Origin of the sequence: Streptomyces sp. WAC 04229 (assembly GCF_003947455.1) — a bacterium.
Lineage (GTDB): Bacteria > Actinomycetota > Actinomycetes > Streptomycetales > Streptomycetaceae > Streptomyces.
On sequence record NZ_QHJH01000015.1, the window covers coordinates 1 to 57,671 of the forward strand.

Consider the following 57,671-nt stretch of genomic DNA (forward strand, 5'->3'; position numbering starts at 1 on the left):
CCGCACTCGCGGTCCCGCAGACCGGCGACCCCACCCTCACCCTGCTCAAACGGATCGGCACCACCGACCCCACCTCCCTGGACGCCTACCGCGCCGCCGGCGGCTACACCGCCCTGCGCCGCGCCTTCGCCCTCGGCCCCGCCGGCGTCATCCGCGAGGTCACCGACGCCGGCCTGGTCGGCCGCGGCGGAGCGGCCTTCCCCACCGGACGCAAGTGGCAGGCGACCGCCGCCCAGCCCGACCACCCGCACTACCTGGTCTGCAACGCCGACGAATCCGAACCCGGCACCTTCAAGGACCGCGTCCTGATGGAGGGCGACCCGTACGCCCTGGTGGAGGCGATGACGATCGCGGCCTACGCGACCGGCGCGCACCGCGGCTACCTCTACCTCCGCGGCGAGTACCCGCGCGCCCTCGCCCGCCTCACCCACGCCCTCGCGCAGGCCCGCGCCCGCGGCCTGCTCGGCGACGACGTCCTCGGCCAGGGCTACGCCTTCGACATCGAGATCCGGCGGGGCGCGGGCGCGTACATCTGCGGTGAGGAGACCGCCCTGTTCAACTCCATCGAGGGCTACCGGGGCGAGCCGCGCTCCAAGCCCCCGTTCCCGGTGGAGAAGGGCCTGTTCGGCAAACCGACGGTGGAGAACAACGTCGAGACGCTGGTCAACGTCCTGCCGATCCTGACCATGGGCGCCCGGGCGTACGCGGCGATCGGCACGCCGACGTCCACCGGGCCGAAGCTGTTCTGCGTGTCGGGCAGCGTGCGCAGGCCCGGTGTGTACGAACTCCCCTTCGGCGCGACGCTGGGCGAACTGCTCACCCTCGCCGGTGTCCGGGACAACCTGCGGGCGGTGCTGCTGGGCGGGGCGGCCGGCGGGTTCGTCCGGCCCGACGAGCTCGACGTCCCGCTCACCTTCGAGGGCACCCGCGAGGCCGGCACGACGCTCGGCTCCGGGGTCGTGATGGCCTTCGACGACACCGTTCCGCTCCCGCGGCTGCTGCTGCGCATCGCCGAGTTCTTCCGCGACGAGTCGTGCGGCCAGTGCGTGCCGTGCCGGGTCGGGACGGTGCGTCAGGAGGAGGCGCTGCACCGGATCGCGGACCGCACGGGCGCCGCCGCGGCCGGGGACGTCGCGCTGCTGCGGGAGGTCGGGCGGGCGATGCGGGACTCCTCGATCTGCGGACTGGGGCAGACCGCGTGGAACGCCGTGGAATCCGCCATCGACCGTCTGGGGGCGTACGAATGACCGCGATACCGCTCGGAGTGCCGCGCCGGCTGGTGGAGTTCACCCTCGACGGGCAGGAGGCCCGGGTCCCCGAGGGCTCGACGATCCTGGACGCCTGCCGGGCCGCCGGGAAGGACGTCCCGACCCTGTGCCAGGGCGACACCCTCACCCCTAAGAACGCCTGCCGGGTCTGCGTGGTGGAGGTCGAGGGCGCCCGGACGCTCGCCCCGGCCTGCTCGCGCCGCGCGGAGCAGGGCATGGTGGTGCGCACCGACACCGAGCGCGCCCGGCACAGCCGCAAGGTCGTGCTCGAACTGCTCGCGTCCTCGGTCGACCTGTCGACGACCCCGTCGGTCGCGCAGTGGATCAAGGAGTACGAGGCGAAGCCGGACCGCTTCGGACCCGACGCGGCCCGCGTCGACGAGGAACCGCGCGTCGACAACGACCTGTACGTGCGGGACTACGGCAAGTGCATCCTCTGCTACAAGTGCGTGGACGCCTGCGGCGACCAGTGGCAGAACAGCTTCGCCATCTCCGTCTCCGGCCGGGGTTTCGACGCCCGGATCGCGGTGGAGCACGACGGTCCGCTGACCGACTCGGCGTGCGTCTACTGCGGCAACTGCATCGAGGTCTGCCCCACCGGGGCCCTCTCCTTCAAGTCGGAGTTCGACATGCGGGCCGCCGGGACGTGGGACGAGGAGCGGCAGACCGCCACGACGACCGTGTGCGCGTACTGCGGAGTGGGCTGCAACCTCACGCTCCACGTGCAGGACAATGAGATCGTGAAGGTCACCTCGCCGCACGACAACCCGGTGACCCACGGCAACCTCTGCATCAAGGGCCGCTTCGGCTACCAGCACGTACAGAACCGGGACTGACCGGCAAGGGGCACGGACATGGGACGAGTCACGGAACGACGCAAGGTGATCCGCGTACGGGACGGCGCGGTCTCCACCCGCCCGGACACGCTCGTCGCCGAGGAACCGCTGGAGATCCGGCTGAACGGCAAGCCGCTGGCGATCACGATGCGCACCCCCGGCGACGACTTCGCGCTGGCGGCCGGCTTCCTGGTCAGCGAGGGTGTGCTCGCCGAGCGGGGCGATCTCCAGAACATCGTGTACTGCGCCGGCGCCACGGTCGACGGGTCGAACACGTACAACGTGGTCGACGTGCGGACCTCCCCCGGCGTGTCGGTCCCCGACATCACCCTGGAGCGGAACGTCTACACGACGTCGTCCTGCGGGCTGTGCGGCAAGGCGAGCCTGGACGCGGTGCGGACGACGGCCCGCTGGCCCATCGCCGACACTCCCCCGGTCCGGGTCACCCCGGAGCTGCTGGCGGACCTGCCGGACCGGCTGCGTGCCTCCCAGCGGGTCTTCGACCGGACCGGCGGACTGCACGCGGCGGCCCTGTTCACCGAGGACGGGGAGCTGGTCGACGTGCGGGAGGACGTGGGGCGGCACAACGCGGTCGACAAGCTGGTCGGCCGCGCCCTGCAGAACGGGGACCTGCCGCTGTCCCGCTCCGTGCTGCTGGTGTCGGGCCGGGCCTCCTTCGAGCTGGCGCAGAAGGCCGTGATGGCGGGCATCCCGGTGCTGGCCGCGGTGTCGGCCCCGTCCTCGCTCGCGGTGGACCTGGCCGCCGAGACGGGGCTGACGCTGGTCGGGTTCCTGCGCGGCAGCTCCATGAACGTGTACGCGGGCGAGGACCGCGTCGCCCTGCGGGCCACGGCCGCTCAGGGCTGACCCCGCTCCCCGCGGCACGGCGGCGGGGCCCCGGCCGGCGGGGAGCGCCCCCTGCGCCGCGGGGCCCCGCCGTGGATGGCGTCGGTCACATCGCCTTTCCCCACGGCCTCACGCTCTGGTAGGAGTGGCTGGACCCGTACGTTCCCCCGCGAAAGCCGCGTTCCATGACTGACTTCGTGCTCGACCTCTCCCTCGAGGAGGCCCGCAGGCGTGCCGAGGTGGTGGCGGCGCTCGGCCCCGACTGGGACCCGGTCGCCGCCCTGCGTTCGGAACAGGAGGCGCACGCCCTGCTCTACTCCGGGCTGGACGCGGAGCAGGAGCGGACGTACGCGATGCTCGTGGCGGCCGGTGTGCTGCCGGAAGCGGACCGGGGCGATGCGTCTCCCCATTGATCCGCAGGCCGACCGGGCCCGCCGCGCCTGGGTCCCCTGTCCGGGCTGCGACGACGCCCGCGACTGCGGGACGTGCGCCGCACGGCGGAACTGCCCGGCGCACTGGCGCTACCTCATAGCCAACGACGGCCCGCGCGTCCACCTCCAGTGCCCGGGCTGCACCCACACCTGGACCCTGGACACCCGCCCCGGACGGCGCGGCCGGTCCGGCTGACCCGGCACCCCGGCCCGCCCCGTCGCCGGACCGGTCAGCAGATCCGCGGCAGTTGCTCCCCGAGCGGCATGTCCACCACCCGGGTGCCACCGAGCCCGGTCCGGGCGACGACCATGCCGGGGTGGTCCGCGACCACCTCGCCGACCACCGCCGCCTCGGCGCCCAGCGGATGGGCCCGCATCGCGGCGAGGACCGCGTCGGCGCGGTCGCGCGGGACGAAGGCGACGAGCTTGCCCTCGTTGGCCACGTACATCGGGTCGAGGCCCAGCATCGCGCACGCCCCGGCGACGGGCGCCGGCACCGGCACCGCGCGCTCCTGGACGGCGATCCCGCACCCGGAGGCCGCGGCGATCTCGTTGAGCGAGGCGGCCAGGCCGCCGCGGGTCGGGTCGCGCAGCGCGTGCAGGTCGGGGCAGACCGCCAGCATCGCCTCGACCAGCCCGCCCAGCGCCGCGCAGTCGCTCTCCACGTCCGTCTCGAACCGCAGGTTCTCCCGCTCGCTCAGGATGGCCACGCCGTGCACGCCGATGGCGCCGCTGACCAGGACGACGTCGCCCGGCACGACCCGGCGCGGGTGCGGGTCGACGCCGTCGGGGACCAGGCCGATGCCGGAGGTGTTCACGTAGACGCCGTCGCCGTGCCCGGCCTCCACGACCTTGGTGTCGCCCGTGACGACCCGGACCCCGGCCGCGCGGGCGGCGGCCCCGAGCGCCTCGGACACCTTGGCGACCGTGTCGATCGGGACGCCCTCCTCCAGGATCAGCCCGCAGGAGAGGTAGGCGGCACGGGCACCGCTCATGGCGAGGTCGTTGACCGTGCCGTTGACGGCGAGGTCGCCGATGCTGCCGCCGGGGAAGAACAGCGGCCGGACCACGAACGTGTCGGTGGAGAAGGCGAGCCGCGCCCCGCCCAGCTCGACCACGGCCGAGTCGGTCAGCGGCACCGGCGCGGGACCGGCCAGCGCCGGGACGACGACCTGCTCGATCAGCTCGGCGGACAGGGCGCCGCCCCCGCCGTGGCCCATCACCACGCGCGGCCCGTCCCGCAGGGGCGCCGGGCAGGTCCAGGAGAGCATGTCCGGTGCTGCGGTGGTGTCAGACAACGGCGCTGTCCTCCAGGCTCGTGGCGGCCGGACGGGCCGGCAGTTCCAGCCGCCGGTACAGGTAGTACGCCGCGCAGGCGCCCTCGCTGGAGACCATGGTGGCTCCGAGCGGCGTGCGCGGGGTGCAGGTGGTGCCGAAGGCCTCGCACTCGTGGGGTTTGATCAGCCCCTGCAGGACCTCTCCGCTGCGGCACTCGGCGGGCTCGCGGGTGGCGATGTCGCCGACCTGGAAACGGTGTTCGGCGTCGTGGTCCCGGTAGCGGGCGGAGAGCCGCCAGCCGCTGTCCGGGATGGTCCCGATGCCTCGCCAGGCGCGGTCGGTGACCTCGAAGACGTCGTCCAGCATCGCCAGGGCGGCCGGGTTGCCCTCGGGCCGCACCGCGCGCGGGTAGGCGTTCTCGACGGTGTGCTCGCCCCGTTCCAGCTGACGCACCGTGCGGCGCACGCCCTCCAGGATGTCCAGCGGTTCGAAGCCGGTCACCACGATGGGCACCTTGTACCGTTCGGCGAGCGCCGGGTACTCCTCGGTGCCCATCACGCTGCACACGTGCCCGGCGGCCAGGAAGCCCTGCACCCGGCAGTCGGGGGACCGCATGACCGCCTCGATCGCGGGCGGGACGCGCACGTGGGAGACGAGCAGGCTGAAGTTGCGGATGCCGCGCCTGCGCGCCTGATGGACCGTCATGGCGTTGGGCGGTGCGGTCGTCTCGAAGCCGATGCCGAAGAACACGACCTCGCGGTCGGGGTTCTCCTCGGCGATCCGCAGCGCGTCGAGCGGGGAGTAGACGACCCGGACGTCGCCGCCGGCGCCCCGGACCTGGAACAGGTCGCGGCCGGTGCCCGGCACGCGGAGCATGTCGCCGAAGGAGCAGAAGATCACCCCGGGCCGGGAGGCGATCTCCAGGGCCTTGTCGATGACCTCCAGCGGGGTCACGCACACCGGACAGCCCGGCCCGTGGATCAACTCGATCCCCTCGGGCAGCAGTTGGTCGATGCCGTGCCGGATGATGGTGTGCGTCTGACCGCCGCACACCTCCATCAGCGCCCACGGCCTGGTCACCGTGGCCCTGATGTCGTCGAGGAGGCGGGCCGCCAGCTCCGGGTCCTGGAACTCGTCGATGTACTTCACCGCCGCACCTCCTCGGCGAGGCCCTCGCCGTCCGCCGGGCCGGGCCGCCCGGCCCGCGCGGCCAGTTCGGCCTGTTCCCACGGGTCGCCGAACTCCTCCTGGAGCATCCCGAGGTTCTCGAACAGCTCCAGCGTCCTGCGGGCCGACTCCTCGTCGAGCCGTTGGAGGGCGAAGCCGACATGGACGATGGTGTACTCGCCGACCTTCAGGTCGGGCAGGTACTCCAGGCACACCTCCTTGACCACGCCGCCGAAGTCGACGGTGGCCATCCGGGTGCCGTCCCTGTCCTCGACGCCCAGCACTCTGCCGGGTACCGCCAGGCACATGTCTGTCTCCTCACTGGTTGAGAGCTGCCGCGCGGGCGGCCACGACGAGCTGGCCGAGGGCCAGTCCGCCGTCGCCCGGCGGGATCGCCCGATGGCGCAGCACGGTGAAGCCGTCGGCGCGCAGGCCGCGGGCGCAGGCGGAGGAGAGCACCGTGTTGGCGAACACTCCGCCGGTCAGGGCCACCGTCCGCAGGCCGGTCTCCTCGCGGGCCGCCGCGCACACCGTCCGCACCAGGCGGGCGACGGCGTGGTGGAACCGGGCCGCGACGACGGCCGCGGGGGTGCCCCGCCGTACGTCCTCCACCACGGCGGCCAGCAGGGGCGCGGGGTCGGCGCTCAGCGGGGTGCCGTCGTCCCGCTCGCGGCCGGCCGACAGGTGGAAGGCGTGGCGCGGATCCTCGCCGGCCTCGTCGCCGGCGAGGACGGCCGCCGCCTCCAGCTCGATCGCGGCCTGTGCCTCGTAGCCGGCGTGGTGGCAGACACCGGCAAGTGACGAGACGGCGTCGAAGAGCCGGCCCATGCTGGAGGTTGGTACGCAGTTCAGTCCGGTCTTCAACTGCTGTTGCAGCAGCGTGAGTTCGGCGGGTGGGCAGGCCGCGGTGCACGGCAGGTCGGGGGCGGCGGCGAGGCCCGCCGCGTGCAGGTGCGCCAGCGCCATGCGGTAGGGGCGTCGTACCGCCGCGTCGCCCCCGGGCAGCGGCACGTGGGCGAGGTGCGCGAAGCGGCGGAAGCCGTCGTACCCCGCGAGCAGGAACTCGCCGCCCCACACGGCGCCGTCGTCCCCGTGCCCGGTGCCGTCGAAGGCGACGCCGATCACCCGCTCCCCCTCGGGCACACCGTGCTCGGCGAGGACCGAGGCGATGTGCGCGTGGTGGTGCTGGACCCGGAGCACCGGGCGGCCCCCGGCGTGCCGTCGCGCCCAGGACGCCGACCGGTACGCCGGATGCGTGTCGGTGACCAGCACCTCCGGGTGGACTCCGGTGACCGACTCCAGTTGCCGTGCCGCGCGCCCGAGCGCCCGCTGGGTCGACAGGTCGTCCATGTCGCCGATGTGGGCGGAGAGCCAGGCCCGGTCGCCCTGGCCGAGGCAGAAGACGTTCTTGAGGTCGCCGCCCACGGCGAGTGCCGGGGCCACCGGGACGGGCAGCGTCACCGGCAGCGGGGCGTAGCCGCGGGAGCGGCGCAGGACCAGCGGCTCGCCGTCGCAGACGCGGACGACGGAGTCGTCGCACGGCACGTGGATCGCGCGGTCGTGGGTGAGCCAGGCGTCGGCCAGCCCGGCCAGCCGCTCCAGGGCCTCGTCGTCGTCGGTGACGATGGGTTCTCCGGAGAGGTTCCCGCTCGTCATCACCAGCAGCCGGGGCCCGTCGCCCGGGCCGTCCGGGCCGGTCGTCCCGAGCAGCAGATGGTGCACGGGCGTGTACGGCAGCATGACGCCGAGGTCGGGGCTGCCCGGCGCGACGCCGTCGGCGGGCATCGGGGCGCCCGGCGCGGCGCCGGCGTCCGTGCGCCGCCGCATCAGGACCACCGGGCGGACCGCGCCGGTGAGCAACTCCCTTTCCACCGGGCCGAGGTGCACGAGGTGTTCGATGTCCGCGACGTCCCGGGCCATCACCGCGAACGGTTTGGCGCCCCGGGCCTTGCGGCGGCGCAGCTCGGCGACCGCGTCCGGGCGGGTGGCGTCGCAGGCGAGGTGGTAGCCGCCGATGCCCTTCACCGCGAGGACGGCACCCGTGGCGAGCAGCGCACGCGCCGCGGCGACGGGGTCGGCCCCGGACGCCGAGCCGTCCGGGGCGACGGCGTCCCGGCCGTCCGCCGTGACGAGCCGCAGCCGTGGCCCGCACGCGGGACAGGCCACGGGCTGCGCGTGGAAGCGGCGGTCGGCGGGATCCCGGTACTCGCGGTCGCAGTCGGCGCACAGGGGGAAGCCCGCCATCGTCGTCTGCGCGCGGTCGTAGGGCAGGCCGGTGACGATGGTGAAGCGCGGCCCGCAGTGCGTGCAGGTGATGAAGGGGTGGTGGTGGCGCCGGTCGGCGGGGTCGGCGAGTTCGGCCAGGCAGTCGCGGCAGGTCGCGGTGTCGGGTGCCACGAGGGTGCGGACCCGGTCGCCGGTGGCGGAGGGGACGATGCTGAATCCGCGTTCCTCGGTGGCGGGGACCTCGGTCGTCTCCACCGAGTCGACCACCGCGAGGGGCGGTGCGCCGGGTGCGAGCCGGGCGCAGAAGAGGTCGACGTCCCCCGTCGGCCCCTCGACCTCCACGAGGACGCCGTCACCGGTGTTGGTCACGTGCCCGGCCAGCCGCAGGTCCGTGGCGAGCCCGTACACGAACGGGCGGAAACCCACCCCCTGTACGACGCCGCGTACGACGACACGGGTCCGCCGTGCCGGCGGGTCCCCCTTCGGTGGTGCGCCGGTGCCGGGGCTGGTGTTCACACCTGTGCCCGGTCCATCACCGGGGCGTGGACGGCCTCCCCACCGGCGGCGGCCAGTGCCCGGTCGACGAGCACACCGGCGCCCTCGCCATTGCGTACGGAGCTGAGTACGACGTCGACACCCGGGTTGACCCGCTGCACGTGGGCGCGGAAGGCGGCCTCGTCGAACTCGGCCGGTCCGGCCAGGTCGGACTTGGTGACGATCACGAGCTGGGCGAGGCCGAACGCGGTGGGGTACTTGAGCGGCTTGTCCTCGCCCTCGGTGACGGAGGCGAGGACGACCCGCAGGGACTCGCCCAGGTCGTAGGAGGCGGGGCAGACGAGGTTGCCCACGTTCTCCACGAAGAGCAGGCGGGTGTCCTCGGGCAGCCAGTCGTGCAGGTGCCCGGCGAGCATGTCCGCCTCCAGGTGGCACAGCCCGTCGGTGAGCACCTGCTTGACCGGCACGCCGGCCCGGGCCAGCCGGTTGGCGTCGTTCTCGGTGGCGAGGTCCGCGGTGAGGGCCGCGACGGCGATGCCTCGCTCCCGGGCCAGCCGCAGCTCACGCTCCAGCAGGGCCGTCTTCCCGCTGCCCGGGCTGGACAGGAGGTTGACCACCGTCGTGCCCCGGGCGGTGAGTTCGGTGCGCAGGATGCCCGCCGCCATCGTGTTCTTGGCGAGCACGGCCTGCCGGAGGTCGACTGTGCGGCACATCGTCAGTTCTCCTCGGGGTGCGTTGCGGGGGTGGTGGTGACGGGCGTCCCGTCCGCCCAGCCCACTTCGGTGATGGTCAGTTCGCGGCCCGACAGCAGCTCGGTGGCGGCCCCGTGGCAGTGGGCGCACACCAGGTCCGGGGGCATCCCCGTCTCCCAGGTCCGTGCGCAGGGGGTGCAGCCGGCCCGGCCGGGGACCGTCCGGGTGCGGAGTTCGCAGCCCTCCAGGACCGTGCCGGCACAGGCGATTGCGAAGCAGAAGCCGAGCGCGTCGGGGACCACTCCGGCCAGTTCGCCGATGTCGACGCTCACCTGTCGCACCCCGGGGGCGCCGCGGGCGTGCGCGGCCTGTTCGACCTGGTCCACGACGGACATCGCGACGGACATCTCGTGCATCGCCACTCCGTCCTGGGCGGGGGATGACAGGCGCCGCTCATTGGTTGCGCCGCTCATTAGAGGAGGCTCGCCGGTGCCGGACCGACCGGCGCGCCGGTGCGGAACGGACGCGTAGCCCGTTCGGTGCAGGTGCTGCCGGGCGGCGTCACATCCTGCGGATGCGCAGGTACCGCCGGACGTCGGGCCAGAAGCTCGCGACGGCCACCGCCAGGGCGGTCGCGGTGAGGGAGGCGGCGGCACCGCCGACGAAACGCTTGTTCATGGGGTTCTCCGTTCTCGGTTCTCGGTGGCTTCGTGCGGCGGCGGGTCAGACGACCGCGGCGTCGCGGATCAGTTCGCCGGTCATCCGCGCCGCCTCCGGCACGGCCGCGGCGACCCGCGGGCTGAGGCCGATGCCCTCCTCGACGGTCTGCGGTTCGCAGCCGACGACCAGGGTCCGGCGTGGCGGCCGCGCGCCGGTGCCCGCGCACAGGGTGTCCAGCAAGGCCAGGACGGCGTCGGGCGACATCCGGTGGCCGTCCAGGGCGGGAGCGTCGGGTGCCCGGCGGGCGCCGGGGGCGGAGGCGTCGATCACGTACAGCGTGCCCGGCTCGCCGCCCCGCGCGGTCGCGTCGAGCAGGACGAGCGTGTCGTACCCGTCGAGGAGCCGGTAGGCGAGGTGGACGCCGCGGATGCCGACGTCGGCGACCTCGACGCCGTCGGGGAGGTCCTGGGCGGCCAGGACGCGGGCCGCCTCGACGCCGAAGCCGTCGTCACCGAGGAAGATGTTGCCCACCCCGGCGACCAGGGTGCGGAGGCGGGCGGGTCCGGTGCCAGTGCCGGTGCCGGTGGTCATACGGTCTCCTCGGTGTCCGCGACGTCCACCTCGTCGGGCTGGAAGTAGAGGTAGCGGCCCTGTTCCCGGCGGATGTCGGCGCCGGGGTCGTCCTCGACGGTGACCGCGAGGTGCACGCCCCCGTCGACGTCGTGGAGGACGGCCTCCACCAGGGCGCGCCGCCCGCTGAGGAAGAGGTCCTGGGCGTCGGTGTGCCGCAGCCGGGGCCGCAGTACGACGCGGCTGCCGGCCCGCACGTGGTGGCCGTCGACCAGGACGTGGTCGGTGGCCGGGTCCACGGAGTCGTCGGCGCCGGGGTCCCACCAGGGGGTGTCGGGCCGCACGCCGCCCGGCCCCGCGGAGCCGGGATCGGGCGGGGGCCCGCCGAACACCGGTACGCCGTCGGGTGGCTGGGGTGCGCCGGGGGTGGTGATCTCGCGCAGCCCGCGGACCGCTCCGTGCAGCCGTTCCAGCACCTCGGCGGGCAGGGAGTCGGCGAGGTCGATCACCGCGGCGGCCCGGTCGTCGGTGCCGCGGGCCTCGCGCTTCTCCTCGTCGGTGAGGGCCGCGGTGCGCAGGGCGAGGATCTCGTCGATCTCCGTGGCGTCGTACAGCGCACCGGGGCTCTCGGGGGCGATGGCCGGGTGGTCCTCCAGGATGATCGGCGAGGACAGCACCAGGTCGGCGGAGCCGGGTTCACCCGCGAGTACGGGCCAGGTGTGCAGGTTGCGGCACCGGGCGACGGCGCCCTTGGCCCACTCCGGCGGGTCCGTCAGCGACAGGAACCGTCCGGCGTCCAGGCTCAGCAGCGTGTGGGCGGCGACCAGGGACCGGGCCAGGGCGGTGTCGCGGGTGGTGTCCTCGTCCGGCGTCCAGTCGCTGGTGTTCTCCAGGACCACACGGAGGCGCTGGGTGGTGTACGGGCCGTCCAGCTCCTTTGCCGACAGGCGCAGCCGGGCGCCGATCTCCTCGCGGCGGCGCAGCAGCCGGCCCACGACGCGCCCGGCGGCGTCCGTCACCGGCTCGGTCTCCTCAGCGGCCGGACGGGTGACGGGGACGACGACTCCGGCGCCCGCGAGGGCGTCCACGGCGACGGTGAGCCGGACCTGTTCCTCGTGCCCCTCGTCCCAGGGGACCAGGACCCGGTCGTCCAGGCGCAGTTCGGGTACGGTCTCGAAGCCGCCGTCCGGCAGGGCCCGCTGGACTGTGCGCCGCGCGGCGTGCAAAAACCGCACCTCGACGGCGAGGCCCGCGCCCTTGCGGGGTTCCATCAGCAGCTCGGTGTGCTGGAAGTCGTGCTCCTCGGCGGCCGAGGTCCAGGACGGGGGTACGAGGACGCCGAACTGCCAGCGCAGCCGGTTCTTGGCGGCCGAGGCGCGGTAGGGGTAGAGCACGTACCCCTCGAACAGCACGGCGTCGGCGACCTGGCGCGCGACGGCCAGCCGGGTCTCGGTCGCGGAGGTGAACGTGGTCGTGGTCACGGTGTTCACGCAGTCCTCTCCCCCGCCGCCCGCAGCAGCTGGTCGACGGTGGCCTCCCAGGAGGGCAGCGCCTGCCGGGACCGGTAGTCGAGCAGCGCGTCCATGGCGTCCCGGGGCAGGCGCAGCCAGCCGGAGCCGGGGAAGTGCTGCTCGACCATCTCCCGCCAGGTCTTCACCGGCATCCGGAACGCGGCCTCCTTGTCCCAGGGGACGGGTTCGACGTGGAAGCCGCGGGCTCCGGTGAAGGCGGTGCCGGAGAACAGCATCAGCAGGGGCACCTCGCCCTCCTCCAGGGCGTTGAAGTAGCGGGTGGAGGCGATGTCCATGTCGTAGGTGCAGGGCACCACCAGGTCGGTCTCGGTCTCGCCGGTGAACCCCTGGACCATCACCGGCACTTGGGCGAACTGCACGGGGTTGAGGCTGCTGCCCCAGCGGGACCGTTCGCCGAAGAGGTCGCTCAGGGCCCGGGCCTCGGCGTCGCCGTAGCCGCGGCGGGCCGGCTCGATGCGGATCTGGCAGCGCAGCGCGAGCGCGTGCACGCGGGTGCCGGGGGACGCGGTGACACGCAGCCGGAAGACGAGTGCGGGACCCGCGGCGTACGGGTCGGCGCGCACCCCGGTGCAGGCGAAGTCGAACGCGGTCACGCGCGGCCCCCTCGGTGGTCGCGGGCCCGCTCGCGGACGTGGGTGAAGAAGGCCTCCAGGTCGGCACGCGCCTGCGCGCCCCCGTCGAACCCCTGCCACCGCAGCCGCATGCGGCCCACCAGCTCGTAGCAGATGTCGACCGGGACCAGGTGGCACTCGACGCGGTCCTGGTGCTTGCGCAGCAGCAGCGCCTCCACGTCGGGTTCGAGGAGGCCGGCCAGGGAGGTGGCGGCGAGCAGCGGCTGCCAGGACTCCGGCTCCAGTTCGCTCTCGGTCGCGCCGGCCGGGCTGGGGTAGAGGGCGACCAGCCGGTCCAGCGCGGAGTTGCGGAAGAAGAAGGCGACGGAGACGGGGATGCGCAGGCGTTCCCACGCCTGCGCGTCGACCTGGTGCCCGGGGTCGCTCAGGTAGCGTCCGGGGACCGTGCGGAAGCGGCCGGTGGTCCCGCCGGAGCGGTCCAGCAGCTGGGCGCACGGGTCGCAGGCACAGGCCAGCGCCCGCTGCTCGGTGTCGACCAGATGCCGGTGCCGGGTGCCGGCCAGCGGCACCGCGCACAGCTCGCACCGCTCCTCACGGGGCGGGCGGGGGGCCGTGAACCGCCGCAGCCCGCGGGGCCCGGCGTCGGGGCGGCCTCCCGTCCCCCGGGGTTCCGCGGTGACCGCGCCCGGCCGGGGCGCGGTCACCGGGTCGTCCGGGCCGGTGGGCGGCCGCCGGCCCCGGTCGTCTCCGGGGGTCCCGCGCCGATCTGGAGCAGGACCGGTTCCCCCGCCGTGTCGTCCTCCAGGACGACCTTGGTGACCTCGGGGGCCAGGCAGGCGAGCGCGTCGCGGGCCGACTCCTCGACGGCGTCCCGGGAGCCGCCGCAGCCGCACCCGCCGGACGCGGCCGGGCGCAGTCGCAGTTCGCCGGTGGCCGGGTCGAAGCCGGTGTTCTCCACGGGTTGCGGGAGGCCCTCCAGGGCGCGGGCGATGCGGGTGGCGGCGTCGTGCGGGTGCAGTCCGTGCAGGACCAGCAGGCTCGCGACGAGATCGTCGGCGAGCAGGGCGTCCAGCGCGCCGGCGGCCGGCCCGCCCGGTTCGCGGCCGAGCAGTTCGACGGTGCGGGCGAGCCCGGCGCCGTAGAACTCCATGAGGACGCGCACCAGTTCGTCGGCGGCCTCGCACGCCGTGCGGTCGCCGGAGGCGGCGAGCCGGTCCAGGATCTCCTCGACCCGCCGGCCGGCCCGCTCCGCGTCGAGTGCGCCGCTCATCCGGCCAGACCGCTCAGTCCGGTGGGCACGTGCATCGACTTCACCGTCCGGCCGTCACCGGTGTACATGTGGACTCCGCACGGCAGACAGGGATCGAAGCTGCGTACGGCGCGCATGATGTCGATGCCCTTGAAGTTCTCCGGGGAGTTCTCCTCGAAGATCGGCGTGTTCTGCACGGCGTCCTCGTACGGGCCGGGGGTGCCGAACGTGTCGCGGGTGGAGGCGTTCCACGGGGTCGGGGGGTACGGGTGGTAGTTGGCGATCTTGCCGTCCCGGATGACCATGTGGTGCGAGAGCACGCCGCGCACCGCCTCGGTGAAGCCGACGCCGATGGACTCCTCGGGCACCTCGAACTTCTCCCAGGTCTGGGTGCGTCCGGCGCGGACCTCGGCGAGGCCCATCTCCGCGCAGTGCAGGGCGACGGCCGCGGCGTAGGCCTGGAAGTAGGTGCGGGCGCGGTTGCGCTCCAGCGCGTTGCTCCACTTCGGGATCTTCCACTCGAAGGTGGTCTCCGGCTTGGTGAGCGTGCGCGGCAGGTTGATGACGACGCTGTGGCCGGTGGCCTTGACGTAGCCGATGTCGACGAGGCCCGACAGCGCGGTGGACCAGAGGCGGGCGATGGGGCCGCCGCCGGTGTCCAGTGCCAGGTGGTCCTTGCCGTCGAACCAGCGCGGTGACATCACCCAGCTGTACTTGTCGTCGAAGTTCCGCTTCTGCGGCGCCGGGATGGTGTGCTGGTTCCACGGGTGGCGGGGGTCGACCGGGTTGCCGAGCGGGTCGTGGGTGACGAACTGCTCCTGGCCCTCCCAGTCCTCGTAGTACGAGGAGCCCAGCAGGATGCGGATGCCGAGGTTGATGTCGGTGAGGTCGTTGGTGACGAGCTTGCCGTCCACGACGACGCCCGGGGTGACGAACATGCGCCGTCCCCAGTCCGACATGTTGGCGTAGGTGAAGTCGCAGTACTCGGGGTCGTTGAGGGCGCCCCAGCAGCCGAGCAGGACGCGCCGGCGGCCGACCTCCTCGTAGCCGGGCAGGGCCTCGTAGAAGAAGTCGAAGAGGTCGTCGTGGAGGGGCACCACCCGCTTCATGAACTCCACGTAGCGCATGAGCCGGGACATGTAGTCGGTGAAGAGCTGGACCGAGCCGATGGTGCCGACGCCGCCCGGGTAGAGGGTGGAGGGGTGCACGTGGCGGCCCTCCATCAGGCAGAACATCTCGCGGGTGTACCGGCTGACCTGGAGCGCCTCGCGGTAGAACTCGCCCTCCAGCGGGTTGAGCGAGCGCATGATGTCGGCGATGGTGCGGTAGCCGTGCTCGGCGGCGTGCGGTGCCTCGGTGCGTTCGGCGAGTTCGAGGACGCCGGGGTTGGTCTCGCGGACCATCTTCTCGCAGTAGTCGACCCCGACCAGGTTCTCCTGGAAGATGTTGTGGTCGAACATGTACTCCGCGGCCTCGCCGAGGTTGATGATCCACTCGCCGAGGTGCGGCGGCTTGACCCCGTACGCCATGTTCTGCGCGTACACCGAGCAGGTGGCGTGGTTGTCGCCGCAGATGCCGCAGATGCGGCTGGTGATGAAGTGCGCGTCGCGCGGGTCCTTGCCACGCATGAAGACGCTGTAGCCGCGGAAGACCGACGAGGTGCTGTAGCACTCGGCGACCCGCTTCTGCTTGAAGTCGATCTTCGTGTGGATGCCGAGGCTGCCCACGATCCGGGTGATCGGGTCCCACGCCATCTCCACCAGACCGGTGCCGTCACCGGCCGTCGTCGAGGTCGCCATGGTGTCTGTGCTGCCCTTCGTTCGGTTGGGGTCTGCGGGAGAGGGTGCGGGGTCTCACCACGGCGGCCGGTAGCCGGTGGTGATCTCGCGGCCGGTGTGCCGCCACTTGGGTTCCTTGTCCACCGTCCGGGCCGTGATGGTCCGGAGCCTGCGGATCACGGCGCCGTACGCGCCGCTCGCGGTGCTGGAGAGCTTGCCGCCGGGCGGCTCGTCCATGAACGGCATGAACTTGTCGGGGAAGCCGGGCATGGTGCAGGCGATGCAGATGCCGCCCACGTTGGGGCAGCCGCCGATGCCGTTCATCCAGCCGCGCTTGGGCACGTTGCACTTCACGACGGGGCCCCAGCAGCCCAGCTTCACCAGGCACTTGGGCGAGTCGTAGGACTCGGCGAACTGGCCCTGCTCGTAGTAGCCGGCCCGGTCGCAGCCCTCGTGGACGGTGGCCCCGAACAGCCAGGTCGGGCGGAGCTTGTCGTCCAGCGGGATCATCGGCGCCGAACCCGCGGCCTGGTAGAGCAGGTAGGTGAGGGTCTCGGCGAAGTTGTCGGGCTGGATGGGGCAGCCGGGCACGCAGACGATCGGGATGCCGGCCTGCGACTTCCAGTCCCAGCCCAGGTAGTCGGGCACGCCCATCGCGCCGGTCGGGTTCCCGGCCATCGCGTGGATGCCGCCGTACGTGGCGCAGGTGCCGATCGCGACCACGGCCAGCGCCTTCGGGGCGAGCCGGTCGATCCACTCGGACGTCGTGATGGGCTGGCCGGTCTCCGGGTTGTCGCCGAAGCCGCACCAGTAGCCCTCCTGCTTGATCGACTCGTTCGGGATGGAGCCCTCGACCACGAGGACGAAGGGGTCGATCTCGCCGCGCTCGCCCTTGAAGAACCACTCGATGAACGTGTCCGAGCCGCCGACCGGTCCGCACTCGAAGTCGATGAGCGGCCAGTGCACGGCGATCTTCGGCAGGCCGGGCAGGGCCCCGAGGGCGATCTCCTCGATGCTCGGCTGCATGGCGGCGGTCAGGGCGACCGAGTCACCGTCGCAGCTCAGGCCGGCGTTGATCCAGAGGATGTGGATCGGTTTCTCGTCCGTGCCGACCGCGGCGGAGTCCGGTTCCGCGCCCGTGGCCGGGGGTGCTGCGTTCATCACTGCCTCCCGGGGAGGAAAACGGCGAAGCCGACGGAATCGGCCCTTGTCCTGGCTAAGAGTCGGCCAGCTCCGCCGACCGCGCACCCGTGGACCGCGGCCCGTCCGGCGCCGTCTCCTTGCGGACGAACGCCCGCCGCAGCGCGTGGTAAGGGGCTTCGGGGTCGAAGAAGATCTCGCGCATGCGGCCGAGTTCACGCTCACGGACCGCCGCCAGTGGTGCGACGGCCTCCCGGCGCTCGTGCTCGGCCTTCTTCGCGGCGAGGCGGGTCTGCGCACCGGGAGCGGCCGACCAGCGTTCGGCCAGTCGGGTGACCTCGTCGGTGAAGCGGGCGGGAGCGCACTCGACCACCCGGTCGACCAGGCCGGTCTCCCGGGCCCGGCGGGCGCTGACCGGAAGGGCCTCGCGGGTCAGCCGTTCCGCCATGGCGGCGCCCACCCGGCGCGGCAGGCTGTACGTCCAGTACTCGGAGCCGGTCAGGCCCATGAGCCGGTAGTGCGGGTTGAGCACGGAGCCGGAGCGGCACCACACCTCGTCGGCGGCCAGCGCCAGCATGACCCCGCCGGCCGCGGCGTTGCCGCCGACGGCACTGACGACGAGCCGGTCGGTGGTGGTCAGGACGGCCTCGACGAGGTCGTTCATCGCGTTGATGTTGGCCCAGGACTCGGCGGCCGGATCGGGTGCCGCCTCGATGACACCGAGGTGGATGCCGTTGGAGAAGAAGTCGCGGGCGCCGCCCAGCACCAGCACGGAGGTCGGCCGGTCGCACGCCGCGCGGTAGGCGTCGAGCAGGCGCCGGCAGTGGTCGGTGGACTGGGCGCCGCCGGGGAACGAGAAGGACAGCACGCCCACCGCCCCCTCCTCCCGGTACCGGATGTCCGACCAGCCGTCGTCGCCCGCCGACGGCAGCACGGGCGCCGGGACCTCCCGCAGTCCGGCGGGCAGCCCGGTCGGCGCTCCCCCCGCCAGGGCGAGCGCGGCGGGCAGCTTGCAGGCACGCGGGGCGCCGGCCCCGGTGCGGGCCCGCAGCTCGGGAAGCCACACCGCGCCGTCCACCGTGGCCCGGCAGACCGCGCCCGCCCGGGTGGCGAGCAGGTCGCCGGGGCGTCCGCGCAGCCGCGGCTCGGCGTGGCCGCCGTGCAGGAACCACTCCCGGCCGAGCAACTCGTCCAGGACGCCGGGCTGGGAGTCGGCGGCGCGCAGCTTGCGCAGGACGGTCGCGGTCGGATCGGCGGACCAGTCGACGCGGCGCGTCCCCTGGCGCATCGGGGGCCGGGTCCGGGCACCGGGCACGCTCGGCAACGTGCCCTGGCCGAGTGGGGTGTACGTGCCGGACGCGAACCGGTCGACGGCGGTCAGCACGGCGTCCAGGGCGGCGTCGGCCAGCTCGTTGCGGTACAGGTCGCTCTTGCCGACCCGTGGCGCCGGGCAGCCCGCCGTCGCCCACACGGGGCCCGCGTCCATCTCCTCCTCGGCCTGGAGGACGGTCACGCCCCACGCGTCGGCGCCCTCGTGGACGGCCCAGTCCAGGGAGGACGGCCCGCGGTCGCCGACGGGCCCGGGGTGCACGATCAGGCAGGTTCGCGCCGTCCAGACCGCACGGGGCACGACGGTCCTGAGCATGGGGGCCACGATCAGGTCGGGGGCGTGCCGGTCGACGGCCGCGCTCACGTCGTCCCCGCGGGGTGTCACCTCGGCGTGCACGTCGTGTCCGCGGTCCCGCAGCTCGGCGTGCACGCGCTGGGTGAGGCTGTTGTAGGCGCTGGCGATGAGCAGGATGCGCATGGCGACCCTTCCGAGGGTGCGTCGGGCGTCGGTGCTGTGGGCGTCCGGCTGCCTGTGATGGTCGGACAGGCGGGCCCTCGAACGTCGACACCAGCGCCGCTCCTCACCCGCACGGGTGACACTTCCCGCCACATGGCAGGGCTCCGGTCGAGGGACACAAAAGTGCCCTCAATCGGCACAAGTGGGACACTTGAACTGTTCTGGGCACGGACGGACGTGCCCTCCCGCGAGCGCACAGGCAGGTCGGCCATGCCCGAGGAACGCAAGTCGTCGAAACCGTCGAACGGCCACGGAACCAGTCGCCACCAGGGCCGCGAGCAGCACGGCTGGTCGCCGGACGTCGACGAGACGCGGCAGCAGGAGGACAACCCGAGCGCCCGCCGGTCCTTCCACGCCGAGAAGCACGCGCCGGGGCGCGGGGCGGGCCGGAAGACCTCGAAGGAGGAGCGCACGCCGGTCCCCGGCGACGTCGCTCCCGACAACGCCCGGCGGGGCGAGAAGCGCGGCGCCGAACCGGAGAAGGGCATGCGGGACACCGGCGGCCGGGGCCGCTCCGGACGGCCGAGCGGCACGAAGGACGACGCCGCCTTCACCGGCGTCGACCCGGACGAGCCCGAGGGCAGGCGCCGGCCCGGCTGATCCCCGCCGCCGCGGCCGACACGCGCGTGATCATGTAGGACGCGCTCGGTACGTACTGCTGTATTGATGTCCGGACGACCGGCTCCCCCCAGCCGTCCGAAGGGCAGACCGTTCCATGCCGTCACCACGTTCCCGCACGCGTGCGCGCACCCCCTGGTTCGCCCTCGCGGCGCTCTCCGCCCTGGCCGTGTCCCCCCTGCCGGCCCACGCCCGGTCCGAGAACCGGGCGCCGGAGTTCGAGGAGCGGGTCCTCTTCCAGGCGGCCGCCGACCCGGGCGGCTACGCCTGCTTCCGCATCCCGGCGATCGTGCGGACTACGGACGGCACGCTGCTCGCCTTCGCCGAGGGCCGCGTCCTGAACTGCGGGGACGCCGCCGACATCGACATCGTCCTCAAGCGCTCCACGGACGGCGGACGCACCTGGGGCCCGCTCCAGGTCGTCAACGACGGCGGCGGCGACACGCACGGCAACCCGGCGCCGGTCGTCGACCGCGCCACCGGCCGCGTCCTGCTGACCGAGACCTACAACGCCGGCCGCACCGACGCCGCCAACTGCGCGATCCCCTGCGCCCGCACGCCCCACCTCCAGTACAGCGACGACGACGGGCGCACCTGGTCCGCACCCCGCGACCTGAGCCCCGGGATCCTGCCGGCCGGCTGGAACTCCTGGTACGCCACCGGCCCCGTGCACGGCGTCCAGCTCACCGGCGGCGGCCACCCCGGGCGGCTCGTCGTCGGTGTCAACGCCGAGACCTGGGACGGCGACCGCGTCACCGCCAACCACGCGGCCCTCGTGGTCAGCGACGACGGCGGTGAGCACTGGAAGGTCGGCGCCACCGACACCTGGCCCGTCGCGGCCGACGGCACCTTCCGGCAGAAGCCCTCCGAACTGACCCTCGCCGAACGCGCCGACGGAGCGCTCCTGGTCAGCGGCCGGGAGGAGCGGGGCACCGACCTCGGCCACCGCACCCAGGCCGTCAGCCGGGACGGCGGCGACAGCTTCGAGGCCCCCTTCCGCACCCTGCCCGACCTGTACACCCCGCAGGTGCAGGGGGCCCTGCTCCGCCTGGGCGACCGGATGCTGCTCTCCGCCCCCGCCGATCCCGACCGCCGCCGGACGATGTCGGTCCGCTCCTCCTACGACTCCGGCGCGACCTGGGACAGCGCGGACCGCGGCACCGTCGTCACCCGGGACTGGTCCGGCTACTCCGACATGGTGGCCGTCGACGACACGACGGTGGGCCTCCTGTACGAGGCCGGGGCGGTCGACGCCCGCGACGAGATCCGCTTCGCCCGCTTCACCGAGGACTGGCTCCTGCCGCGCCGGTCCGCCGATCCCACCACCTCCGACCTCGCCCCCGGCGCGGCACCCGCCGCGGTGCTCGGCGGAGCCGGGACGACGTCCGGCGCGGTGGGCGGCGCGCTCGCCCTCGACGGCGCCGACGACGCCGTACGGCTGCCTTTCGACCAGCGGCTGCCGCTGGGGACCGGTGACTTCACGGCGTCGCTGCGGTTCCGGTACGCGGCGGCCGACGGGGAGCAGCCGCTGCTGTGGATGGGCGGCGTCGGGACCGCGCAGCCGCAGGTGTGGCTGCGGGCCGAGCCCGGCGCCGGACGGGTCCAGGGGCTGATCACCGCGCGCGACGGCGCGGCGGCCCCGCGCTCGGCGTGGGTGCGCACCGACGGCGCGCTCAACGACGGGCGCTGGCACCATCTGGCCCTGCGCCGTGGCGGAGGCCGGCTCGCACTGTTCGTGGACGGCGCGGCGGTCGGCGAGACCGCGGACGTGCCCGGGTCGGTCGGCCGCGACTCGCCGTTCGGCGTGCACGTCGGCGAGCGCGTGGACGGGCGGGCCCGCCTTACCGGCGCGGTCGACGACGTGCACGTGTGGAACCGGGCGCTGACCGACGAGGAGATCGCCGCCGCGGACCCGCCCGCGGCCGTCGGGAACACCGTCGTGCACCTGCCCATGGACACCGTGGACGCGGTGGCGGCGGGCGGCTGAGAGCCCCCCGGAGGCTCAGCGGTGGCCGGTCCCCACCGGGGCGGGCACCGACGCGGCGCTGTCGTCGCCGGGCGCGGGCGCCTCCGGGTCGTGGGAGCGGCGCTTGGCGATGACCGCGCACACCATGAGCTGCATCTGGTGGAAGAGCATCAGCGGCAGCACGGCCAGCGAGGCGTGGGCGCCGAACAGGACGCTCGCCATGGGCAGTCCGGCGGCGAGCGACTTCTTCGACCCCGCGAACTGGATCGCGATCCGGTCCTCCCGGCCGAAGCCGAGCCCCTTCGCCCCGTACCAGGTCAGCAGCAGCATCACGGCGAGCAGTACCGCCTCCACGGCCAGCAGCCCGGCCAGCCGGACGGGGCTCACCTGGTGCCAGATGCCCTGGACCATGCCCTCGCTGAACGCGGTGTAGACGACGAGGAGGATCGAGCCGCGGTCCACGAGCTGGAGGACCTTCTTGTGGCGGGCGACGAAACCCCCGATCCAGCGGCGCAGCACCTGCCCGGCGGTGAACGGCACCAGCAGTTGCAGCACGATCTCCAGCAGCGAGTCGGCGGAGAAGCCGCCCCCGCCGCTGCCCAGCAGGGCGGCGGCCAGCAGCGGCGTGACGACGATGCCCACCAGCGAGGAGAAGGACCCGGCGCAGATCGCGGCGGGCACGTTGCCGCGGGCGATGGAGGTGAAGGCGATCGAGGACTGGATGGTGGAGGGGACCAGGGTGAGGAAGAGCAGGCCCTGGTAGAGGGGGTCGGTCAGGAAGACGGGCACGAGTCCGCGCGACGCCAGCCCGAGCAGCGGGAAGACGACGAAGGTGCAGGCCAGCACGGTGACGTGGAGCCGCCAGTGACGTACCCCGTCCATCGCCTCACGGGTGGAGAGCCGGGCGCCGTAGAGGAAGAAGAGGAACGCGATCGCCGCGGTGGAGGCACCGGAGGCGACGTCCGCGCCCGTGCCGCGGGCCGGCAGCAGGGCCGCGAGGCCCACCGTCCCGAGCAGCAGCAGGATGTACGGGTCGATCGGCATCCATCGGGGCCGTCGCAGGCGTTTCACGGTGCTCCACTTGCTTGTCCACGGTCGTTCGCGGGCCCACGTCCGCAAGGCTCGCGGGTCCCCGCTCCATCCTGCTCGCCCGCGCTGCGATCGGGAATCCGGTATACCGCTCTGACTGTCATCACGGACCGCGATAGCCTGGTGCCGTGTACGACCCCTCCCACCTGCGTACCTTCCTGTCGGTGGCCCAGACGCTGAGCTTCACGCAGGCCGCCCGGCGGCTCGGGCTGCGCCAGTCCACCGTGAGCCAGCACGTGCGGCGGCTGGAGGACGCCACGGGGCGTCAGCTGTTCAGCCGCGACACGCACTCGGTGGAGCTGACGGAGGCCGGGGAGGCGATGCTCGGGTTCGCCCGCCGGATCCTGGAGGTGCACGAGCAGGCCACCGCCTTCTTCACCGGCACCCGGCTGCGCGGGCGGCTCCGGTTCGGGGCCTCGGAGGACTTCGTGCTGACCCGGCTGCCGGAGATCCTGGAGGGCTTCCGGCACGACCACCCCGAGGTCGACCTGGAGCTGACGGTGGAGCTGTCGGGCACGCTGCACCGGCAGTTGGCCGACGGGGAGCTGGACCTGGTGCTGGCCAAGCGGCGGCCCGAGGACCCGCGGGGCGAGCCGGTCTGGAGCGACCGGCTGGTGTGGATCGGCGCGGAGCGGCTGCGTCTCGACCCCGACCGCCCGGTGCCGCTGATCGTCTATCCGCCGCCGGGCATCACCCGGGCGCTCGCGCTCGAGGCCCTCCAGCGGCAGGGCCGGGAGTGGCACGTCGCGTGCACCAGCGGCAGCCTCAACGGCCTGATCGCGGCCGCCCGCGCGGGCCTGGGCGTGATGGCGCACTCGCGCGGGCTCGTCCCGCCCGGCCTGGTACGCGTCCCGGACCGGACCGGACTGCCCGAGCTGGGCCGCGTCGACTTCGTGCTGGTGCACGGGCGGCGCCGGCCCTCCGCGCAGGGCGCGGCGGACGCGCTGGCGGCGGCGGTCCTCGCGGGCGGCGACCGGCTGCACCGGCCTCAGCGGGCGGGGCTCGGATAGGTGAGCTGCTTGACCCGGCGCAGGAAGGGCGACGCCTCCACGTGCTGGACGCCCTCCAGCCGGCCGAGCGGGCCGCTGAGGTAGGCGTAGAGGTCGGCGGTGCTGCGGACGACCGCCGTGGCGATGATGTTGGAGGGGCCGGCCGTGGCGGCGGCGTGGGCGATCTCGTCGTGCGCGGCGAGGGCCTGGCCGACCCGGTGGAGGGCGGCCGGGCTGGTGGTGATCCACAGGACGGCGGCGGTGGGGTAGCCGAGGATCTCGGAGTGGTACTCCACGTCGACGTAGACGGCCCCGGAGGCGAACAGCGCGGCCAGGCGGCGCTTGACGGCGGACTCGGAACGCCCGGTGGCCCGCTGAAGCTCCGGGTGGGTGGCGCGCCCGTCGCGTTCCAGGACGGCCAGCAGCGGCTCGTCCTCGGGCTCGATGCGGGCCGGTTCCGGCGCCGCCGGGCCGTGCCGGGGGCGCAGGGCGGCGACCTCGTCGTCACTGAGCACGGCGAACTTGCGCAGCCAGCCGCTGGGACCGCCGTAGAAGCGGTGCAGCATCTGGTGGGCGTGGATCTCCAGGACGCGCGGGGTGCGCGGCAGCTTGCCGAGCAGCAGGTCGTCCCGGTCCCCCGCGCTGCGCGGACGGGTACCGAAGATGATCTCCGTACCGCCCGCCGCCAGCCCGATCCAGCTGGTGTCGGGCCGCTTGGCGAGCGCGTCCGCGATGGCCGGGGCGCTGTCGGGGACGCAGCGCAGCCGCAGCGTCCAGTGGTCCTGGCCGAGCCGCTGGGCGTCCCGCACGGCGACCACCCGCAGCCCGCCCTCGGCGCACAGCCTGCGGTAGCGGCGGGCGACGGTCTGGTCGGAGACGCCGAGGACCGCCCCGATGCGGCTGAAGGAGGCACGGCCGTTGATCTCCAGCGCGTCGAGGAGGCGCAGGTCCAGCTCGTCGAAGGTGTCGGATTCCATCCGCATGACCGCTGCTCCCGTCGGATTTCGTCGGCCGGAGGCCACGGACCGGCGCGATCGGCCGGGCGCGCCTCATCGTACGGAGGCACGGGAAGTCGTCGCACACAGGGAGAAGACGGAAATGCGTACATGGGGGCCGCTGACGGCGGTGTGCCTCGGGACGTTCATGCTGCTGCTGGACGTGACGATCGCGGTCGTCGCGCTGCCGGACATGGCCCGGGGGCTGCACGCGTCGCTGAGCGATCTGCAGTGGGTGATGGACGGCTACGCGCTGGCACTGGCGGCGCTGCTGCTCGGCATGGGGGCCGCCGCCGACGTGCTGGGGCGGCGCCGGGTGCACGTGGCGGGCGTGGTGCTGTTCGCGGCGGCGTCGCTGCTGTGCGGGCTGGCCACCGGGCCGGGGATGCTGGTCGCCGCGCGCGGGCTGCAGGGCGTGGGCGCGGCGGCGATGTTCGCCACCACGCTGCCGCTGCTCGGCTCGGTGTACCAGGGGCGCCGGCGGTCGATGGCGCTCGGCGTGTGGGGCGCGGTCAGCGGTGCCGCGGCGGCCGTGGGGCCGGTGCTCGGCGGGCTGCTCACGGACGGTCCGGGCTGGCGGTGGATCTTCTGGGTGAACCTGCCGGTGAGCGTGGCGGCGGTCTGGCTCACGCTGCGCGTGGTGCCGGAGTCGCGCGGTGCGCGCGGGCGCCGCGTGGACTGGGCGGGTACGGCCACGTTCGCGGCGTTCGCGGGTGCGGTGACCTACGGGGCGGTGCGGGCCGGGTCGCACGGCTGGACGGAGGCGGGCACCCTCGCCTCCTTCGCCCTCGCGGCGGCGGCGCTGGGCGGCTTCGTCGCCGTCGAGCGCCGGGCCGCCGATCCGCTGCTCGATCCGCGGCTGTTCGTGCGGCCCGCGTTCTCGGGCGTGATGCTGGGTGCGCTGGCCTTCAACGCGGCGGCGTTCGGCGTGATGGCGTACACCTCCATCTGGCTGCAGACGCTGCTCGGGATGAGCCCGGTGCGCGGCGGGCTGGTGTTCGTGTGGCTGTCGCTGGCGTCGTTCGTGGTGGCCGCGGCGGGCGGGCGGCTGCTGCACGGGGTGCCCGCGCGCTACACCATCGGGGGCGGGCTGCTGCTGATCGCGGCGGGGCAGTTCGCCATGGCGTTCCTGGACGCCTCGTCCGGCGCGTCCGCCCTGGTGCCGGGGCTGCTGCTGGTGGGCGTCGGTACGGGCCTGGTGTCGCCGGGGATCGCGGGCGCCGCGCTGGCGGCGGTGCCGGCGGAGCGGGCCGGGATGGCGGGCGGCGCGGTCAACACCTTCCGGCAGCTCGGGTACGCGCTCGGCATCGCCGTGTTCGGCACGGTGCTGACCTCGCGGATGACGGACACGCTGCCGCACGACGCGGCGCACGGTCTGGCGGGCGGTGCGGCGGGCGCCCTGGAGGGCGTGTTCGGCGAGCACGCGCTGCGGGCCGCGTTCGCCTCCGGACTGAACGCCGCGGCGCTGACCGCGGGCACGGTCGCGGCCGTCGCCGGGGTGCTGGTGCTCGTGCTGGTGCGGGCCGGCCGCGAGAGCCGCGACACGCGCGTGACGGCCGCCGCGGAACCGGCCGCGGAGAGGGAGCCGGCGACACCGTACCGGCGGTAAGTGGGTCGTACAGATTCGGTGGAGATTACGCCACCGAAACTTACTCAACCGTCAGGAAACTGTCCGACCCTTCCCCATGTGAGCGTATTTTCTCTCGCTGACCAGCGCGAACATGAGCCCTGCTCGAATTCGGCACCCCTCCCGTCCCCGCTTCGGGTGGGGTAGCTTTCACCGCGCTGTTCGGGGCTTCATTCCAGAGCGGGGAGCGGGGTTTGCGTGAGTTCACCAGTCCTCCCTTGACGTCGGCACCGCCGGTGGGCGGTCTGGCCGACGTCGTCTTCGAGCATGCCCAGGAGGATCCGGAGCACATCGCTCTGGGGCGCAAGGACGCGGCCGGGCAGTGGCGGGACGTCAGCGCGGGCGCGTTCCGCGACGAGGTGCTCGCGCTCGCCAAGGGGCTGCTCGCCCAGGGCATCCGCTTCGGCGACCGGGTCGCCATCATGTCCCGCACCCGCTACGAGTGGACCCTGTTCGACTTCGCCCTGTGGACGATCGGCGCGCAGGTGGTGCCCATCTACCCGACGTCCTCGGCGGACCAGTGCATGTGGATGCTGTACGACGCCGAGGTGACGGCCGCGGTCGTGGAGCACGAGGACCACGCGATGACGATCGCCACCGTCATCGACCGGCTGCCGCACCTGCGCGGCCTGTGGCAGCTCGACTCGGGCGCCGTCCAGGAGCTGTACGACGCGGGGGCGCACCTCGACGACGAGGTCGTCCACCGGCACCGCAAGGCGGTCACGCCCGAGTCGGTCGCCACCATCATCTACACCTCCGGCACCACCGGACGGCCCAAGGGCTGTGTCATCTCGCACGGCAACTTCATGTGGGAGGCGGACACCGTCATCGAGCGGTGGGAGCCGGTGTTCCACTCCAAGAAGGGCGACGAGGCGGCGACCCTGCTGTTCCTGCCGCTCGCCCACGTCTTCGGCCGGATGGTGGAGGTCGCGGCGGTCCGCGGCAAGGTCCGCTTCGGCCACCAGCCGCAGCTGAACGCCGCGGCCCTGCTGCCCGACCTGGCGGCCTTCAGACCCACGTTCATCCTGGCCGTGCCCTACATCTTCGAGAAGGTGTTCAACGCGGCCCGGCGCAAGGCCGAGAAGGAAGGCAAGGGCGGCCCCTTCGAGAAGGCCGTCGACGTGGCCGTCAGGTACGCCGACGCGGTGGAGGCGAAGGCCTGGGGCACCGGGCCGGGGCCGTCCGCGGGACTGCGGATGCAGCACCAGCTGTTCGACAAACTCGTCTACGCCAAGGTGCGGGCGGCGATGGGCGGACGCATCCGCAACGCCATGTCGGGCGGCTCGGCGATGGACCGGCGGCTGGGTCTGTTCTTCGCGGGCGCGGGCGTGCAGATCTACGAGGGCTACGGCCTGACCGAGTCCACAGCGGCGGCCACCGCCAACCCGCCCGAGCGCACCCGCTACGGCACCGTCGGCCGCCCCGTCCCCGGCGTCACCGTGCACATCGCGGACGACGGCGAGATCTGGCTGAACGGCGAGAACGTCTTCCAGGGCTACCTCAACAACCCGAAGGCCACCGACGAGACCCTGCACGACGGATGGCTGGGCACCGGCGACCTGGGCGCCCTGGACGAGGACGGCTACCTCACCATCACCGGCCGCAAGAAGGAGATCCTGGTGACCTCCGGCGGCAAGAGCGTCTCCCCGGGGCTGCTCGAGGAGCGCGTGCGGGACCACCCGCTGATCAACCAGTGCATCGTCGTCGGCAACGACCGCCCCTACGTCGCCGCCCTCATCACCCTGGACCAGGAGGCGGTCGAGCACTGGCTGACGATGCGGAACAAGCCGCAGATGCCCCCGGCCGACCTGGTGCACGACTCCGACCTGGAGACGGAGGTGCGGCGCGCGGTCGTCGCGGCCAACACGCTCGTGTCGCAGGCCGAGTCGATCCGCACCTTCCGCATCCTCGCCCAGCCGTTCACCGAGGAGCACGGCCTGCTCACGCCTTCGCTGAAACTGAAGCGCAAGGCCATCGAGAAGGCCTACGGTGCCGAGGTCGCGGCCCTTTACACGGCGTGAGTTCCACGGTCAGGAATGCGCGAGGGCTCGTGATCGTTGACGATATGAGTACCACCTGACGACAACCGAAGGATCAAGAGCTCGTGAGCAGCAAGGTCCCCCCGATCATCCTGAACAACGGCGTCGAGATGCCCCAGCTGGGCTTCGGCGTCTGGCAGGTGCCGGACGACGAGGCGGAGACCGCCGTGGTCCAGGCGCTGGAGGCCGGGTACCGCAGCATCGACACCGCGGCGATCTACGGCAATGAAGAGGGCACCGGCAGGGCACTCGCCGCCTCCGGCGTGGCCCGCGAGGATCTCTTCGTCACCACCAAGCTCTGGAACAGCGAGCAGGGGTACGACTCGACCCTCCGCGCCTTCGACGCCTCACTGGCGAAGCTGGGCCTGGAGTACCTGGACCTCTACCTGATCCACTGGCCCGTACCGGCCAAGGACCGGTACGTCGACACGTACAAGGCGTTCGAGAAGCTGCTCGCCGACGGGCGGGTGCGGGCCATCGGCGTCTCCAACTTCCTGCCGGAGCACCTGGAGAGGCTCACCGGCGAGACGTCGGTCGTCCCGGCCGTCAACCAGATCGAGCTGCACCCGCACCTTCAGCAGCACGCCTCCCGCGAGGTCCACGCGGAGCAGGGCATCGCCACCGAGGCGTGGTCCCCGCTCGGCTCCGGCAAGGGGATTCTGGAGATCCCGGCGATCGTGGCCATCGCCCAGAAGCACAACCGCACGCCGGCCCAGGTCGTGCTGCGCTGGCACCTCCAGCTCGGCAACGTGGTGATCCCGAAGTCCGTGACGCCGTCGCGGATCAAGGAGAACATCGACGTGTTCGGCTTCACCCTGGACACCGAGGACCTGGCGGCGATCAGTGCGCTGAACGAGGACCGGCGTCTGGGTCCGGACCCGGCGGAGGTCGACTCCTGAGCGGCGCCTGAGCGTCGGACAGGAGGGGAGGGGCCCGGCCGGGCCCCTCCCCTCCTGTCAGTTGGGCTGCCCCAGCGGACGTACGACCACCGTGTTGACGTCGACGCCGGCCGGCTGGGTGGTGGCCCAGACGATCGAGTCGGCGATCTGGTCGGCGGTGAGCAGGTCGCCGGGCGGCAGACCGCCGGTCGCCTCCCAGAACGGAGATGTTGCCCGGCGTGTGCACGAACCCGGCGACGCTGCCGACCAGCACGATCCGCCCGCGCTGCTGATCAGGGCGTCGATCGACGCCCTGATCAGCAGCGCGGGTCCGAGCACGTTGGTCAGCACCATCTCCGTCCAGCCCTCGGGGTCGCCCTCGGCCACCGAGTCGTGGGTGGCGAACCCCGCGTTGGCGACCACCGTGTCGAGGCGGCCGAACTCCTTGAGCGTCGCTTCGACGGCGGAGGCCACCTGGGTGTGGTCGGCGGCGTTGCCGACCAGGGTCAGCAGGCCCTCGGGGTCGCCGAGTTCGCCGGCGAACGCGCGCAGCCTCGCCTCCCCGCGCCCGGTGACGGCCACCCGGTGCCCCGCGTCCAGCAGCCGCCGGGCGACGGCGGCTCCGATACCTCCCCCACCTCTCGGCTTCGCTCGAGCCGGGGGGACCCCCATCGCCGCCGGTGATGAGCGCGACCGGTGCGTCGGTCGTGGTTCCCCCTTGTGTCTGTGCCCGGGTGTCTGTGCCCGTCTGTCCGCGCAGGCACCTCTTCCGGACGGAGGGGAGTCCATCACTTGGAGCGCTCTCGAAGTCAAGGGCCCGGCACCGCGGCCTTTCAGACCGGCCGTACCGCCGTGTACACGGTGTGCGCCACCAGCACGAACACGTCCTGCCGCCGGTGCACACTCCCCTCGTCCCCGGGGTCGAGCAGTCGGTCCAGGGTGTCCCGGTCCACGGCGTCCAGACCGTCGCCGACCCGCTCGCGGAGCCGGGAGAGGGAGGACGCCGCGTAGTCGCGGGCCGCGTCGGAGAGGGGCGCGGGCAGGTCGAGGAGGAAGCTGCGGGTGCCGGTGGGCTTCAGGCCGGCGGCGGCCAGCAGCGCGGGCCAGTCCTCCGTCTCGGGCACGGAGCCGGGCAGGTTCGCGCGCATCTCGGCGAAGAAGTCCTCCTCCACGGCGTGGATCCTGGCCTGGAGCCCGGGACGCCCGAACCCGATGTCGCGGGGGAGGAACCGGGCGGGCAGTCCGCCCTCCAGGATCGCCAGCGTGCCGCCGGGCGTGAGATACCCGCCGAGGGCGGCGAGGGCGGCGCGCTGGTCGCCGAGGTGGTGCAGGCTCTGGCTCGCCCACATCAGGTCGGCCGGGTACTCCAGCTCGCCCAGGGCACCGGGCAGGTCGCCGGTGAGGGTACCGAAGCGGTCGGCGACACCGAGCCGGGCGGCCCGGTCCCGGGCCCGTTCCAGCAGCGGACCGGCGCCGTCGGCGGCGACGACGCGGGCGCCGGGGAAGACGTCGGCGAACAGGCAGGAGACGACGCCCGGTCCGCTTCCGACGTCGACGACCAGGCCGGGGTCCGTCACGTCCCGCGCCAGCCAGCTCAAGGCCTGCCGGTACAGCGGCGTGTACAGCTCGGCCTGCGCCTCCAGCATCGGGGCCATCTCGGCCCAGTCCAGGTCGGTGTGGTCGTGTCCGGTTCCGTGGCCGTGGCCGTGCCCGTGCGCGGAACCGTGCTCGTCGTGGTGGTGGTCGTGCGCCATGCTGGTCAGCCTCCCGTTCGCGATGACCTCAGGGTGCGACGACTCACCCCGTTCGGGCAAACAATGTTGCCGGTCCCGCAAAAATGTGGAGGCCGCCGGGGCCCGGCCCGCAAGGACCGGACCCCGGTGACTCACCCGTGGGGGAAGCCGCTCACGACAGCGGCGGGTAGGCGTTCTTCATCAGCTCCTGGAACTGCGCGGAGAACCAGTGCCCGGAGACCGGGGCGTTACCCAGCGCGCCCGAGGGGCTGTTGCCGTTGCGCGCGTTGCCCTCGTAGGTCGGGTCGCACATCCGGTCGAAGCCCTTGCCCTCGTCGTTCGGGATCTCCTCGCTCGCTCCGTCCGACTCGCCCGGGGGCTTCATCCAGACGTACGCGTCGATCCCCGCGGCGGGACTGGCCTTCGGTCGTTCGCCGAGGCCGGCTCCGGACTGGTTGCACCAGTTCCCGAGGTGGATGCGGCGGTCGTAGCGTCCGCCGTTCACGTAGGTGTCCACGTTGGTCGTGGCACCCGGACCGGTGGGCCGGGCAGTGCCGCCCCAGCCGTTGCGCGAGGTGTCGATCAGCATGCCGAGGTTCTGGTCGAAGCCGATCGAGACCAGCTTGTCGCGCATGGCCTGGGCGTAGGACAGCTCGTCGGTGTAGCGGTTCCAGTCGACCCACTTGGACTGGCGCACGGACGTCCCGTTCACCGAGTCCGTGATCTTGAAGTTGTCCTCCTTCAGAGCGCTGTAGTTGGCGGTGTTGACGATGAAGCCGTGCACGTCGCCGACGGTCGCGCCCTCGGTGGTGGCCGCGGTCTTGAACATGTCGGCGGAGGCACCGAAGTTGTCGTCCCAGCCGAGCCAGCCGTGGTGGCCGGCGTCGACGTAGTTGTAGACGTTGCCGATGTCGCCGAGCTTGTTCAGGGCGTAGCCGACGCCCTTCTGGTAGTTGCCGTTGGCCTTCATCACGTCGCAGTTCGGCGTGGCGGTCGGCCGGCCGCTGACGTTGGTGACCAGGTTGGGCAGGGAGTCGATCTCGACCGTGGTGACGATCCTCAGACCCGCGTACTTCGGGTCGGCGAGGATCTCGGCGATCGGGTCGATGTACTGCGTCTTGTACTTGTCGATCTCCGTCGGGCCCAGTTCGCCGTTGGAGGCGAGGGCGGCGCAGTCACGGCCGGGCAGGTTGTAGATGACGAGCTGGACGGCGAGTTCGCCGGAGCCCTTCTGCGTCAGCGCCTCGTCGAGGTGATCGCGCAGACCCATGCCGCCGTTCACGCCGTTGATGGCGGCGATCCGGTCGAGCCACACACCGGTGGGCTGGTTCGCGATCCGGGAGCCGCCCGGTTCGGCGGCCGCCTTCGCGGACCACTCGGGGTTCACGTAGACCTTGGCGCCGTCGTAGGGGTTGTTCACCCGGTCGGACGGTCCGGTCGGGTCGGTCGGGTCCGGCGGATCGGTCGGGCCGCCGTCGACGTTGCAGGTCACGCCGTTGAGGGTGAAGGTGGCCGGGACCGCGTTGGTACCGCTGTAGGTGGCCTGGAAGCCGAAGCTGGCCGAACCGCCCGTGGCGAGGGTGCCGTTGTACGACTCGCTGGCCGCGGTGACGGCGGCACCGCTCTGGCTGACCTTCGCGTTCCAGCCGCCTGTGACCTTCTGGCTGCCGGCGTAGGTCCATCCCAGCGACCAGTTCGAGGTGGCGGCACCGTTGTTGGTGACGGTCACGGCGGCGGTGAAGCCGCTTCCCCAGTCGTTCTGCACCTTGTAGTCGACGGTACAGGCGGCGGCCGCGGCTCCGGCGCTCGCGGAGTGGGCGGCCAGCGCCGTGCCGGAGGCGCCGGCGACCAGCGTCAGGGCAGCGAGCATCGCGGTTCTGGTACGGGTCATGAGTGCGGGTTCCTTCTTTCGTGGGGGTGCGGGTGCTGTCGTCCGGGGCCGCGCGTCCATCGGCGCGGTCCGCTGCCGATCGGCATGGGGGTGCCGTCGTGATCGAAGGTCAGGAACAGCCCCCGGGCACGGTGCGGGAGCCCGGGGTGGGTGCGGGCCGGCGGACCGGCCGAAGACGCGTGGGAGGACAGGCCGCGGCTGCGGCTAAAAGTCCTGAACGCGGAAGGTGGAGCGGGGGGTGTCGCATGAGCGACTCCTTGCAGCTCGGGCACGCCGTGACGGACGCGCCGACTGATGGAACCGCTCCCACTGGTTCAGCGAAGGTAGCGCCAAGTGACGGCAAAGAACAGAGGAGTTACCGACTTTCTCGCCGCTCGACCTGTCGAATCTTTTCGACTCTTCACGCATCTTGACCGCCGTTGCCCCCCTCTCCACTATGGGAGCGCTCCCACTGGTTCAAGGCTTGTTGCTCCTCCCCCACCCCCTCCCCGAGCCGCAAGGAGGAACCAGCACCATGCACCCCCGACACAGACGCAGACGCCGCACCGCGCGGCGGCTGTGGACCGCCGCGCTGGCGGCCCTCGCACTCCCCCTCACGATGCTGAGCGCCGGTTCGACTCCCGCCCAGGCGGCCGCACTTCAGTGCAGCGTGGACTACAGGACGAACGACTGGGGCTCGGGCTTCACCGCGGAGCTGACGCTCACCAACCGCGGCACCGACGCCATCGACGGCTGGACGCTGACGTACGCCTACGCGGGCGACCAGAAGCTGACCAACGGCTGGAACGGCACCTGGTCCCAGTCGGGCCGGAACGTCACGGTCAGGAGCGCCTCGTACAACGGGCGGGTCGCCGCCGGGGCCGCCGTCACCACCGGGGGGCAGTTCACGTACAGCGGCACCAACGCGGCCCCCACGAACTTCGCGGTCAACGGCACCTCGTGCGTCGGCGCGCACCAGCCGCCGATCACGGTGCTGACCAGCCCGGAGGCGGGCGCGGTGTACTCGCAGGGCGAGGCGGTGCCGCTCGCGGCCACGGCTGCCGCGGCCGACGGCGCCGGCGTCAGCAAGGTGGAGTTCTACGACGACACCACCCTGCTCGGCACCGACACCAGCGCGCCCTACACGCACTCGGCCTCCGGCTTGACCGTGGGCAGTCATTCCCTGGTGGCGAAGGCGTACGACAGCACGGGCGCCTCCGGCAGTTCGACGCCGGTGGGCATCACCGTCGCCTCGGGACCGGCCGTGGTCGCCTCCCCCGGCCAACTCGGCGTCCAGCAAGGCGAGTCGGGTACGTACGAGGTCAAGCTGTCGAAGCAGCCGACCGCCAGTGTCACCGTCACGACGTCCCGCGCGAGCGGAAACACGGGGCTCTCGCTCACCGGTGGGGCGACTCTCACCTTCACCCCGTCGAACTGGAACACCGCCCAGCGGGTGACCGTCTCCGCGGACGCCTCCGGCACCGGCTCGGCGGTCTTCGAGTCGACGGCCCCCGGCCACGGCAAGGCCGCGGTCACCGTGACCCAGCTGGCCGCGGCGAAGGACTACGACGCCCGCTTCCTGGAGCTGTACGGGAAGATCACCGACCCCGCGAACGGCTACTTCTCCCCCGAGGGCATCCCGTACCACTCGGTCGAGACGCTGATCGTCGAGGCGCCCGACCACGGGCACGAGACGACCTCGGAGGCGTACAGCTACCTGCTGTGGCTCCAGGCCATGTACGGCAAGGTGACCGGCGACTGGTCCAGGTTCAACAACGCCTGGGAGATCATGGAGACGTACATGATCCCCACCCACGCCGACCAGCCGACCAACTCGGCCTACAACGCCTCGAAGCCGGCGACCTACGCACCCGAACTGGACACGCCGGACGAGTATCCGGCGCCCCTGGACGGCGCGGTCTCCGTCGGCCCGGACCCGATCGCCGCCGAGCTGAAGTCGGCGTACGGCACCGGGGACGTCTACGGCATGCACTGGCTCCAGGACGTCGACAACACCTACGGCTACGGCAACTCGCCGGGCAAGTGCGAGGCGGGTCCGACGGACACCGGCCCCTCCTACATCAACACCTTCCAGCGCGGTGCGCAGGAGTCGGTGTGGGAGACGGTTCCGCAGCCGACCTGCGACGCCTTCAAGTACGGCGGCCCCAACGGCTACCTGGACCTGTTCACCGGCGACGCGTCCTACGCGAAGCAGTGGAAGTTCACCAACGCCCCGGACGCCGACGCGCGGGCCGTGCAGGCCGCGTACTGGGCGGACGTCTGGGCCGAGGAGCAGGGCAAGGGCGACGAGATCGCCGGGACCCTCGACAAGGCCGCGAAGATGGGCGACTACCTGCGCTACGCCATGTTCGACAAGTACTTCAAGAAGGTCGGCGACTGCGTCGGGCCGTCGAGCTGCCCGGCCGGCACCGGCAAGGACTCCTCGCACTACCTGCTGTCCTGGTACTACGCCTGGGGCGGCGCGGTGGACACCTCGGCCGGCTGGGCCTGGCGCATCGGATCCAGCCACACCCACGGCGGCTACCAGAACCCGCTGGCCGCGTACGCGCTGAGCACCTACGCCGACCTGAAGCCCAAGTCTGCCACCGGCGCCTCCGACTGGGCCAAGTCCCTCGACCGGCAGGTCGAGTTCTACCGCTGGCTCCAGTCCGACGAGGGGGCCATCGCGGGCGGCGCGACCAACAGCTGGGCGGGCCGGTACGCGACACCGCCGGCCGGTACGCCGACCTTCTACGGCATGTACTACGACGAGAAGCCGGTGTACCACGACCCGCCGTCCAACCAGTGGTTCGGCTTCCAGGCGTGGTCCATGGAGCGGGTCGCCGAGTACTACCAGCAGAGCGGGGACACGGCGGCGAAGGAGGTCCTGGACAAGTGGGTCGACTGGGCGCTGTCGGAGACGACGGTCAACCCGGACGGCACCTTCCGGATCCCCTCGACGATGCAGTGGTCGGGGCAGCCCGACACCTGGAACGCCTCCTCCCCGGGTGACAACGCCGACCTGCACGTCACCGTCTCCGACTACACCAACGACGTCGGTGTGGCGGCGGCCTACGCCAAGACCCTGACGTACTACGCCGACCGCTCGGGCGACACGGAGGCGGCCGCGACCGCCAAGGCGCTGCTCGACGGCATGTGGGAGAACAACCAGGACGCGCTCGGCATCGCCGTCCCGGAGACCCGCGCCGACTACAACCGCTTCGACGACCCGGTGTACGTCCCGAACGGCTGGACCGGGACCATGCCGAACGGCGACACGATCGACGCGTCGTCGACGTTCGCCTCGATCCGCTCCTTCTACCAGGACGACCCGGCCTGGTCGAAGATCGAGGACTATCTCGCGGGCGGTGCCGCGCCCACATTCACGTATCACCGGTTCTGGGCGCAGGCGGACATCGCCCTCGCCATGGGTTCGTACGCGGAGCTACTGGAATAGCCCCCGCGGGGCGCTCCGCGGGTTGGGCGGGTTCTTTGGCTGCGGGCCGAGTGTGGCTGGTCGCGCAGTTCCCCGCGCCCCTGCGGGGCGCTCAAGGCTCCGCGTGCTCGGTCTCGTCACCGGACGACGGGACCCCTGCCGGGCGGCCCTCGTTCTTCGCGAGGGCCGCCCGGTGCTCGTACGTGTTCTGCTCCTGACGGAAGGACGGTTCCCCACCGTGCGAAGAACCAGGATCGTCACCGTTCTGCTGGCGCTCGCGGCCGGTCTCCTGGCGGGCAGCCCGCCCACCGCACTGGCCGCCGGCGCACCGGAGGCGGCCGTCGCCGCCGACACCTACACCTGGAAGAACGCCCGGATCGACGGCGGCGGATTCGTCCCCGGCATCGTCTTCAACCGCACCGAGAAGGGCCTGGCCTACGCCCGCACCGACATCGGCGGCGCCTACCGCTGGCAGGAGTCGTCCCACACCTGGACACCGCTCCTCGACCACGTCGGCTGGGACGACTGGGGTCACACGGGCGTGGCCAGTATCGCCACCGACTCCGTCGACCCCGACCGGGTGTACGCGGCGGTCGGCACCTACACCAACGACTGGGACCCGGGCGACGGCGCGGTGCTCCGCTCCGCCGACCGGGGCGCGACCTGGGCGAAGACGGACCTGCCGTTCAAGCTGGGCGGCAACATGCCGGGCCGGGGCATGGGCGAACGCCTGGCCGTCGACCCGCACGACAACGACGTGCTCTACCTGGGCGCGCCCAGCGGCCACGGCCTGTGGCGGTCTACCGACGCGGGCGTGACCTGGTCCGAGGTGACGGCCTTCCCGAACCCCGGGAACTACGCGCAGGACCCCGGCGACACGTCCGGCTACGCCTCCGACAACCAGGGCATCACCTGGGTCACCTTCGACGAGTCGACGGGCCGCGCGGGCACGGCCACGGGGACGGTCTACGTCGGCGTCGCCGACAAGGAGAACGCCGTCTACCGCTCCACGGACGCGGGCGCGACCTGGGAGCGGGTCGCCGGCCAACCCACCGGGTACCTGGCCCACAAGGGCGTCCTGGACGCGGAGAACGGACACCTGTACCTGGCCTACAGCGACACCGGCGGGCCGTACGACGGCGGCAAGGGGCGGCTGTACCGGTACACCACGGCGACGGGCACCTGGACGGACATCAGCCCGGTCGCGGAGGCGGACACCTACTTCGGCTTCAGCGGCCTGACCGTCGACCGGCAGAACCCGGGGACGGTCATGGCGACGGCGTACAGCTCCTGGTGGCCGGACACGCAGATCTTCCGCTCGACGGACAGCGGGGCGAACTGGACGCAGGCGTGGGAGTACACGTCGTACCCGACCCGCGAGAACCGCTACACGATGGACGTCTCCTCCTCCCCGTGGCTCACCTGGGGCGCGAACCCGGCGCCGCCCGAGCAGACCCCGAAGCTGGGCTGGATGACGGAGGCGCTGGAGATCGACCCGTTCGACCCGGACCGGATGATGTACGGGACGGGGGCGACGATCTACGGCACGGAGAACCTCACGAACTGGGATTCCGGCGGCAAGTTCGCCATCGAACCGATGGTGCGCGGCCTGGAGGAGACCGCGGTCAACGACCTCGTCTCCCCACCGTCCGGTGCGCCGCTCCTCAGCGCGCTGGGTGACGTCGGCGGCTTCCGGCACACGAGCCTGACCGAGGTGCCGTCGATGATGTTCACCTCCCCGAACTTCACTTCCTCCACGAGCCTGGACTTCGCGGAGGCGAAGCCGGACGTCGTCGTGCGGTCGGGCAACCTGGACTCGGGGCCGCACGTCGCGTTCTCCACGGACAACGGCGCCACCTGGTTCGGCGGCGCCGACCCGGCGGGAGTGAGCGGCGGCGGCACGGTCGCGGCGGGCGCGGACGGCGGGCGCTTCGTGTGGAGCCCCGACGGCACCGGGGTGCACCACACGACGGGCTTCGGCACCTCATGGCAGGCGTCGAGCGGCATCCCGGCCGGCGCGGTCGTCGAGTCCGACCGGGTGGACCCGAAGACCTTCTACGGCTTCAAGTCCGGCAAGTTCTATGTCAGCAAGGACGGCGGCGCGACCTTCACCGCGTCAGCGGCGACCGGCCTGCCCGCCGGTGACAGCGTCCGCTTCAAGGCCGTGCCGGGCCGCGCGGGCGACGTCTGGCTGGCCGGGGGCGCGCCGGACGGGCCGTACGGTCTGTGGCACTCCACGGACGGCGGCGCGACCTTCACCAAGCTGCCGAACGTCGAGGCGGCCGACACGATCGGCTTCGGCAAGGCGGCACCCGACGCCTCCTACCAGACGCTCTTCACCAGTGCGGAGATCGGCGGCGTCCGCGGCATCTTCCGCTCCACCGACGCCGGAGCGAGCTGGACCCGGGTCAACGACGACGCGCACCAGTGGGGCTGGACGGGCGCGGCCATCACCGGGGACCCGCGGGTGTACGGCCGGGTGTACGTGGCGACCAACGGCCGGGGGATCGTGTACGGCGACACGGCCGGCGACGGCGGCACCGATCCCGGCCCCGACCCGGGACCCGCCGGTGCCTGCGAGGTGACGTACACGGTCACGAACCAGTGGCCCGGCGGCTTCCAGGCGGACGTGCGGCTCACCAACACCGGCACGGCGGCCTGGAACGGCTGGTCCCTCGACTGGACGTTCGCGGGCGGCCAGCGGGTGTCGCGGATGTGGAACGCCGAGCACACCCGGTCGGGCACCACGGTGACGGCGGGGAACGTCGGCTGGAACGCCCGCGTCGCCCCCGGCGCCTCGGTCGGCTTCGGCTTCACGGGCGAGTGGTCGGGGGCCAACGCGGCACCGACCGCGTTCCGGATGGCCGGGCGGAGCTGCGCGACCGGCTGAGCCGGGGGTGGGGTGGGTGTCCGAGGACGCCCACCCCACCCGTGTTCACGGTGTGTACACCGTCGGCCTCGGCGCCGTCGGCATGCCGTCGCCGAGGAAGAAGCTCGGGTGCGGCGGCTGGTTGTACGCGGTGTTCTGCCAGGCCAGGGCCGTGCGGTACTGGGTGTCGTGGAGGAGGGTCGTGATGCGGGTGCCGGTGTCGTACGGCGTGGAGTAGACGCGCAGGGCCGTGTTGTCCGACGTGCGCCAGACGACCTCCTCGCGCCAGTCGCCGAGTATGTCGCCCGCGAGGACCGGGGTGGCCTTGGTGCCGTTGTTGGACGCGACGCCGGACCCGGTGAGCAGGCGGGTGTCGCCGGAGGGGCCGTACTTGTCGACGCGGGTGCCGTCGAGGAGTTCGCGGACCGGGTCGCCGTCCCACCAGGACAGGAAGTTGGTGCTGGAGGGCTTGCGGCCGTTCACGACCGTGCCCCTGGGGTCGCGGATGCCGCTCTCGGCGGAGGACCAGGACTCGGCGCCCGGGCTGCCGGACCAGATGTCCCCGGCGACGCCCCGGCCGTTGTCGCCGCTCGCGCCGGTGGACCAGATGATCCGCCCGGTGCGCGCGTCCGCCATCCAGGACGAGGGCTTCGAGGCGTCCTCGTCCACCTTGAACTCCTCCAGTCCCGCCCGGGACGGGTCGAGGTCGCCGACGTGCATGGCGTCGCCGTGGCCGTTCCTCGTGGTCCACAGGGCGTTTCCGTTGTCGTCGACGGCCATCGCGCCGTAGACGATCTCGTCCCTGCCGTCGCCGTCGACGTCCGCGACGGAGAGCTGGTGGTTGCCCTGGCCGTCGTAGCCCTTGCCGGTGTTGGTGGAGGAGTTGGTGTCGAAGGTCCAGCGGCGGGTGAACCGCCCGTCGCGCCAGTCCCAGGCGGCGATCACGGAGCGCGTGTAGTAGCCGCGCGCCATGATCAGGGAGGGCCGGGAGCCGTCCAGGTACGCGGTGCCCGCCAGGAAGCGGTCGACGCGGTTGCCGTAGGAGTCGCCCCAGGAGGAGACGCTGCCCCGGGCGGGGACGTAGTCGACGGTGCCCATGGCCCTGCCGGTCCCGCCGTCGAACATCGTCAGGTACTCGGGGCCGGACAGGACGTAGCCGGAGGAGTTGCGGTGGTCGGCCGAGGAGCTGCCGACGACCGCGCCGGTGCCGTCCCGGGTGCCGTCGGCGGTCTTCATCGCCACCTCGGCCCTGCCGTCGCCGTCGTAGTCGTACACCTGGAACTGGGTGTAGTGGGCGCCCGAGCGGATGTTGCGCCCGAGGTCGACGCGCCACAGCCGGGTGCCGTCCAGCCGTAGGCCGTCGACGATGGTGTTGCCCGTGTACCCGGACTGGGAGTTGTCCTTGGCGTTGGTCGGCTGCCACTTGAGGACGAGGTCGAGCGCTCCGTCGCCGTCGAGGTCGCCGACGGAGGCGTCGTTCGCCTCGTAGGTGTAGGAGACGCCGTCGGGTGTGGTGCCGCCGGCGGGCGGGCTGATCGGCACGTCCTTGTAGCCGGCCCGGAACTGGACGGCGTGGACGGAGTCGCCCTGCTCGGTGCCGTCGACGACGGCGCGGACGGTGTAGTCGGCGTGGGACGGGGCGCCGGCGTGGAAGAAGGTGGTGGAGCCGGTGAGGGGGGCGGCGTTGACCTTCGTGCCGGCCCGGTAGACGTTGAACGCGACATTGTCCGGGTCGGTGCCCAGCCAGCGCCAGCCGACCAGGTTGCCGTCGCCGGTGTGGACGCTGACCACGCCCCGGTCGAGGGCCTCGACCTGACGTGCCGTGGCGGCGTGGGCGGTGCCGGGGGTGAGCGCGGTCAGGCCCGCGCCGACCAGCCCCGCGGCGGCGAGGGCGGCGGCCAGGACGAGCGGGCGTCTGCGGTACGTGTGGGGGTGCCTCACGGGGCGGACCTCCTGGAGGACGGATGGGTTCCGCCTCTCAGTCGCCGCCCGGGAGGGCCGGGTTGCCGCCCCCGGCCTACGACTTCACGAACGCGCGGAGGGTGAAGACCGGGTCGGGCCGGGGCCGGTCCTGGTCCGGCAGGGCCGCGAGCCGGGCGGCGAAGCGCTCCGCGCCCGGCTCGCCGGGCGGCAGCGTGACGAACCAGCCGCGCCGCAGGTCGGCGACGGTGCGGCGGGGGCTGCGGCCCTGGCCGTGGCCGGTGAAGCGGGCCTCCCCCGCCGGGACCAGGCCGTGCGCGCGGGCGTGCGCCTCGACGAGGGCGGCGGCGTCGTGCGCGGTGCTGGGCGGGCGGGCCGCGAGCACGGCGTCGATGTCACTGCCCACGTTGTGCGCGGCGCCCTTGTCGACGGTGGTCACGTACACCCCGCCGGGCCGCAGGACGCGGGCGCACTCGCCGACGATCGCCCGCACGTCCCCGGCGCCCTCCGCCAGGTGCAGCAGCCACACGCTGGTGACGGCGTCGAACCCGCCGTCGCGAAAGGGCAGCCGGCGGCTGTCGGCGAGCACGACGGCACCGGGCAGCCGGGCCGCGGCCCGCCGGGCCATGGCGGGGGCGAGGTCCGCGCCGGTCACCCGCGGGGCGCCCGGCGCGGCCGCCAGCCGCCGGGTGACGATGCCGGTGCCGCAGGCGACGTCGAGCAGACTGCGCGCCCCGCGCGGCACGAGGCTCAGTACCGCCCGCGCGGCGGCCTCGGCCCGGGGCTCGCCGCCGCGGGCCGCGTCGTACCGCTCCGCTTCCTTGTCGTAGTCGAGCACACCGTCAGTGTGCCCCGTGACCGGCGGCCAGATCCTGAACTCTGCGCGCCAGCTCGACGTCCTTCGCGGTGACGGCGCCGCCCGCGCTGTGCGTGTGCACCGCGAGGGACACGGTGTTGTAGCCGAGGGTGAGGTCGGAGTGGTGGTCGAGTTCCTCCTGCACCTGGGCGACGTGCACGACCATGGCGGTCGCCGCGAAGTGCGAGCCCAGCCGGTAGGCACGGGTGAGGCGGCCGTCCTCGAGGGACCAGCCCGGCAGCTCGGTCAGCCGCTCTTCGATCTCCTGCCGCGACAGCGGTTCGACGGGCATGTGCCACGCTCCTGTCCTGGGGGCCCGGGTACCGGGGGTGCCCCTTCAGCCTGCCACAGCACGGCCGTCGGAGCCCTGGTCAGGAGGGCGGGCCGGTCCCGTCGCGGCCCGCGGTCGGCTACCGTTCGGCCCATGACCGCACCCACGTCCGGCACCGCCCCCGCCCCCCAGGGCGTGGGTCCGCTGCTGAGGGCCTGGCGGGAGCGGCGGCGGGTCAGCCAGCTGGAGCTGGCCCTGCGCGCCGACTCCTCCGCCCGGCACATCAGCTTCGTCGAGACGGGCCGCTCCCGGCCGAGCGAGGAGATGGTGCTGCGCCTCGCCGAGCACCTGGACGTCCCCGTGCGCGAGCGCAACGCCCTGCTGCTCGCGGCCGGTTACGCCCCGCACTATCCGGAGACCCCGTTGGACGACCCGGCGCTGGGCGCCCTGCGCGAGGGCATGGAGCGGCTGATCCGGGGCTACGAGCCGTATCCGGCGCTGGTCGTCGACGGGACGTACCAGGTGCAGGCGGCCAACCGGGGCGTGGCGGTGCTGATGGACGGTGTCGCCGAGCATCTGCTCGCGCCGCCGCTGAACGCGATGCGGCTGACCCTGCACCCGGAGGGACTGGCACCGCGCATCCGCAACCTGCGCCAGTGGCGCGGGCACCTGCTGGAGCAGATGGAGCGGCAGATCGCCCTGCAGCGCTCGGAGCCGCTGCGCGCGCTGTACGACGAAGTGGCGGCCTATCCGGTGCCGGACACCGCGCCGGAGCTCGCGCCGGACGGGGAACCGGACGAAGTGGTGCCGTACTTCGCACTGCCGATGCGGATCGAGCACGAGGGCCGCACCCTGTCGTTCATCTCGTCCATCTCCACCTTCAACACCCCGATGGACGTGACGGTGGCCGAGCTGGCCATCGAGACGCTGCTGCCGGCCGACCCGGCGACGGTCAAGTACCTGCACTCACTGCTGTCCTGACAAGGTTGATCGCGAACACCCCTGTGAGAGCGGCGGGGGTACATGACAGACTGCGGTGTGACTTGGGCGCGTTGGGGAGGCGTGGCGTGAGTGAGCGACGGGCCGCACCCACCGTGGGCCAGGTGGTCCTCGGCAGACGGCTGCAGGAACTGCGGGAGACCGCGGGCCTCAGACGCGAGGAGGCCGCCAAGGTGCTCCGCGTGGCCCCGGCCACGGTGCGGCGCATGGAGATGGCCGAAGTCTCACTGAAGATACCGTATGTCCAGATCCTCCTGACGACGTACGGGGTCGCCTCCGACGAGGTCGCCGCGTTCGTCACCCTCGCCGAGGAGGCCAACCAGCCGGGCTGGTGGCAGCGGTACCACGACGTGCTGCCGGACTGGTTCAGCATGTACGTGAGCCTGGAGGGCGCCGCGCGGATCGTGCGCTCCTACGAGCCGCACTTCGTCCCGGGTCTGCTCCAGACCGAGGACTACGCGCGCTCGGTCCTGGAGGCCGGGACGATCGGCAACGCCGGCGGTGACGCCGTCGAGCGGCACGTGTCCCTGCGGATGGAGCGTCAGCGGCTGCTGGACCGCCCGGACCCGCCGCACCTGTGGGTGGTGATGGACGAGACGGTGCTGCGCCGCCCGGTCAGCGTGCACGGCCGGGTGATGCGCGAACAGCTGGACAAGCTGCTGGAGTTCGCGTCCCGCGACCGGGTGACGCTCCAGGTCGCCGAGTTCGAGGACGGGCCGCATCCGGGGACGTACGCGCCGTTCACCCTGTTCCGGTTCGCGGAGCCGGAGCTGCCCGACATGGTCTTCACCGAGTACCTGACCGGCGCCCTGTACCTGGACTCCCGGCCCGAGGTCTCGGCGCACCTGGAGGTCCTGGACCACATGACGGCGCGTGCCGCGTCGACCCAGCGCACCGAGAAGGTACTGCGCGAGTACCGCGAGAACTACTGACCCGGCGACCCCGCCACCGAGGCCCGAGGCTCCCAGGAGACGACACGGCATGACCGGATTCGACGGCAGCGCCGCCCCCATCGACACCAGCCGGCCGCACCCGGCGCGTGTCTACGACTGGTGGCTGGGCGGCAAGGACAACTACCCGGTGGACGAGGAGCTGGCCCGCAGGATCCTCGCCGCGGACGGCACGGCGGTGCGCGGCGCGCGCGCCAACCGCCGGTTCATGCACCGGGCGGTCCGCACCCTCGCCGAGGCCGGGATCCGGCAGTTCCTGGACATCGGCACGGGCATCCCGACCGAGCCGAACCTGCACCAGGTGGCGCAGGCGGTGGCGCCCGAGTCGCGGGTCGTGTACGCCGACAACGACCCGATCGTCCTGCGGCACGCGCAGGCGCTGCTGCACGGCTCGGCGCAGGGCTCCACGGAGTACGTGCACGCCGACGTCCGGGATCCGGACCTGATCCTGCGGCTGGCGGGCGAGACCCTGGACTTCGGCCGTCCGGTGGCGCTGTCGCTGGTGGCGCTGACGCACTACCTCGGCGACGCGGTCGACGGTGACGACGTGCACGGACTCCTCGGGCGGTACGTCGACGCCCTCGCCCCGGGCAGCCATCTGGTGCTGTCGCAGGTCACGCCCGATCTGAACCCGGAGGCGGTGGGGCGGGCCGCCGCTCTGTTCACCCGCGCCGGCACGCCGTTCCACCCGCGCTCGCTCAGCGCGTTCGCCCGCTTCTTCGACGGCCTGGAGCTGCTGGGCCCCGGCATCATCCCGGTCACCGGCTGGCGGCCGGACCCGGAGGACGTGGCCGCCCAGGCCGAGGGCATCGTGCCGGTCTACGCGGGGGTCGCGCGCAAGCTCTGACCCGGACGCCGGACACCGGGCGCCCGCGCTGACCCGTACGGGCCCCGCGAACGGGTGCGCTCCCGTGCCCGCCCCTAGGTTCGAGAACCAGGGCCAGCAAGGGAGCGCACGTGACCGACACGCGGACACCGCCCACCGAGCCGGGCGCGGCGCTGCTGCGCGCGGGACGGTTCTTCCGGCCGGGTACCGCCGCACCCGACCTGCACAGCATCGGGCTGGTCGGCGGCCGGGAGGCGGACGCCTTCTACCGGGACCGCTGGAGCCACGACAGGGTCGTCACCTCCACGCACGGCGTGAACTGCACGGGCTCGTGCCGCTGGAACGTGTTCGTCAAGGACGGCATCATCACGTGGGAGACGCAGGCCACGGACTATCCGTCGGTCGGCCCGGACCGCCCCGAGTACGAGCCGCGCGGCTGCCCGCGGGGCGCGGCGTTCTCCTGGTACACGTACTCGCCGACGCGGGTGCGCTACCCGTACGTGCGCGGGGTGCTCCTGGAGATGTACCGGGAGGCGAGGGCGCGCCTGAAGGATCCGGTGCTGGCCTGGGCGGACGTCCAGGGCGACCCCGAGCGGCGGCGGCGCTACCAGCGGGCGCGGGGCAAGGGCGGGCTGGTCCGGGCGGACTGGGACGAGGCGGTCGAGATGATCGCCGCCGCCCACGTCCACACCATCCGCACCCGGGGCCCCGACCGCATCGCGGGCTTCTCCCCCATCCCCGCGATGTCGATGGTGTCGCACGCGGCGGGCGCCCGCTTCCACTCCCTCATCGGCGCGCCGATGCTGTCGTTCTACGACTGGTACGCCGACCTGCCCGTGGCCTCCCCGCAGGTCTTCGGCGACCAGACGGACGTGCCGGAGTCGGGCGACTGGTGGGACGCGGCATACCTGATCATGTGGGGTTCGAACGTGCCGGTGACCCGGACGCCGGACGCGCACTGGATGGCGGAGGCCCGCTACCGGGGCCAGAAGGTCGTGGTGGTGTCGCCGGACTACGCCGACAACACCAAGTTCGCCGACCAGTGGCTCCACCCGCACCCCGGCACGGACGCCGCGCTGGCCCTGGCGATGGGGCACGTGGTGCTCAAGGAGTTCTTCGTCGACCGCGCCACCCCGTTCTTCGACGACTACGTGCGGCGCTTCACCGACCTGCCGTTCCTGGTGACGCTGACCGAGCGGGACGGGGCGTACGTCCCGGCGAAGTTCCTGCGCGCCGCCGACCTCGGGCAGGGCGGTGAGGACGCCCGCTGGAAGACGGTCGTGCTGGACGGTGCGACCGGCCGCGCGGTCGTCCCGAACGGCTCCCTCGGCTTCCGCTGGAACGAGGCCGACCAGGGCCGCTGGAACCTCGACCTGGGCGAGGTGCGGCCACGGCTGACCCTGCACGGGCACGAGATGGCCTCGGGCGTCGAGGTGCTGCTCCCCCGCTTCGACACCGAGGGCGGCGCGCACGGGCAGGGACGCGGTGACGTGCTGCGCCGGGGTGTCCCGGCGACGCGGCTCGGTGGGGCGACCGGACCACTGGTGACGACGGTGTTCGACCTGCTGCTGGCGCAGTACGGGGTGGCGCGGCCGGGAGTGCCGGGCGACTGGCCGGCGTCGTACGAGGACGCGGCGGCGCCCGGCACCCCGGCCTGGCAGGAGACGCACACCTCGGTCCCGGCGGCGGCCTGTGTGCGCATCGCGCGGGAGTTCGCGCGGACCGCGGAGCGGTCCAAGGGCCGCTGCATGATCCTGATGGGCGCGGGCACCAACCACTGGTTCCACTCCGAGACGATCTACCGGACCTTCCTGGCCCTGCTCCAGCTCACCGGCTGCCAGGGCCGCAACGGCGGCGGCTGGGCGCACTACGTGGGGCAGGAGAAGTGCCGTCCGGTGACCGGCTGGGCGACGCTGGCCGCGGCGTCGGACTGGTCGCGCCCGCCGCGGCAGATGATCGGCACCGGGTACTGGTACCTCAACACCGACCAGTGGCGCTACGACCGGTTCCGCGCCGACGTGCTGGCCTCGCCGCTCGGCGAGGGGCGGCTCTCCGGCATGACGGGCGCGGACTGCCTCGCCCTGTCGGCGCGCACGGGGTGGATGCCCTCCTACCCGACCTTCGACCGCAACCCGCTGGAGCTGGGCGAGACCTTCGGCGACCCGGTCGCGAACGCGGTGGCCGAACTGCGGGCGGGCACCCTGAAGTTCGCGTGCGAGGACCCGGACGCGCCGGAGAACTGGCCGCGGATCGTGACCCTGTGGCGGGCCAACCTGCTCGGCTCCTCGGGCAAGGGCGCCGAGTACTTCACCAAGCACCTGCTGGGCACCCAGTCCTCGCTGCGCGCCGAGGAGGCCGCGCCCGGCGAGCGCCCGCGGGACGTCGTCTGGCACGAGGAGGCGCCCGAGGGCAAGCTCGACCTGCTGCTGTCGCTGGACTTCCGGCACACCTCGTCCACGCTCCTCTCGGACGTGGTGCTGCCCGCCGCGACCTGGTACGAGAAGCACGACCTGTCCAGCACGGACATGCACCCCTACGTGCACGCCTTCTCCCCGGCCGTGAGTCCGCCGTGGCAGGCGCGCACCGACTTCGACACGTTCAAGGCGATCGCGGAGAAGCTGAGCGAGCTGGCCGCCGGGCACCTCGGGGTGCGCAAGGACCTGGTGGCGGCGCCGCTCCAGCACGACACACCGGGCGAGATCGCCCAGCCGGGCGGGGTGGTACGGGACTGGCGGCGCGGGGAGTGCGCTCCGGAGCCCGGCAGGACCATGCCGAACCTGGTCGTGGTGGAGCGCGACTACACGGCGGTCGGCGCGAAGTTCGCGGCCCTCGGCCCGCTGGTGGAGACGAAGGGCCTGCCCGCCAAGGGCATCACCCTGAAGCCGGACGAGGAGGTAGAGCGGCTGCGGCAGACGAACGGCGCGGTGCGCGGCGGCCCGGCCGACGGGCGCCCGGCGCTGGACACCGCCGTCAAGGCCGCCGACACCGTCCTGGCCCTGTCCGGCACGACCAACGGGCGGCTGGCCACCCAGGGCTTCCACACCCTGGAGGCGAAGACCGGGCAGGAGATGGCGCACCTCGCCGCCGAACACCAGGGCAAGCGGATCACGTACGCGGACACGCAGGCGGCGCCGGTGCCGGTGATCACCTCGCCGGAGTGGTCGGGCAGCGAGGCCGGCGGGCGGCGGTACACGGCGTTCACCCTCAACACCGAGCACCTCAAGCCCTGGCACACCCTCACCGGACGGCAGCACTTCTTCCTCGACCACGACTGGATGCACGAGCTGGGCGAGGCGCTGCCGGTGTACCGGCCGCCGCTGGACATGAGCCGCCTGTTCGGGGAACCGCAGCTCGGTCCGGACGGCCACCGCGAGGTGACGGTCCGCTACCTGACCCCGCACAACAAGTGGTCCATCCACTCCGAGTACCAGGACAACCTGTTCATGCTGGCGCTGTCCCGGGGCGGCCAGTGCGTCTGGATGTCGCCGCAGGACGCGGACGCCATCGGGGTCGCGGACGACGACTGGATCGAGGCGGTCAACCGCAACGGCGTGGTGGTGGCCCGCGCGATCGTCTCGCACCGCATGCCGCCAGGCACGGTGTACATGCACCACGCGCAGGAGCGCACGGTGAACACGCCGCTCACGGAGACCACCGGCAGGCGCGGCGGCGTCCACAACTCGCTCACCCGGCTGCTCCTCAAGCCGACCCATCTCATCGGCGGCTACGCCCAGTTGTCCTGGGCGTTCAACTACCTCGGCCCGACGGGCAACCAGCGCGACGAGGTGACGGTCATCCGCCGCCGCAGCCAGGAGGTCGAGTACTGATGCGCCCGATGGCCCAGATCGCGATGGTCATGAACCTCGACAAGTGCATCGGCTGCCACACCTGCTCGGTCACCTGCAAGCAGGCGTGGACCAACCGGCGGGGCATGGAGTACGTCTGGTTCAACAACGTCGAGACCCGCCCCGGCCAGGGCTACCCGCGCCGCTACGAGGACCAGGAGCGCTGGCGCGGCGGCTGGGAACTGAACCGGCGCGGCGCGCTGAAGCTGAAGGCGGGCGGCCGGATCAAGAAGCTCGCCGGGATCTTCTCCAACCCGAAGCTGCCGGAGATCAAGGACTACTACGAGCCCTGGACGTACGACTACAAGAACCTCACCGACGCCCCGCTCGGCGACGACTACCCGGTCGCGCGGCCGGTCTCGCAGCTCGACGGCAAACCGATGAAGATCGGCTGGTCCTCGAACTGGGACGACGACCTGGGCGGCGCGCCCGCCTACGGCGACCTGGACCCGATGGTGGAGCGGACCCGTCAGCAGGCGTCGGAGAAGGTGCGGTTCGCGTACGAAGAGACGTTCATGTTCTACCTGCCGCGCATCTGCGAGCACTGCCTCAACCCGTCGTGCGTGGCGTCCTGCCCGTCCGGGGCGATGTACAAGCGCTCGGAGGACGGCATCGTCCTGGTCGACCAGGACCGCTGCCGGGGCTGGCGGATGTGCGTGACCGGCTGCCCGTACAAGAAGGTGTACTTCAACCACCGCACCGGCAAGGCGGAGAAGTGCACCTTCTGCTACCCCCGCATCGAGATCGGCGAGCCGACGGTCTGCTCGGAGACCTGCGTGGGGCGGCTCCGGTATCTGGGGGTGGTCCTGTACGACGCCGACAAGGTGACCGAGGCCGCCGAGACACCGGACGAACGCGACCTGTACGAGGCGCAGCTGGGACTCTTCCTCGACCCGGAGGACCCGGCGGTGCGGCGGGCGGCCGAGGAGGCGGGGATCCCGTTCGACTGGATCGAGGCGGCCCGGCGCTCCCCCGTGCACGCCCTGGTCAGCAGGTACCGGGTGGCGCTCCCGCTGCATCCGGAGTACCGCACGATGCCGATGGTCTGGTACATCCCGCCGCTGTCGCCGGTGGTGGACGCGCTGACGGAGACCGGGCACGACGGCGAGGACGCGGACAACCTGTTCGGCGCGATCGACACCCTGCGCATCCCGCTGGAGTACCTGGCCGAGCTGTTCACCGCGGGGGACGTGGGCCCGGTGCGGGCGTCGCTGGAGAAGCTGGCGGCGATGCGCGCCCACATGCGGTCGGTCAACCTCGGCGAGGACCCCGACCCGGCGGTCTGCGCGGGCGTCGGCATGCGCCCCGAGGAGGTCCAGGACATGTACCGGCTGCTGGCGCTCGCCAAGTACGAGGAGCGGTACGTGATCCCGACGGCGGCCGTCGGGGACGCGCACCGGCTGGAGGCGTCGGCGCTGCCGGACACGTGCAGCCTCGACACCGACGGCGGGCCCGGCATGGGCGGCGACGGGCCGTTCGGCCAGGACTCGGGACGCAGGATGCTGCCGCTGGTGCCGGTGGAGAACTTCCACATCCTGCGCCGGCGGCAGACCGCGGACGACGAGAGGGAGGCCTGATCCCATGCCCGGGTTCGAGGTGCTGTACCAGGCGGCGGCGCTCTGCCTGACCTACCCCGACGACGACTTCCGCGACCGGCTTCCGCTGCTGCGCGAGGCCGCCCCGCAGCTGCGGGCCTTCACCGACCACGCGGCCGTGACGCCCCAGGGCGAACTCCAGGCGCACTACGTGCAGGTCTTCGACTTCAGGAACCGGCACAGCCTGTACCTGAGCTGGTGGACCGACGGCGACACCCGCAACCGCGGGATGTCCCTGGTCCGCTTCAAGGAGCTGTACCGCGCCCACGGCCTGGAGTTCACCGGCGAGGAACTGCCCGACTTCCTGCCGGCGGTGCTGGAGTTCGTATCCCGCACCGGGGACATCGGCATGCTCACCGAGCACCGCGCCGCCCTGGACGAGCTGCGCTCCCGGCTGACCGCCTTCGGCACGCCCTACGCCTGCGTCCTGGACGCCGTGTGCGCCACCCTGCCGCCCGCATCCACCGGAGCCCGCCGATGAACGTCTTCCTCTGGGGCGTCCTGCCCTACGCCGCCTTCGCCCTGCTGATCGCGGGCCTGGTCTGGCGCCACCGCTACGACCGGTTCGGCTGGACGACCCGCTCCTCGCAGGTCTACGAGTCGAAGCTGCTGAACATCGCCTCGCCGGTCTTCCACTACGGCATTCTCTTCGTACTGGTCGGCCACCTGATCGGGCTGTTCGTCCCGGCGTCCTGGACCGGGGCGGTCGGCGTCGGCGAACACGCCTACCACCTGTTCTCCCTGTACGGCGGCACCCTGGCCGGGGTCCTCACGGTCGCCGGGATCGGGATGCTGGTCTACCGGCGCCGCACCAAGGCCCCGGTCTTCCGCGCCACCACCGCCAACGACAAGTTCATGTACGTCTTCCTGCTCGGCGCCATCGTCCTCGGCATGATCGCCAAGCTCTCCGACACCTCCGGCGACGGCTACGACTACCGCAGCACCATCGCGCCCTGGGCCCGCAGCCTGTTCACCCTCAGCCCGAAGGTGGGGCTGATGGAGGGCGTGCCGGTGCTGTACCACGTGCACGCGGTCGTCGGCATGGTCCTGATCGCCCTGGTCCCCTACACCCGGCTCGTGCACATGTTCAGCGCGCCGCTGCAGTACCTGACCCGCCCGTACGTGGTGTACCGGTCGCGCGACCCCAGACAGCTGGGGCCGCGCCCGGACCGGCGGGGGTGGGAGCGTACGGGCTCCTAGCCGCTAGGCCAGCTTGGCGGTGAGGGTGATGGTGGTGCCGGTCAGGGCCTGGCTGACCGGGCAGTTCTTCTTGGCGTCCTCGGCGGCGGCGGTGAACGCGTCGGCGTCGAGGCCCGGGACGGTGCCCTCCACGGTGAGGTGGATGCCCTTGATGCCCTCGCCGGGCTGGAAGGTGACGTCGGCGGAGGTGGTGAGCTTGGTGGGCGGGGTGCCGGCGCCGGCCAGGCCGTGCGACAGCGCCATGGAGAAGCAGCTGGAGTGGGCGGCGGCGATCAGCTCCTCGGGGCTGGTCTTGCCGTTCGCCTGCTCGGCGCGCGACGGCCACGACACCGGCTGCTCGCCGATGCCGGACGAGTCGAAGGTGACGACACCGCTGCCCTCGAGCAGGTTGCCTTCCCAGACGGTGTGTGCGGAGCGCGTGGTTGCCACGGCGGGTCCTCTCGAATTCGCTTGCTGTACTGGGGCAGTGGAAGCCCGTGCCCGGGTTCCCGACCCCATCCGATCACACTCCGGCCCGGCCCACCTTGCGCGCCGCCATCACCGCGTAGACCAGCACGCCCGCGAAGAGGAACAGCACACCCTGGTACACCGCCGCGTAGCCGGCGCCCGCGACGAGCCACAGCGAGAACGCGGCGGCGACCGTCGCGATCACGCCGTCCCGGACCAGGCGGGCCCGGTCGACCTTCTCGCCCTGGCCGGAGACGAGGTGGAAGATCTGGGCGGCGGCGGCCAGCAGGTAGGGCACGGTCGCGGTGAAGGTGGTGACGAGGACGAGGACCTCGAAGACCTTCGCCGAACCGGACGTGTAGTTGTAGACGGTGAGCAGGGAGGCGAGGACGACGGTGACGGCGACGCCGGTCGTCGGGACGCCCCGCCGTCTGCGCGCGAACGCGGCCGGGAAGAGGCCGTCCTTCGCGGCGGCGTACGGGGTCTGGGCGCTGAGCAAAGTCCAGCCGTTGAGGCAGCCGGTCATCGAGACCAGGGCGGCCAGCGCGACGGCCCAGCCGCCCCACGCGCCGCCGAACATGGTGTTCACGGCATCGGAGAAGGGCGCGGTCGAGGTGACCAGGCGGTCGTGGGGGACCGTGCCGAAGACCGAGAGCGTGCCCAGCAGGTAGACGAGGGCGGCGCCCGCGGTGCCGATGACCGTGGCGCGGCCGACGGTGCGGCGCGGGTCCTTCACCTCGCCGGCGCTGACGGCGGCGGACTCCACGCCCAGGTAGGAGAAGAGCAGGATCGCGGCGGCCGCGGAGACCGCGCCGACGCCGCTGGAGCCGCTCGCGTTGAACGGGCCGAGGTTGTCCGGGTCGAAGAAGAACAGCCCGCCGACCGCGACGAGCAGCAGCGGCGCGAACTTCAGCACAGTGGCGACGAACTGCACGGCGCCCACGTACCGGGTGCCCGCGAAGTTGGCGAGCGCGGGCAGCCACTGGATGACGAGCGCGGCCAGACAGGCGGTCCACCGGTGGTCGTTGACGGGGATCAGGACGTCGAGGTAGCCGACGGCGGCGACGGCCAGCGCCGCGTTGGACACCCAGGTGGTGATCCAGTACGCCCAGGCGGCGAGGAAGCCGGCGAAGTCGCCGAAGGCGCCGCGGGCGTAGACGTAGGGGCCGCCGGTGCGCGGGTCGCGGGCGGCGAGGCGGCCGAAGACCAGGGCGAGCGCGATGGCGCCGACGGTCAGGATGCCGAAGGCGAGCAGGCTGACGGTGCCGAAGGGCGCGACGGAGGCGGGGAGCAGGAAGATGCCGCCGCCGATGATGTTGCCCATGACCAGGGCGGTGGCCACGGGAAGCCCGAAGCGGCGGGCGTGCCGGCCGTTGCCGGAGGTGGGGTCGGGGGCCGCGGGGGTCTCCTGCGGTTCCGGAGCCGGTGGGGGGACGGTCCCGGTGACGTGCATGGGGTGGTGCGCCTCTCATGGAACGGTGGCCCGGGATCGCCGGGACGGCGCCCATGGTCGGGCACGGTCCGTCACACCTCAAAATCAGGCGCTTTTCTCCTGCACGAACCCGTCCGCGACGGGAAAAGGTGCGTTCTCGACGACGTTCGGCCGTGGATCCTCCACGGGCACCTGCGGGCCGTTGGACTCCCGCAGCCAGCGGCGCAGCACCCGGTGGACGTGTTCGGCACCGACGATCTCCGTGCCCTCCTCGGCCGGGTCGGACAGCACGGCCGGTGACAGCAGGAAGGCGCGCGACTGGGCGCCGCCGAGCCCGCCGTGGGAGCCGATCTGCTCCTCGAACGCGAGGACCTCGCCGTCGGCCGGGTCGTGGAAGGAGTTGACCATGATGTCGGCGGTGTGCGGGAAGGAGTGCGTGCGGCGTACGGCGTCGGCGGCGCCGGGGCCGAAGGGGGCGAGCGGGCCGGGATCCTCGTCGAGCCGGTCCAGGGGTATCTCGGCGCCGTGCGCACCCAGTACCACGCCGCCGTGCCGCTCGCTGCGCACCAGCAGGAAGCCGATGCCGGGGTGGTTGGCGAGGGTCGGCAGCAGCGCGGGGTGGCGGGCGTCGATCTCCTCCCTGGTCATCCGGTGCGGCACGTCCGGGAACGAGACCAGGCCGAGGTTGCCGGAGGCCAGCACGATCGGCTCGGAGCGGCGGCCGGCCGGGGTGTCGGCGGGTCTCTGCTGCGCGGCGCCCTCCTCGACGGGGCGGTGCAGGGCGGCGCGGACGGTGTTGCGGGCCTCGGCGCCGCTGCGGGTGCGCTGGGCGCGGCGCGGCACGGGCAGCCCGCAGCCGGCCCGGACCAGGTCGCCGAGGGTCAGTCCGTAGCGGGCGCGGAAGGTCTCGCCGGGGCTCTGGCCGTGGTCGGACAAGAGCACGATCCGGTAGGAGCGGGGGGCCTGGTCGGCGACCTTCTCGATCAGTGCCAGGGACCGGTCGAGCCGCCGCAGGACGTTGAGGGCGTCCCGGCCGTGCGGTCCGGAGTGGTGCGCCACCTCGTCGTAGGCCACGAGGTCGGCGTAGACGGCGGTGCGGCCGGCGAGCATGTCGCCCATCACCGCGGCGACGACCACGTCGCGTTCGACGACGGTGGCGAAGGCGCGGACGAAGGGGTAGAGGCCGCCGCGGGAGACGCGCGGGCGGACCTTGTGGGCGCGGGCGCGGGTGGACTGGCCGATCTCCCGGCCCACCTCGGCGACGAAGGACATCGCGGTGCGGACGGCGTTGGCCGGGTCGGAGAAGTAGGCGAAGTAGCCGGACCTGGACCGGGTCTCGCGGCTGCGGCGGCGGGTGGCTATGGACAGCACCAGGGCCTGTTCGTCGGCGCCGCCGCCGAACAGGTTGCCGCGGCTCGCGCCGTCCAGGCTGAGCAGCCCGCCGTCGCCGGTGCGCCGGACGGCACGGTGCTGGAGTTCGGCGGCGCTGGTCGGCCGGTTGCAGACCATGACCTCGCCGGTGTCCTTCTCGTACCAGCGGAAGGCGGGCACGTCGTGGTTGCTGCCGTGCAGGATGCCGAGCTGGCTGGCGCCGGTCTGGCTGGACCAGTCGGTGCGCCACGGGGCCAGCCGGTGGCTCGCGGACGCGCCGTGGCGGCCGAGCCAGCGGGCGACGGTGGGCATGGCGCCGCTGTCGACGGCGTCGAGCAGGACGTCGTGTCCCACGCCGTCCAGTTGCAGGAAGACGATGCCCGGGCCGGCCGGGCAGGGCGGGCCCGATCTGCGGCGGCGGTCGGCGAGGCGGTAGAGCCGGCGCCGGTAGGCGTCGTCGCCGCGCACGGTCAGGGCACCGCCGGTGGCGGAGGCGACGGCGGACATGACGGCGGCGACCACGACCGCGGTCTCGGGGGCGACGCCGCCGCGGCCGGCCGGGTTGACGTCGATGGCGAGGAGCAGCAGCCCGCCGTTGAGGAAGAAGACCAGCAGCCCGAGGACGAGCGCCGGCACCAGGAGGAGCAGGCGGACCATGAGCGGCCACACCACGGCGGAGAGCAGGCCGAAGGCGCCCGCGCCGACCGCGGCGGTCATCGCGATGTCGGTCGCGCTGTCCCCGTCGGGCGACTGGAGCCGGAAGTCCGGCAGGATGCCCGCGAGCACGAGCATGGTGAGGGTGGACACGGCCCACACCGCGACAATCCGCCCGATCTGACTGGCGACCCGGCGCCAACGGCCTCCACCCACGCTCCGCACACCTCACGTCCCGGCCCGTCGTCCGGGCCCTCCCCACCCTGCCACAACGCTTCGGGGCACCCGTTTGTCCCCCTGAGACCGGTTCACACCCCGAAGGGGTGGTCAGCGGCCGTCGTATCCCGCCGTCGGCATCGACAGCCTGCGGTGCACGCACGCCTTCATCCGGGCGTCGTAGGCCGGTTCCGCGTGTCCGACGGTCTCGACGCGGGCGCCGCGCCGCGCGCACTCCGCGGCGAAGTCGTCGACGGAGGCCAGCGCGCTCTCCAGCACCCGGCGGCTGGGGGCCACGAACAGGTCGCGGCCCGGACGGACCCCGTCCCACAGGGCGTCGTGGTCCGGTCGCAGCCCACGTACCAGCAGTTCCCTGGCGACGACGTAGCCGTGTTCCGCCGCCCAGCGGGCGCACATGGCGTGCTGGCTGCGGGAGTCGACCAGGAACGGATCGTCGTCCAGCAGTTCCAGCGGCGTCAGACTCGCGATCGCCGTCACCCGCACCGGCCCCATGGTGTCCCCCCTCACCTCCCGTCACCTCCCGTTTTCGCCGCCGACCCTACTCCTGGACGTAGGCTTCGGGGAGTCGCGCGAAGGAGGCAAAGAGGTGCCGGTGGAGCTCACGTGGTGGGGTCACGCCACCTGCACGGTCGAGGACTCGGACATCCGCGTGCTCACCGATCCTCTGTTCGCCCGCCGCCTCGCCCACTTGCGCCGCAGGCGGGGGGCGGTGCCGCCGCCGGACGCCTGGCGCGCGGACGTGGCGCTGGTGTCCCATCTGCACGCCGACCACCTGCACGTGCCCTCGCTCGCGCGGCTCGCGCCGGGCACGCGCCTGCTCGTGCCCCGGGGCGCGCGACGGGCGGTGCCGGCGCTGCGGCGGCTCGGTCACCTGGACGTGGCGGAGGTGGCGCCCGGCGACGTGGCGCACGTCGGGGACCTGCGGATACGGGCGGTGCCCGCGCTCCACGACGGGCGTCGGCTGCCGGTCGGACGGCACCGCTCCCCCGCGCTCGGCTACGTCGTCGAGGGCGAGGTGCGGACGTACTTCGCCGGGGACACGGGGCTGTTCGACGGCATGGAGAAGGAGGTCGGGCCGGTCGACGCGGCGCTGTTGCCGGTGGGCGGCTGGGGCCCGTACCTGGGGGCGGAGCACCTGGACGCGGGGCGGGCGGCGGAGGCGCTGACCCGGCTGGCGCCGCGCACGGCGGTGCCGGTGCACTACGGCACGTACTGGCCGATCGGGATGGACGCCGTGCGCCCCCACGAGTTCCACACGCCCGGCGACGAGTTCGTGCGCCTGTCGGCGCTGCGCGCGCCGGGGGTCGCCGTGCACCGGCTGGGGCACGGCGAGAGCGTGCGGGTGGAGGTCGCGCGGTGAACTGGCTGGACGCCGCCGCGACGAGCGTGACGAGCATCCCGACGGAGCCGACGCAGCAGGCGTTCGGGTATCCGTCGCTGTTCCTGCTGGTGCTCATCGGGGCGTTGGTGCCGGTGGTGCCGACGGGCGCGCTGGTGAGTTCGGCGGCCGTGGTGGCGATGCACCAGACGCTGCCGTTCTCCATGCTGATGGTGTTCGCGACCGCGTCGCTGGCCGCGTTCTGCGGGGACATGGCGCTGTACTGGCTGGGCCGGCGCGGGGTCGGCTCGAAGAACGGCTCGCGCTGGCTGGAGGCGATCCGGTCCCGGGCGCCGGAGGACCGGCTGGAGCAGGCGCAGGACAAGCTCGCCGAGCACGACGTCGCGGTCCTGGTGCTGTCCCGGCTGGTGCCGGCCGGCCGCATACCGGTGATGCTGGCCTGCCTGCTCGCCGAGTGGCCGCTGCGCCGTTTCGCCCACGGCAACCTGCCGGCCTGCCTGGCCTGGGCGGTGACGTACCAGTTGATCGGGGTCCTGAGCGGCGCGCTGTTCAGCAAGCCCTGGGAGGGCGTGGCCGCGGCGATCGCCCTCACCGTCCTGGTCAGCGTGGCGCCGGGAGTGTGGCGACGGTTCCGGGGGCCGGCGAAGGCGTAGCGCTCGGGCGGGGCGGCTCGGGGGACGTCCGGAGAGCGTGGGGCTACTCCAGTACCCGTGAAGCCCCCACCGGCAGGTCCCACAGGTCCTCCCGGGGCAGACCCGCGGCCTGCCAGGCGGCGCGGGTGCGGGTGAGGGGCTCCAGCACCGGTTCCGCGGAGAGGACGAACGTGCCCCAGTGCATCGGCGCCATGCGGCGGGCGCCCACGTCCTGGGCGGCCCGGACCGCCTCCTCCGGGTCGCAGTGCACGTCGCTGAGCCACCAGCGGGGCTCGTAGGCGCCGACGGGGAGCAGGGCGAGGTCGATACCGGGGTAGCGGCGGCCGATCCGGGTGAACCAGTGGCCGTACCCCGTGTCCCCGGCGAAGTACACGCGCCGGC

Annotated in this window: 49 protein-coding genes and 1 pseudogene (1 of these 50 running past the window's edge); 22 read left to right on the plus strand and 28 right to left on the minus strand. The window is 72.9% G+C overall.

All coding sequences use genetic code 11. From position 1 onward, the window contains the following. The 5 genes from DMH12_RS06745 to DMH12_RS06765 form a co-directional block, all read left to right on the plus strand. On the plus strand, positions 1 to 1,247 hold a 1,247-nt coding region (locus tag DMH12_RS06745; protein WP_185832179.1), incomplete at its 5' end, for an NADH-quinone oxidoreductase subunit F. Continuing rightward, positions 1,244 to 2,104, plus strand: coding sequence for a 2Fe-2S iron-sulfur cluster-binding protein (locus DMH12_RS06750; RefSeq protein ID WP_125490634.1), 861 nt, complete (start codon positions 1,244 to 1,246; stop codon positions 2,102 to 2,104). The genes DMH12_RS06745 and DMH12_RS06750, both read left to right, overlap by 4 nt. Before the next feature lie 18 nt (positions 2,105 to 2,122). Beyond that, positions 2,123 to 2,971, plus strand: coding sequence for a formate dehydrogenase accessory sulfurtransferase FdhD (gene fdhD, locus DMH12_RS06755; protein ID WP_125490635.1), 849 nt, complete (start codon positions 2,123 to 2,125; stop codon positions 2,969 to 2,971). A gap of 164 nt (positions 2,972 to 3,135) precedes the next feature. Beyond that, positions 3,136 to 3,363 carry a DUF6400 family protein gene (locus tag DMH12_RS06760; protein ID WP_125490636.1) on the plus strand — a complete coding sequence of 76 codons (228 nt, stop codon included), beginning with the start codon at positions 3,136 to 3,138 and terminating at the stop codon, positions 3,361 to 3,363. Further along, complete coding sequence (locus DMH12_RS06765; protein ID WP_122618995.1) at positions 3,347 to 3,577, plus strand: hypothetical protein; 231 nt, start codon at positions 3,347 to 3,349, stop codon at positions 3,575 to 3,577. The genes DMH12_RS06760 and DMH12_RS06765 overlap by 17 nt, the downstream gene beginning before the upstream one ends. A gap of 34 nt (positions 3,578 to 3,611) precedes the next feature. On the opposite strand, the gene hypE is transcribed toward DMH12_RS06765, so the two are convergent. The 15 genes from hypE to DMH12_RS06835 all read right to left on the minus strand — a co-directional run bounded on the left by hypE (position 3,612) and on the right by DMH12_RS06835 (position 18,547). Then, positions 3,612 to 4,679 (minus strand): hydrogenase expression/formation protein HypE, encoded by a 1,068-nt coding sequence (hypE, locus tag DMH12_RS06770; RefSeq protein WP_125490637.1) that lies wholly within the window; start codon positions 4,677 to 4,679, stop codon positions 3,612 to 3,614. Then, positions 4,672 to 5,808 carry a hydrogenase formation protein HypD gene (hypD, locus tag DMH12_RS06775; protein ID WP_125490638.1) on the minus strand — a complete coding sequence of 379 codons (1,137 nt, stop codon included), beginning with the start codon at positions 5,806 to 5,808 and terminating at the stop codon, positions 4,672 to 4,674. Before hypD ends, hypE begins: the two co-directional genes overlap by 8 nt. Beyond that, positions 5,805 to 6,134, minus strand: coding sequence for a HypC/HybG/HupF family hydrogenase formation chaperone (locus DMH12_RS06780; RefSeq protein ID WP_125490639.1), 330 nt, complete (start codon positions 6,132 to 6,134; stop codon positions 5,805 to 5,807). The genes hypD and DMH12_RS06780 overlap by 4 nt, the downstream gene beginning before the upstream one ends. Before the next feature lie 10 nt (positions 6,135 to 6,144). Beyond that, positions 6,145 to 8,568, minus strand: a complete 2,424-nt coding sequence (gene hypF, locus DMH12_RS06785) for a carbamoyltransferase HypF (protein ID WP_125490640.1) — start codon at positions 8,566 to 8,568, stop codon at positions 6,145 to 6,147. Further along, complete coding sequence (gene hypB, locus DMH12_RS06790; RefSeq protein WP_125490641.1) at positions 8,565 to 9,260, minus strand: hydrogenase nickel incorporation protein HypB; 696 nt, start codon at positions 9,258 to 9,260, stop codon at positions 8,565 to 8,567. The genes hypF and hypB overlap by 4 nt, the downstream gene beginning before the upstream one ends. A 2-nt stretch (positions 9,261 to 9,262) precedes the next feature. After that, positions 9,263 to 9,712, minus strand: coding sequence for a hydrogenase maturation nickel metallochaperone HypA (locus DMH12_RS06795; RefSeq protein ID WP_399186763.1), 450 nt, complete (start codon positions 9,710 to 9,712; stop codon positions 9,263 to 9,265). Positions 9,713 to 9,800: 88 nt separating this feature from the next. Further along, positions 9,801 to 9,917 carry a DUF6893 family small protein gene (locus DMH12_RS40445; protein ID WP_373463032.1) on the minus strand — a complete coding sequence of 39 codons (117 nt, stop codon included), beginning with the start codon at positions 9,915 to 9,917 and terminating at the stop codon, positions 9,801 to 9,803. A 45-nt stretch (positions 9,918 to 9,962) separates the two neighbouring features. Further along, entirely contained in the window at positions 9,963 to 10,490 is a 528-nt protein-coding gene (locus DMH12_RS06800; RefSeq protein ID WP_125490642.1) for a hydrogenase maturation protease, read from the minus strand. After that, entirely contained in the window at positions 10,487 to 11,950 is a 1,464-nt protein-coding gene (locus DMH12_RS06805; protein ID WP_125490694.1) for a hypothetical protein, read from the minus strand. Before DMH12_RS06805 ends, DMH12_RS06800 begins: the two co-directional genes overlap by 4 nt. Before the next feature lie 5 nt (positions 11,951 to 11,955). After that, positions 11,956 to 12,594, minus strand: coding sequence for a DUF6084 family protein (locus tag DMH12_RS06810; RefSeq protein WP_125490643.1), 639 nt, complete (start codon positions 12,592 to 12,594; stop codon positions 11,956 to 11,958). Further along, positions 12,591 to 13,199 carry a DUF5947 family protein gene (locus DMH12_RS06815; RefSeq protein WP_125490695.1) on the minus strand — a complete coding sequence of 203 codons (609 nt, stop codon included), beginning with the start codon at positions 13,197 to 13,199 and terminating at the stop codon, positions 12,591 to 12,593. The genes DMH12_RS06810 and DMH12_RS06815 overlap by 4 nt, the downstream gene beginning before the upstream one ends. Before the next feature lie 74 nt (positions 13,200 to 13,273). Next, on the minus strand, positions 13,274 to 13,843 hold the full coding sequence (locus DMH12_RS06820) for a hypothetical protein (protein ID WP_125490644.1): 570 nt from the start codon (positions 13,841 to 13,843) through the stop codon (positions 13,274 to 13,276). Then, the gene (locus tag DMH12_RS06825) at positions 13,840 to 15,621 is read right to left on the minus strand and encodes a nickel-dependent hydrogenase large subunit (RefSeq protein ID WP_122618984.1); all 1,782 of its coding nucleotides are present in this window, start codon (positions 15,619 to 15,621) and stop codon (positions 13,840 to 13,842) included. The genes DMH12_RS06820 and DMH12_RS06825 overlap by 4 nt, the downstream gene beginning before the upstream one ends. A gap of 54 nt (positions 15,622 to 15,675) precedes the next feature. Beyond that, positions 15,676 to 16,761: a hydrogenase expression protein HypE gene (locus DMH12_RS06830; protein ID WP_122618983.1), complete on the minus strand. Its 1,086-nt coding sequence runs from the start codon at positions 16,759 to 16,761 to the stop codon at positions 15,676 to 15,678. Between the two features lie 55 nt (positions 16,762 to 16,816). Then, positions 16,817 to 18,547, minus strand: coding sequence for a hydrogenase maturation protein (locus DMH12_RS06835; RefSeq protein WP_125490645.1), 1,731 nt, complete (start codon positions 18,545 to 18,547; stop codon positions 16,817 to 16,819). Positions 18,548 to 18,796: 249 nt separating this feature from the next. Here DMH12_RS06835 and DMH12_RS06840 point away from each other — a divergent pair, with 249 nt between their 5' ends. Then, positions 18,797 to 19,186 carry a hypothetical protein gene (locus DMH12_RS06840; RefSeq protein ID WP_125490646.1) on the plus strand — a complete coding sequence of 130 codons (390 nt, stop codon included), beginning with the start codon at positions 18,797 to 18,799 and terminating at the stop codon, positions 19,184 to 19,186. A gap of 115 nt (positions 19,187 to 19,301) precedes the next feature. Further along, complete coding sequence (locus DMH12_RS06845) at positions 19,302 to 21,191, plus strand: exo-alpha-sialidase (RefSeq protein ID WP_125490647.1); 1,890 nt, start codon at positions 19,302 to 19,304, stop codon at positions 21,189 to 21,191. A 15-nt stretch (positions 21,192 to 21,206) separates the two neighbouring features. Here DMH12_RS06845 and DMH12_RS06850 read toward each other — a convergent pair whose 3' ends face one another. Further along, positions 21,207 to 22,214, minus strand: coding sequence for a bile acid:sodium symporter family protein (locus tag DMH12_RS06850; protein WP_185832180.1), 1,008 nt, complete (start codon positions 22,212 to 22,214; stop codon positions 21,207 to 21,209). A gap of 173 nt (positions 22,215 to 22,387) precedes the next feature. On the opposite strand from DMH12_RS06850, the gene DMH12_RS06855 reads away from it, so the two are divergent. Next, positions 22,388 to 23,269, plus strand: coding sequence for a LysR substrate-binding domain-containing protein (locus tag DMH12_RS06855; RefSeq protein WP_125490649.1), 882 nt, complete (start codon positions 22,388 to 22,390; stop codon positions 23,267 to 23,269). On the opposite strand, the gene DMH12_RS06860 is transcribed toward DMH12_RS06855, so the two are convergent. After that, on the minus strand, positions 23,248 to 24,231 hold the full coding sequence (locus tag DMH12_RS06860; RefSeq protein WP_125490650.1) for an Lrp/AsnC family transcriptional regulator: 984 nt from the start codon (positions 24,229 to 24,231) through the stop codon (positions 23,248 to 23,250). The genes DMH12_RS06855 and DMH12_RS06860 overlap by 22 nt on opposite strands. Positions 24,232 to 24,346: 115 nt before the next feature. Here DMH12_RS06860 and DMH12_RS06865 point away from each other — a divergent pair, with 115 nt between their 5' ends. The 3 genes from DMH12_RS06865 to DMH12_RS06875 all read left to right on the plus strand — a co-directional run bounded on the left by DMH12_RS06865 (position 24,347) and on the right by DMH12_RS06875 (position 28,808). Continuing rightward, complete coding sequence (locus DMH12_RS06865; RefSeq protein ID WP_125490651.1) at positions 24,347 to 25,852, plus strand: MFS transporter; 1,506 nt, start codon at positions 24,347 to 24,349, stop codon at positions 25,850 to 25,852. A 212-nt stretch (positions 25,853 to 26,064) separates the two neighbouring features. Continuing rightward, a complete protein-coding gene (locus DMH12_RS06870) occupies positions 26,065 to 27,891 on the plus strand; it encodes a long-chain fatty acid--CoA ligase (protein ID WP_125490652.1) in 1,827 nt (608 codons plus the stop codon). Positions 27,892 to 27,974: 83 nt separating this feature from the next. Beyond that, positions 27,975 to 28,808, plus strand: a complete 834-nt coding sequence (locus tag DMH12_RS06875) for an aldo/keto reductase (RefSeq protein ID WP_125490653.1) — start codon at positions 27,975 to 27,977, stop codon at positions 28,806 to 28,808. A 57-nt stretch (positions 28,809 to 28,865) separates the two neighbouring features. Here DMH12_RS06875 and DMH12_RS06880 read toward each other — a convergent pair. The 3 genes and pseudogenes from DMH12_RS06880 to DMH12_RS06890 form a co-directional block, all read right to left on the minus strand. Next, positions 28,866 to 29,472, minus strand: a pseudogene (locus DMH12_RS06880) (SDR family oxidoreductase). A gap of 148 nt (positions 29,473 to 29,620) precedes the next feature. Beyond that, positions 29,621 to 30,541, minus strand: a complete 921-nt coding sequence (locus DMH12_RS06885) for a trans-aconitate 2-methyltransferase (protein WP_125490654.1) — start codon at positions 30,539 to 30,541, stop codon at positions 29,621 to 29,623. A gap of 151 nt (positions 30,542 to 30,692) precedes the next feature. Next, complete coding sequence (locus DMH12_RS06890; protein ID WP_125490655.1) at positions 30,693 to 32,411, minus strand: glycoside hydrolase family 6 protein; 1,719 nt, start codon at positions 32,409 to 32,411, stop codon at positions 30,693 to 30,695. 514 nt (positions 32,412 to 32,925) lie between these two features. Here DMH12_RS06890 and DMH12_RS06900 point away from each other — a divergent pair. Both DMH12_RS06900 and DMH12_RS06905 read left to right on the plus strand, forming a co-directional pair. Continuing rightward, entirely contained in the window at positions 32,926 to 35,847 is a 2,922-nt protein-coding gene (locus DMH12_RS06900) for a glycoside hydrolase family 48 protein (RefSeq protein ID WP_125490656.1), read from the plus strand. Between the two features lie 217 nt (positions 35,848 to 36,064). Continuing rightward, positions 36,065 to 38,716 (plus strand): cellulose binding domain-containing protein, encoded by a 2,652-nt coding sequence (locus tag DMH12_RS06905; protein WP_125490657.1) that lies wholly within the window; start codon positions 36,065 to 36,067, stop codon positions 38,714 to 38,716. Positions 38,717 to 38,761: 45 nt separating this feature from the next. On the opposite strand, the gene DMH12_RS06910 is transcribed toward DMH12_RS06905, so the two are convergent. The 3 genes from DMH12_RS06910 to DMH12_RS06920 form a co-directional block, all read right to left on the minus strand. Next, entirely contained in the window at positions 38,762 to 40,636 is a 1,875-nt protein-coding gene (locus DMH12_RS06910) for a rhamnogalacturonan lyase (RefSeq protein WP_125490658.1), read from the minus strand. Between the two features lie 76 nt (positions 40,637 to 40,712). Continuing rightward, a complete protein-coding gene (locus tag DMH12_RS06915) occupies positions 40,713 to 41,453 on the minus strand; it encodes a class I SAM-dependent methyltransferase (RefSeq protein ID WP_125490659.1) in 741 nt (246 codons plus the stop codon). Between the two features lie 4 nt (positions 41,454 to 41,457). Next, positions 41,458 to 41,763: a 4a-hydroxytetrahydrobiopterin dehydratase gene (locus DMH12_RS06920; protein ID WP_125490660.1), complete on the minus strand. Its 306-nt coding sequence runs from the start codon at positions 41,761 to 41,763 to the stop codon at positions 41,458 to 41,460. A 132-nt stretch (positions 41,764 to 41,895) separates the two neighbouring features. Between DMH12_RS06920 and DMH12_RS06925 the strand changes: the two genes are divergently transcribed. The 7 genes from DMH12_RS06925 (at position 41,896) to narI (ending at position 51,157) form a co-directional block, all read left to right on the plus strand. Further along, positions 41,896 to 42,723, plus strand: coding sequence for a helix-turn-helix domain-containing protein (locus tag DMH12_RS06925; RefSeq protein ID WP_125490661.1), 828 nt, complete (start codon positions 41,896 to 41,898; stop codon positions 42,721 to 42,723). Positions 42,724 to 42,809: 86 nt separating this feature from the next. Continuing rightward, complete coding sequence (locus tag DMH12_RS06930; RefSeq protein ID WP_125490662.1) at positions 42,810 to 43,673, plus strand: helix-turn-helix transcriptional regulator; 864 nt, start codon at positions 42,810 to 42,812, stop codon at positions 43,671 to 43,673. Positions 43,674 to 43,722: 49 nt separating this feature from the next. Further along, positions 43,723 to 44,538 carry an SAM-dependent methyltransferase gene (locus tag DMH12_RS06935; RefSeq protein ID WP_125490663.1) on the plus strand — a complete coding sequence of 272 codons (816 nt, stop codon included), beginning with the start codon at positions 43,723 to 43,725 and terminating at the stop codon, positions 44,536 to 44,538. Positions 44,539 to 44,648: 110 nt separating this feature from the next. Further along, complete coding sequence (locus DMH12_RS06940; protein WP_125490664.1) at positions 44,649 to 48,344, plus strand: nitrate reductase subunit alpha; 3,696 nt, start codon at positions 44,649 to 44,651, stop codon at positions 48,342 to 48,344. Further along, the gene (narH, locus tag DMH12_RS06945) at positions 48,344 to 49,939 is read left to right on the plus strand and encodes a nitrate reductase subunit beta (RefSeq protein ID WP_125490665.1); all 1,596 of its coding nucleotides are present in this window, start codon (positions 48,344 to 48,346) and stop codon (positions 49,937 to 49,939) included. The genes DMH12_RS06940 and narH overlap by 1 nt, the downstream gene beginning before the upstream one ends. 4 nt (positions 49,940 to 49,943) lie before the next feature. Then, positions 49,944 to 50,438, plus strand: a complete 495-nt coding sequence (gene narJ / locus DMH12_RS06950; RefSeq protein WP_122618964.1) for a nitrate reductase molybdenum cofactor assembly chaperone — start codon at positions 49,944 to 49,946, stop codon at positions 50,436 to 50,438. Then, positions 50,435 to 51,157, plus strand: a complete 723-nt coding sequence (narI, locus tag DMH12_RS06955) for a respiratory nitrate reductase subunit gamma (RefSeq protein ID WP_125490666.1) — start codon at positions 50,435 to 50,437, stop codon at positions 51,155 to 51,157. The genes narJ and narI overlap by 4 nt, the downstream gene beginning before the upstream one ends. Before the next feature lie 3 nt (positions 51,158 to 51,160). Here the strand turns inward: narI and DMH12_RS06960 are convergent, their stop codons facing one another. The 4 genes from DMH12_RS06960 to DMH12_RS06975 all read right to left on the minus strand — a co-directional run bounded on the left by DMH12_RS06960 (position 51,161) and on the right by DMH12_RS06975 (position 55,790). Further along, positions 51,161 to 51,586 (minus strand): OsmC family protein, encoded by a 426-nt coding sequence (locus tag DMH12_RS06960; RefSeq protein WP_122618962.1) that lies wholly within the window; start codon positions 51,584 to 51,586, stop codon positions 51,161 to 51,163. Between the two features lie 73 nt (positions 51,587 to 51,659). Next, positions 51,660 to 53,057, minus strand: a complete 1,398-nt coding sequence (locus DMH12_RS06965; protein ID WP_125490667.1) for an amino acid permease — start codon at positions 53,055 to 53,057, stop codon at positions 51,660 to 51,662. Positions 53,058 to 53,141: 84 nt separating this feature from the next. Next, positions 53,142 to 55,286: a phage holin family protein gene (locus DMH12_RS06970; RefSeq protein ID WP_125490668.1), complete on the minus strand. Its 2,145-nt coding sequence runs from the start codon at positions 55,284 to 55,286 to the stop codon at positions 53,142 to 53,144. Positions 55,287 to 55,388: 102 nt separating this feature from the next. Then, positions 55,389 to 55,790, minus strand: coding sequence for a hypothetical protein (locus DMH12_RS06975; RefSeq protein ID WP_125490697.1), 402 nt, complete (start codon positions 55,788 to 55,790; stop codon positions 55,389 to 55,391). Between the two features lie 94 nt (positions 55,791 to 55,884). Here DMH12_RS06975 and DMH12_RS06980 point away from each other — a divergent pair, with 94 nt between their 5' ends. Together DMH12_RS06980 and DMH12_RS06985 are read left to right on the plus strand one after the other, a co-directional pair. After that, positions 55,885 to 56,658, plus strand: coding sequence for an MBL fold metallo-hydrolase (locus tag DMH12_RS06980; RefSeq protein WP_185832181.1), 774 nt, complete (start codon positions 55,885 to 55,887; stop codon positions 56,656 to 56,658). Then, positions 56,655 to 57,290: a DedA family protein gene (locus DMH12_RS06985; RefSeq protein ID WP_125490669.1), complete on the plus strand. Its 636-nt coding sequence runs from the start codon at positions 56,655 to 56,657 to the stop codon at positions 57,288 to 57,290. The genes DMH12_RS06980 and DMH12_RS06985 overlap by 4 nt, the downstream gene beginning before the upstream one ends. Positions 57,291 to 57,333: 43 nt before the next feature. Here the strand turns inward: DMH12_RS06985 and DMH12_RS06990 are convergent, their stop codons facing one another. Continuing rightward, positions 57,334 to 57,671, minus strand: the final stretch of a protein-coding gene (locus tag DMH12_RS06990; protein ID WP_125490670.1) for an MBL fold metallo-hydrolase. It continues 778 nt past the right edge of the window; 338 of the gene's 1,116 nt are visible here — the last part of the coding sequence; the start codon falls outside the window, past its right edge; its stop codon occupies positions 57,334 to 57,336.

Bases quoted from the DNA above. Each gene is read 5' to 3' on its own strand.
- DMH12_RS06840 (WP_125490646.1), top strand. From the start codon at position 18,797: ATGCCCGAGGAACGCAAGTCGTCGAAACCGTCGAACGGCCACGGAACC.
- DMH12_RS06890 (WP_125490655.1), bottom strand. From the start codon at position 32,411: ATGACCCGTACCAGAACCGCGATGCTCGCTGCCCTGACGCTGGTCGCC.
- DMH12_RS40445 (WP_373463032.1), bottom strand. From the start codon at position 9,917: ATGAACAAGCGTTTCGTCGGCGGTGCCGCCGCCTCCCTCACCGCGACC.
- DMH12_RS06825 (WP_122618984.1), bottom strand. From the start codon at position 15,621: ATGGCGACCTCGACGACGGCCGGTGACGGCACCGGTCTGGTGGAGATG.
- narI (WP_125490666.1), top strand. From the start codon at position 50,435: ATGAACGTCTTCCTCTGGGGCGTCCTGCCCTACGCCGCCTTCGCCCTG.
- DMH12_RS06800 (WP_125490642.1), bottom strand. From the start codon at position 10,490: ATGACCACCGGCACCGGCACTGGCACCGGACCCGCCCGCCTCCGCACC.
- DMH12_RS06935 (WP_125490663.1), top strand. From the start codon at position 43,723: ATGACCGGATTCGACGGCAGCGCCGCCCCCATCGACACCAGCCGGCCG.
- hypB (WP_125490641.1), bottom strand. From the start codon at position 9,260: ATGTGCCGCACAGTCGACCTCCGGCAGGCCGTGCTCGCCAAGAACACG.
- DMH12_RS06865 (WP_125490651.1), top strand. From the start codon at position 24,347: ATGCGTACATGGGGGCCGCTGACGGCGGTGTGCCTCGGGACGTTCATG.
- DMH12_RS06820 (WP_125490644.1), bottom strand. From the start codon at position 13,843: ATGAGCGGCGCACTCGACGCGGAGCGGGCCGGCCGGCGGGTCGAGGAG.
- DMH12_RS06975 (WP_125490697.1), bottom strand. From the start codon at position 55,790: ATGGGGCCGGTGCGGGTGACGGCGATCGCGAGTCTGACGCCGCTGGAA.
- DMH12_RS06965 (WP_125490667.1), bottom strand. From the start codon at position 53,057: ATGCACGTCACCGGGACCGTCCCCCCACCGGCTCCGGAACCGCAGGAG.
- narH (WP_125490665.1), top strand. From the start codon at position 48,344: ATGCGCCCGATGGCCCAGATCGCGATGGTCATGAACCTCGACAAGTGC.
- DMH12_RS06885 (WP_125490654.1), bottom strand. From the start codon at position 30,541: ATGGCGCACGACCACCACCACGACGAGCACGGTTCCGCGCACGGGCAC.
- DMH12_RS06925 (WP_125490661.1), top strand. From the start codon at position 41,896: ATGACCGCACCCACGTCCGGCACCGCCCCCGCCCCCCAGGGCGTGGGT.
- DMH12_RS06835 (WP_125490645.1), bottom strand. From the start codon at position 18,547: ATGCGCATCCTGCTCATCGCCAGCGCCTACAACAGCCTCACCCAGCGC.
- DMH12_RS06765 (WP_122618995.1), top strand. From the start codon at position 3,347: ATGCGTCTCCCCATTGATCCGCAGGCCGACCGGGCCCGCCGCGCCTGG.
- fdhD (WP_125490635.1), top strand. From the start codon at position 2,123: ATGGGACGAGTCACGGAACGACGCAAGGTGATCCGCGTACGGGACGGC.
- DMH12_RS06845 (WP_125490647.1), top strand. From the start codon at position 19,302: ATGCCGTCACCACGTTCCCGCACGCGTGCGCGCACCCCCTGGTTCGCC.
- DMH12_RS06760 (WP_125490636.1), top strand. From the start codon at position 3,136: ATGACTGACTTCGTGCTCGACCTCTCCCTCGAGGAGGCCCGCAGGCGT.
- DMH12_RS06900 (WP_125490656.1), top strand. From the start codon at position 32,926: ATGCACCCCCGACACAGACGCAGACGCCGCACCGCGCGGCGGCTGTGG.
- DMH12_RS06795 (WP_399186763.1), bottom strand. From the start codon at position 9,712: ATGAGCGGCGCAACCAATGAGCGGCGCCTGTCATCCCCCGCCCAGGAC.
- DMH12_RS06750 (WP_125490634.1), top strand. From the start codon at position 1,244: ATGACCGCGATACCGCTCGGAGTGCCGCGCCGGCTGGTGGAGTTCACC.
- DMH12_RS06830 (WP_122618983.1), bottom strand. From the start codon at position 16,761: ATGAACGCAGCACCCCCGGCCACGGGCGCGGAACCGGACTCCGCCGCG.
- DMH12_RS06780 (WP_125490639.1), bottom strand. From the start codon at position 6,134: ATGTGCCTGGCGGTACCCGGCAGAGTGCTGGGCGTCGAGGACAGGGAC.
- DMH12_RS06860 (WP_125490650.1), bottom strand. From the start codon at position 24,231: ATGCGGATGGAATCCGACACCTTCGACGAGCTGGACCTGCGCCTCCTC.
- DMH12_RS06850 (WP_185832180.1), bottom strand. From the start codon at position 22,214: ATGCCGATCGACCCGTACATCCTGCTGCTGCTCGGGACGGTGGGCCTC.
- DMH12_RS06920 (WP_125490660.1), bottom strand. From the start codon at position 41,763: ATGCCCGTCGAACCGCTGTCGCGGCAGGAGATCGAAGAGCGGCTGACC.
- narJ (WP_122618964.1), top strand. From the start codon at position 49,944: ATGCCCGGGTTCGAGGTGCTGTACCAGGCGGCGGCGCTCTGCCTGACC.